The 55,711-nt window shown below is 57.6% G+C and carries 55 protein-coding genes and 10 pseudogenes (2 of these 65 running past the window's edge); 17 read left to right on the top strand and 48 right to left on the bottom strand.

Translation table 11 applies throughout. The features are described 5' to 3' along the window. The 8 genes and pseudogenes from MUN84_RS24095 to MUN84_RS24675 all read right to left on the bottom strand — a co-directional run. Positions 1-79, bottom strand: the start of a protein-coding gene (locus MUN84_RS24095; RefSeq protein ID WP_317238988.1) for an AAA family ATPase. The gene continues 347 nt to the left of window position 1, outside the view; 79 of the gene's 426 nt are visible here — the first part of the coding sequence; its start codon is at positions 77-79; the stop codon falls past the left edge of the window. Between the two features lie 151 nt (positions 80-230). Continuing rightward, a complete protein-coding gene (locus MUN84_RS16770) occupies positions 231-1,160 on the bottom strand; it encodes a DUF4835 family protein (RefSeq protein ID WP_244695165.1) in 930 nt (309 codons plus the stop codon). Further along, positions 1,153-2,483: pseudogene (locus tag MUN84_RS16765) on the bottom strand (bifunctional phosphopantothenoylcysteine decarboxylase/phosphopantothenate synthase). The gene MUN84_RS16770 and the pseudogene MUN84_RS16765 overlap by 8 nt, the downstream one beginning before the upstream one ends. A gap of 150 nt (positions 2,484-2,633) precedes the next feature. Next, on the bottom strand, positions 2,634-2,981 hold the full coding sequence (locus MUN84_RS16760) for a DNA-directed RNA polymerase subunit omega (RefSeq protein ID WP_188559518.1): 348 nt from the start codon (positions 2,979-2,981) through the stop codon (positions 2,634-2,636). Positions 2,982-3,089: 108 nt separating this feature from the next. Further along, positions 3,090-3,917 carry an outer membrane protein assembly factor BamD gene (locus MUN84_RS16755; RefSeq protein WP_244695164.1) on the bottom strand — a complete coding sequence of 276 codons (828 nt, stop codon included), beginning with the start codon at positions 3,915-3,917 and terminating at the stop codon, positions 3,090-3,092. An 87-nt stretch (positions 3,918-4,004) separates the two neighbouring features. Beyond that, positions 4,005-4,667 carry a hypothetical protein gene (locus MUN84_RS16750; RefSeq protein ID WP_244695163.1) on the bottom strand — a complete coding sequence of 221 codons (663 nt, stop codon included), beginning with the start codon at positions 4,665-4,667 and terminating at the stop codon, positions 4,005-4,007. Further along, positions 4,622-5,644 (bottom strand): OstA-like protein, encoded by a 1,023-nt coding sequence (locus tag MUN84_RS16745; RefSeq protein ID WP_244695162.1) that lies wholly within the window; start codon positions 5,642-5,644, stop codon positions 4,622-4,624. The genes MUN84_RS16750 and MUN84_RS16745 overlap by 46 nt, the downstream gene beginning before the upstream one ends. Positions 5,645-5,804: 160 nt before the next feature. Continuing rightward, the gene (locus MUN84_RS24675; RefSeq protein WP_410780113.1) at positions 5,805-6,011 is read right to left on the bottom strand and encodes a hypothetical protein; all 207 of its coding nucleotides are present in this window, start codon (positions 6,009-6,011) and stop codon (positions 5,805-5,807) included. Here MUN84_RS24675 and tilS (MUN84_RS16735) point away from each other — a divergent pair. From tilS (MUN84_RS16735) to mdh, 3 genes and pseudogenes are all read left to right on the top strand, one after another. Continuing rightward, positions 5,958-6,925 (top strand): annotated as a pseudogene (tilS, locus tag MUN84_RS16735) (tRNA lysidine(34) synthetase TilS). The gene MUN84_RS24675 and the pseudogene tilS (MUN84_RS16735) overlap by 54 nt on opposite strands. A gap of 38 nt (positions 6,926-6,963) precedes the next feature. Then, entirely contained in the window at positions 6,964-7,191 is a 228-nt protein-coding gene (gene tilS, locus MUN84_RS16730; RefSeq protein ID WP_244695160.1) for a tRNA lysidine(34) synthetase TilS, read from the top strand. Between the two features lie 147 nt (positions 7,192-7,338). Then, positions 7,339-8,279 (top strand): annotated as a pseudogene (mdh, locus tag MUN84_RS16725) (malate dehydrogenase). 75 nt (positions 8,280-8,354) lie between these two features. Here the strand turns inward: mdh and MUN84_RS24090 are convergent. The 8 genes and pseudogenes from MUN84_RS24090 to mutL all read right to left on the bottom strand — a co-directional run. Beyond that, positions 8,355-8,798 (bottom strand): annotated as a pseudogene (locus MUN84_RS24090) (DUF4468 domain-containing protein); the annotation flags it as partial. A gap of 241 nt (positions 8,799-9,039) precedes the next feature. Then, positions 9,040-9,120, bottom strand: a complete 81-nt coding sequence (locus MUN84_RS24085) for a DUF6576 domain-containing protein (RefSeq protein ID WP_317239227.1) — start codon at positions 9,118-9,120, stop codon at positions 9,040-9,042. Between the two features lie 251 nt (positions 9,121-9,371). Continuing rightward, positions 9,372-9,938 (bottom strand): annotated as a pseudogene (locus MUN84_RS24080) (rhomboid family intramembrane serine protease); the annotation flags it as partial. Positions 9,939-10,047: 109 nt separating this feature from the next. Beyond that, entirely contained in the window at positions 10,048-10,344 is a 297-nt protein-coding gene (locus MUN84_RS16715) for a rhomboid family intramembrane serine protease (protein WP_244695158.1), read from the bottom strand. 5 nt (positions 10,345-10,349) lie between these two features. Further along, entirely contained in the window at positions 10,350-10,547 is a 198-nt protein-coding gene (locus MUN84_RS16710; protein WP_244695157.1) for a hypothetical protein, read from the bottom strand. Positions 10,548-10,576: 29 nt separating this feature from the next. Further along, positions 10,577-10,831 (bottom strand): annotated as a pseudogene (locus tag MUN84_RS24670) (rhomboid family intramembrane serine protease); the annotation flags it as partial. 112 nt (positions 10,832-10,943) lie between these two features. Further along, positions 10,944-11,449: pseudogene (locus tag MUN84_RS16705) on the bottom strand (hypothetical protein). An 11-nt stretch (positions 11,450-11,460) separates the two neighbouring features. Continuing rightward, positions 11,461-12,996: a DNA mismatch repair endonuclease MutL gene (mutL, locus tag MUN84_RS16700; RefSeq protein WP_244695156.1), complete on the bottom strand. Its 1,536-nt coding sequence runs from the start codon at positions 12,994-12,996 to the stop codon at positions 11,461-11,463. A 318-nt stretch (positions 12,997-13,314) separates the two neighbouring features. Here mutL and MUN84_RS16695 point away from each other — a divergent pair, with 318 nt between their 5' ends. Beyond that, positions 13,315-16,266 (top strand): glycoside hydrolase family 3 N-terminal domain-containing protein, encoded by a 2,952-nt coding sequence (locus tag MUN84_RS16695; protein ID WP_244695155.1) that lies wholly within the window; start codon positions 13,315-13,317, stop codon positions 16,264-16,266. A gap of 248 nt (positions 16,267-16,514) precedes the next feature. Further along, complete coding sequence (gene bshA, locus MUN84_RS16690) at positions 16,515-17,657, top strand: N-acetyl-alpha-D-glucosaminyl L-malate synthase BshA (RefSeq protein WP_244695154.1); 1,143 nt, start codon at positions 16,515-16,517, stop codon at positions 17,655-17,657. A gap of 204 nt (positions 17,658-17,861) precedes the next feature. On the opposite strand, the gene MUN84_RS16685 is transcribed toward bshA, so the two are convergent. Continuing rightward, positions 17,862-18,398 carry a hypothetical protein gene (locus MUN84_RS16685; RefSeq protein ID WP_244695153.1) on the bottom strand — a complete coding sequence of 179 codons (537 nt, stop codon included), beginning with the start codon at positions 18,396-18,398 and terminating at the stop codon, positions 17,862-17,864. 267 nt (positions 18,399-18,665) lie between these two features. On the opposite strand from MUN84_RS16685, the gene MUN84_RS16680 reads away from it, so the two are divergent. Further along, entirely contained in the window at positions 18,666-19,019 is a 354-nt protein-coding gene (locus MUN84_RS16680) for a HesB/IscA family protein (protein WP_244695152.1), read from the top strand. A 109-nt stretch (positions 19,020-19,128) separates the two neighbouring features. Here the strand turns inward: MUN84_RS16680 and MUN84_RS16675 are convergent, their stop codons facing one another. Beyond that, a complete protein-coding gene (locus MUN84_RS16675) occupies positions 19,129-19,482 on the bottom strand; it encodes a hypothetical protein (protein WP_244695151.1) in 354 nt (117 codons plus the stop codon). Between the two features lie 137 nt (positions 19,483-19,619). On the opposite strand from MUN84_RS16675, the gene MUN84_RS16670 reads away from it, so the two are divergent. Further along, on the top strand, positions 19,620-21,815 hold the full coding sequence (locus MUN84_RS16670; protein ID WP_244695150.1) for a penicillin acylase family protein: 2,196 nt from the start codon (positions 19,620-19,622) through the stop codon (positions 21,813-21,815). A gap of 68 nt (positions 21,816-21,883) precedes the next feature. Here MUN84_RS16670 and MUN84_RS16665 read toward each other — a convergent pair whose 3' ends face one another. The 8 genes from MUN84_RS16665 to MUN84_RS16635 form a co-directional block, all read right to left on the bottom strand. Beyond that, positions 21,884-22,768 carry a DUF1080 domain-containing protein gene (locus MUN84_RS16665; RefSeq protein WP_244695149.1) on the bottom strand — a complete coding sequence of 295 codons (885 nt, stop codon included), beginning with the start codon at positions 22,766-22,768 and terminating at the stop codon, positions 21,884-21,886. Positions 22,769-22,968: 200 nt separating this feature from the next. Then, a complete protein-coding gene (locus MUN84_RS16660; protein ID WP_244695148.1) occupies positions 22,969-23,343 on the bottom strand; it encodes a hypothetical protein in 375 nt (124 codons plus the stop codon). Beyond that, complete coding sequence (locus MUN84_RS16655) at positions 23,340-24,365, bottom strand: alpha-amylase family glycosyl hydrolase (RefSeq protein ID WP_244695147.1); 1,026 nt, start codon at positions 24,363-24,365, stop codon at positions 23,340-23,342. Before MUN84_RS16655 ends, MUN84_RS16660 begins: the two co-directional genes overlap by 4 nt. Positions 24,366-24,497: 132 nt before the next feature. Beyond that, positions 24,498-24,965, bottom strand: coding sequence for a glycoside hydrolase family 97 C-terminal domain-containing protein (locus MUN84_RS24075; protein ID WP_410780107.1), 468 nt, complete (start codon positions 24,963-24,965; stop codon positions 24,498-24,500). Next, a complete protein-coding gene (locus MUN84_RS16650) occupies positions 24,887-26,578 on the bottom strand; it encodes a glycoside hydrolase family 97 catalytic domain-containing protein (protein WP_410780055.1) in 1,692 nt (563 codons plus the stop codon). The genes MUN84_RS24075 and MUN84_RS16650 overlap by 79 nt, the downstream gene beginning before the upstream one ends. Positions 26,579-26,678: 100 nt before the next feature. Further along, on the bottom strand, positions 26,679-27,536 hold the full coding sequence (locus tag MUN84_RS16645; protein WP_244695146.1) for an alpha/beta hydrolase: 858 nt from the start codon (positions 27,534-27,536) through the stop codon (positions 26,679-26,681). Between the two features lie 66 nt (positions 27,537-27,602). Then, positions 27,603-28,475 carry an MBL fold metallo-hydrolase gene (locus tag MUN84_RS16640; protein ID WP_244695145.1) on the bottom strand — a complete coding sequence of 291 codons (873 nt, stop codon included), beginning with the start codon at positions 28,473-28,475 and terminating at the stop codon, positions 27,603-27,605. 111 nt (positions 28,476-28,586) lie between these two features. Beyond that, a complete protein-coding gene (locus MUN84_RS16635; RefSeq protein ID WP_244695144.1) occupies positions 28,587-29,033 on the bottom strand; it encodes a GNAT family N-acetyltransferase in 447 nt (148 codons plus the stop codon). Between the two features lie 132 nt (positions 29,034-29,165). Here MUN84_RS16635 and MUN84_RS16630 point away from each other — a divergent pair, with 132 nt between their 5' ends. Then, positions 29,166-30,512, top strand: coding sequence for a glycerol-3-phosphate dehydrogenase/oxidase (locus tag MUN84_RS16630; RefSeq protein WP_317238987.1), 1,347 nt, complete (start codon positions 29,166-29,168; stop codon positions 30,510-30,512). After that, positions 30,467-30,787, top strand: coding sequence for a glycerol-3-phosphate dehydrogenase C-terminal domain-containing protein (locus MUN84_RS24070; protein WP_317239225.1), 321 nt, complete (start codon positions 30,467-30,469; stop codon positions 30,785-30,787). Before MUN84_RS16630 ends, MUN84_RS24070 begins: the two co-directional genes overlap by 46 nt. Positions 30,788-30,882: 95 nt before the next feature. Here the strand turns inward: MUN84_RS24070 and MUN84_RS16625 are convergent, their stop codons facing one another. Both MUN84_RS16625 and MUN84_RS16620 read right to left on the bottom strand, forming a co-directional pair. Further along, entirely contained in the window at positions 30,883-31,518 is a 636-nt protein-coding gene (locus MUN84_RS16625) for a hypothetical protein (protein WP_244695143.1), read from the bottom strand. A gap of 48 nt (positions 31,519-31,566) precedes the next feature. Continuing rightward, the gene (locus MUN84_RS16620; RefSeq protein ID WP_244695142.1) at positions 31,567-31,950 is read right to left on the bottom strand and encodes a winged helix-turn-helix transcriptional regulator; all 384 of its coding nucleotides are present in this window, start codon (positions 31,948-31,950) and stop codon (positions 31,567-31,569) included. 85 nt (positions 31,951-32,035) lie between these two features. Between MUN84_RS16620 and MUN84_RS16615 the strand changes: the two genes are divergently transcribed. Next, positions 32,036-32,668 carry an NAD(P)-dependent oxidoreductase gene (locus tag MUN84_RS16615; RefSeq protein WP_244695141.1) on the top strand — a complete coding sequence of 211 codons (633 nt, stop codon included), beginning with the start codon at positions 32,036-32,038 and terminating at the stop codon, positions 32,666-32,668. A gap of 53 nt (positions 32,669-32,721) precedes the next feature. On the opposite strand, the gene MUN84_RS23130 is transcribed toward MUN84_RS16615, so the two are convergent. The 13 genes and pseudogenes from MUN84_RS23130 to MUN84_RS24060 all read right to left on the bottom strand — a co-directional run bounded on the left by MUN84_RS23130 (position 32,722) and on the right by MUN84_RS24060 (position 45,292). Continuing rightward, positions 32,722-33,003 carry a ChaN family lipoprotein gene (locus tag MUN84_RS23130; protein WP_262920553.1) on the bottom strand — a complete coding sequence of 94 codons (282 nt, stop codon included), beginning with the start codon at positions 33,001-33,003 and terminating at the stop codon, positions 32,722-32,724. Then, a complete protein-coding gene (locus tag MUN84_RS23125) occupies positions 32,973-33,560 on the bottom strand; it encodes a ChaN family lipoprotein (protein ID WP_262920552.1) in 588 nt (195 codons plus the stop codon). Before MUN84_RS23125 ends, MUN84_RS23130 begins: the two co-directional genes overlap by 31 nt. A gap of 148 nt (positions 33,561-33,708) precedes the next feature. Beyond that, on the bottom strand, positions 33,709-35,079 hold the full coding sequence (locus tag MUN84_RS16605; RefSeq protein ID WP_244695140.1) for an ABC transporter permease: 1,371 nt from the start codon (positions 35,077-35,079) through the stop codon (positions 33,709-33,711). Between the two features lie 56 nt (positions 35,080-35,135). Continuing rightward, positions 35,136-36,077, bottom strand: coding sequence for an ABC transporter ATP-binding protein (locus MUN84_RS16600; protein ID WP_244698966.1), 942 nt, complete (start codon positions 36,075-36,077; stop codon positions 35,136-35,138). A gap of 710 nt (positions 36,078-36,787) precedes the next feature. Continuing rightward, positions 36,788-37,291, bottom strand: coding sequence for an RNA polymerase sigma factor (locus MUN84_RS16595; RefSeq protein WP_244695139.1), 504 nt, complete (start codon positions 37,289-37,291; stop codon positions 36,788-36,790). A 215-nt stretch (positions 37,292-37,506) separates the two neighbouring features. After that, positions 37,507-38,648, bottom strand: a pseudogene (gene dnaJ / locus MUN84_RS16590) (molecular chaperone DnaJ). Positions 38,649-38,796: 148 nt separating this feature from the next. Next, the gene (locus MUN84_RS16585) at positions 38,797-39,303 is read right to left on the bottom strand and encodes a nucleotide exchange factor GrpE (RefSeq protein WP_244695138.1); all 507 of its coding nucleotides are present in this window, start codon (positions 39,301-39,303) and stop codon (positions 38,797-38,799) included. 239 nt (positions 39,304-39,542) lie between these two features. Next, positions 39,543-40,540 (bottom strand): annotated as a pseudogene (gene obgE, locus MUN84_RS16580) (GTPase ObgE). Between the two features lie 225 nt (positions 40,541-40,765). Next, a complete protein-coding gene (locus MUN84_RS16575) occupies positions 40,766-41,389 on the bottom strand; it encodes an adenylate kinase (RefSeq protein ID WP_244695137.1) in 624 nt (207 codons plus the stop codon). 121 nt (positions 41,390-41,510) lie between these two features. Then, the gene (hpt, locus tag MUN84_RS16570) at positions 41,511-42,050 is read right to left on the bottom strand and encodes a hypoxanthine phosphoribosyltransferase (protein ID WP_244695136.1); all 540 of its coding nucleotides are present in this window, start codon (positions 42,048-42,050) and stop codon (positions 41,511-41,513) included. A 129-nt stretch (positions 42,051-42,179) separates the two neighbouring features. Beyond that, positions 42,180-44,394 (bottom strand): annotated as a pseudogene (locus MUN84_RS16565) (sodium-translocating pyrophosphatase). Positions 44,395-44,639: 245 nt separating this feature from the next. After that, positions 44,640-45,200, bottom strand: a complete 561-nt coding sequence (locus tag MUN84_RS24065) for a hypothetical protein (RefSeq protein WP_317238986.1) — start codon at positions 45,198-45,200, stop codon at positions 44,640-44,642. Continuing rightward, complete coding sequence (locus tag MUN84_RS24060; RefSeq protein WP_317238985.1) at positions 45,164-45,292, bottom strand: hypothetical protein; 129 nt, start codon at positions 45,290-45,292, stop codon at positions 45,164-45,166. The genes MUN84_RS24065 and MUN84_RS24060 overlap by 37 nt, the downstream gene beginning before the upstream one ends. 327 nt (positions 45,293-45,619) lie before the next feature. On the opposite strand from MUN84_RS24060, the gene MUN84_RS16555 reads away from it, so the two are divergent. From MUN84_RS16555 to MUN84_RS16540, 4 genes are all read left to right on the top strand, one after another. Then, positions 45,620-46,873 carry a tol-pal system protein YbgF gene (locus MUN84_RS16555; RefSeq protein ID WP_244695135.1) on the top strand — a complete coding sequence of 418 codons (1,254 nt, stop codon included), beginning with the start codon at positions 45,620-45,622 and terminating at the stop codon, positions 46,871-46,873. A 22-nt stretch (positions 46,874-46,895) separates the two neighbouring features. After that, positions 46,896-47,438, top strand: a complete 543-nt coding sequence (locus tag MUN84_RS16550) for a hypothetical protein (RefSeq protein WP_244695134.1) — start codon at positions 46,896-46,898, stop codon at positions 47,436-47,438. 155 nt (positions 47,439-47,593) lie between these two features. Further along, positions 47,594-47,794 (top strand): hypothetical protein, encoded by a 201-nt coding sequence (locus MUN84_RS16545; protein ID WP_244695133.1) that lies wholly within the window; start codon positions 47,594-47,596, stop codon positions 47,792-47,794. 137 nt (positions 47,795-47,931) lie between these two features. Continuing rightward, positions 47,932-48,258, top strand: coding sequence for a hypothetical protein (locus MUN84_RS16540; protein WP_244695132.1), 327 nt, complete (start codon positions 47,932-47,934; stop codon positions 48,256-48,258). On the opposite strand, the gene MUN84_RS16535 is transcribed toward MUN84_RS16540, so the two are convergent. After that, positions 48,210-48,650, bottom strand: coding sequence for a glycosyltransferase (locus tag MUN84_RS16535; protein WP_244695131.1), 441 nt, complete (start codon positions 48,648-48,650; stop codon positions 48,210-48,212). The genes MUN84_RS16540 and MUN84_RS16535 overlap by 49 nt on opposite strands. 23 nt (positions 48,651-48,673) lie before the next feature. Further along, on the bottom strand, positions 48,674-49,276 hold the full coding sequence (locus MUN84_RS16530) for a hypothetical protein (RefSeq protein ID WP_244695130.1): 603 nt from the start codon (positions 49,274-49,276) through the stop codon (positions 48,674-48,676). 158 nt (positions 49,277-49,434) lie between these two features. On the opposite strand from MUN84_RS16530, the gene MUN84_RS16525 reads away from it, so the two are divergent. The 3 genes from MUN84_RS16525 to rffA are packed head-to-tail and all read left to right on the top strand — an operon-like array spanning position 49,435 to position 51,533. Then, complete coding sequence (locus MUN84_RS16525; RefSeq protein ID WP_244695129.1) at positions 49,435-49,875, top strand: glycosyltransferase family 2 protein; 441 nt, start codon at positions 49,435-49,437, stop codon at positions 49,873-49,875. Beyond that, positions 49,770-50,291, top strand: a complete 522-nt coding sequence (locus tag MUN84_RS16520; protein WP_244695128.1) for a hypothetical protein — start codon at positions 49,770-49,772, stop codon at positions 50,289-50,291. Before MUN84_RS16525 ends, MUN84_RS16520 begins: the two co-directional genes overlap by 106 nt. 57 nt (positions 50,292-50,348) lie before the next feature. Beyond that, a complete protein-coding gene (gene rffA / locus MUN84_RS16515) occupies positions 50,349-51,533 on the top strand; it encodes a dTDP-4-amino-4,6-dideoxygalactose transaminase (protein WP_244695127.1) in 1,185 nt (394 codons plus the stop codon). Here the strand turns inward: rffA and MUN84_RS16510 are convergent, their stop codons facing one another. The 5 genes from MUN84_RS16510 to MUN84_RS16490 form a co-directional block, all read right to left on the bottom strand. Beyond that, positions 51,534-52,094: a glycosyltransferase family 4 protein gene (locus MUN84_RS16510; RefSeq protein WP_244695126.1), complete on the bottom strand. Its 561-nt coding sequence runs from the start codon at positions 52,092-52,094 to the stop codon at positions 51,534-51,536. Then, positions 52,076-52,672, bottom strand: coding sequence for a glycosyltransferase family 4 protein (locus MUN84_RS16505; RefSeq protein WP_244695125.1), 597 nt, complete (start codon positions 52,670-52,672; stop codon positions 52,076-52,078). Before MUN84_RS16505 ends, MUN84_RS16510 begins: the two co-directional genes overlap by 19 nt. Before the next feature lie 27 nt (positions 52,673-52,699). After that, a complete protein-coding gene (locus MUN84_RS16500) occupies positions 52,700-53,746 on the bottom strand; it encodes a glycosyltransferase (RefSeq protein ID WP_244695124.1) in 1,047 nt (348 codons plus the stop codon). A 237-nt stretch (positions 53,747-53,983) separates the two neighbouring features. Further along, complete coding sequence (locus MUN84_RS16495; protein ID WP_244695123.1) at positions 53,984-55,132, bottom strand: glycosyltransferase family 61 protein; 1,149 nt, start codon at positions 55,130-55,132, stop codon at positions 53,984-53,986. A 61-nt stretch (positions 55,133-55,193) separates the two neighbouring features. Then, on the bottom strand, positions 55,194-55,711 hold the 3' portion of the coding sequence (locus MUN84_RS16490) for a glycosyltransferase family 2 protein (RefSeq protein WP_244695122.1). Its footprint extends 388 nt past the window's final position; only the last 518 of its 906 coding nucleotides appear in the window; its start codon lies off the right edge, out of view — the gene reads right to left on this strand; the stop codon is at positions 55,194-55,196.

Genomic DNA, 55,711 nt, shown 5'->3' with positions numbered 1-55,711 from the left:
TAATATTGAGAAGGGCCGAAGGTTGCAGCTGTAGCTGCTCAATTAGGGCGTAGTTTCGGATGCGCAGGTCTACGAGCATAGCAATCCAAGGTGAAGGCCGAACAGCCGGCCGTAGCAAACAAAAGGGAAAAGCTACGGTCCAGGCGCAACCTAGTCTAGTAGCTTTAGCAAAGCTACTAGCTCACTTAGTTAATTGCTAACTATTTTCGCTGAATCTTTTTCAGGGCTATTTACGGCTGCCGTAAAATTGCCTGGTACTTAGCCGAGTTCGTCGGATCGGTTTCCGACAGGATGGTAACCACTTGCGTCTTCTGCTGCTGATCGGGGCTGGTGCGGAAGATGTTGGCTATTTCGTCGGCTTTGGTGGTGAAGAAGGCACGGGCTAATAGCGTACCCGGCCGGCGCTGCACAGCTTGTTGCACACCTTGCAAAGCGGTAGTAATAGTGGTGCGGGCTTCCTCGGGCTTGGTAATGAACACGTCCATGCCTTGCCGATAGTAGGCGTACATGCCACTGCGAAAGGCTTCCAGCTGTGGGTCCTGCAGGTTGTTAAGCAGCCAGTAGCGGTTGCCGTTGTTGCCGTCCTTCCAGCCTTCGTCGGCTTCGTTGGTCACGTTCTGGGACGAGGCGTTAGTCAGGATATTACGGGCCCGGTCGTAGTAGACAGAGCCACTCAGGGGCGAAAAGCTGTCCTGATCCATGCCAATGACGATGTAGGCGTAGAAGGCCAGCAACGACGATAAATTCCCAACGAAGGTATTCTCGGAGTAGTCAATCGGGTTCTGGGGCGAATAGTTGAAAATCCAGCCCCTATCGGCAAAGCTGAGCACGTTGGTTTCGTAGCCGGTGCCGTACACCGGCCGCGTGCTCAAAACGCGCACCGTAGCCCGGTAGGTGCCGTTCTGCGGAATTTCGGTGATACCCACGAAAAACTTACACCGAATCCGCTCCTCGGGCCGGTAGGTTTGGTTGGTGAAGGAGCGGGTGTTCAGGAAGGCCTGCATGTCGTTGCGCATCTGCTGCACCAGCTGCCGGTCGGCAATAGTCACGTTTTCCGTCGAAATGGCTACCTCCGCCTGCAGCTCCTGGGCTTGGGCAGAACGGGTCAGCAGCAACGCGGGTAACAGAAGCAGAAAAGGCAGCAGGACAAGGTTACGCATGGCGAGACAGGCGGGCTAAAACGGTTTGCACAATGTCGTGGGCTACCTCGGTTTTGGGCTTCAACTCAAAAGTAGTTACGCTTCCGTCGGCTTCCAGCAGGGTTATTTTATTGGTATCATGGCGGAAACCAGCCCCGGCGTCGCGCAGGGAATTGAGGACCACCAGATCGAAGTTCTTACGCTGCAGCTTTTCCAGGGCGTGCGCCCGCTCATTGTTTGTCTCCAACGCAAAACCGACGGAAAATTGTTCGGGCCGCTTGCTTTTGCCTAGGGTAGCGGCAATGTCCACGTTTTTCACCAGTTCCAGGGTAAGCGTGTCGCCAGCTTTCTTGATTTTGTTTTCTGCTACCTGCGCCGGCTTATAATCTGCCACCGCCGCGGCAAACACCCAGATGTCGGCGGTAGGTGCCAGGGCGGCGGCAGCGGCGTACATCTCGTCGGCCGTTTGCACGCGCTGCACCCCAATGCTTGGAGAGGCTGGGTCGGGTAGGCTGGTAGGGCCACTGATTAGGTCTACTACCGCACCGGCCGCAGCAAAGGTTTCGGCCAGCGCGTAGCCCATTTTACCGGTGCTGTGGTTCCCGATAAAGCGAACGGGGTCCAGGGGTTCGTAGGTGGGGCCGGCAGTAATCAGAACGCGCATACCAAATGGGTTGGAAGGGGCGAAGGAGTAAGGTACTACCCCTGTCAGACCTTAAAGGTAAGGGCTCCTTGATTTGCTACCCCTACCATAGCCGTGAACTGGCCCAAGCAGGCAGGTCTATCGAGGGCTCTAACTAAAAAACTGCGCCAGCTCGGCTACAATCTGCTCGGGTTCCAGCATACGGCCCGGACCGCTCAGCCCACTAGCCAGTTCCCCGGCCGGCGACTCCCATACCGTATTGCCGTACTCGCGTAGGCGGCGCAGATTGGCTTGGGTAGCGGGGTGCTGGTACATATCAAGGTCCATGGCAGGGGCCAGAAACACCGGGCAGCGGGCCGAGAGGTAGACGGCATCAAGCAGGGTGTCGCAGAGGCCGCCGGCAAGGTGGGCCAGGGTATTGGCCGAAGCGGGGCTACCACCAGGGCATCGGCCCACAAGCCCAGGTGCACGTGGTTGTGCCACTCCCCGCCCCGCTCATCCTTCAGAAAACCTTGTAGCACCGGGTTTTTCGATAAGGTAGCCAGTGTAAGCGGAGTCACGAAGGCCGTGGCCGCAGGTGTCAGAACTACCTGTACTTCGGCTCCAGCCTTTACCAGCAGCCGCACCAACGCGGCCGATTTATAGGCGGCAATGCTTCCACTTACGCCCAGCAGAATCTTACGTCCTTGCAGTTCAGCCATGAAAAAGGAAGGCTACATACCATGAAAGCGCCATGCTGAGCCCGGGAAGCCCGGCGCGCAATCGTCGGAGGGGGTTTCCAACGAGGCGGGCACAGGGCTTCCCGGGCTCAGCATGGCGCTACTTATCGTGTCGTGCGAAACAGAAGCGGACTACTCGGCCTTGCGGGCCTCGGGCAGCTGCTCTTCTTCGGCGGGCGTGCGGAAGTGCACTTTGCCTTCCAGGAACTCCTCAACGGCCAGGTTGGTAGGCTTGGGCAGACGCTCGTAGTGCTTCGAAATTTCGATTTGCTCGCGGTTTTCGAACACTTCTTCGAGGTTGTCGACGGTGGTAGCAAACTCGGCCAGCTTGCCGTTCAGCTCTTCTTTCAGCTTCACGGAAATCTGGTTGGCGCGCTTCGAGATGATGGCAATGCTCTCATACACGTTGCCAGTCTCGTGGGTGAAGTCCGACATGTTGCGGGTCACGATAGAAGCGGGTACGTTGTTCGGAGTCTTCATCTTATGGTAAGTAGTGAATGTGCAAAATGGAGAAAAATGCAGACAATGAAAGGATACCCCAGAAGGCTACTGGCCGTTCCGGCTATTCCTTCTTCTCTGCCGGGCAAGTTACTTAGCAGCCGTTGATTCCGCGGGCTTGAGCTTGGCTACCGCGTCGCGGGCCGTGTCGTACATACGCTCGGCATCCTTCAGGTTTTTGCTCTGCGGGAAGGCGTCAATGAAATTCTGGTAGAAGGCAATGGCTTCGAGGTACCGCTCACGCTGCTTCTCCTCTACGCTTTCCGTGGCCAGGTCAAACTGAGCGCTGAGCTTGAGGAAAGCCGCCTGCTCGCCAAAGGCCGAGGCCGGGTACTGCTGCTGAAAGCCCGTGAAGGCCGTTACCGCCGACTGGTAATAGCGCAGGTCGTAGTAGAGGCGGGCGCCACGGAAGGCCTTGTTTTCCAGTTTCTTCTGCAGCTCCTGCGACATGCCGTCGGTTTCGGCCCGGAAGCGGCTTTCGGGGAAGCGGTTCAGGAAATCCTGAATGACTTCCAGGGCCGAGTAGGTGTTGGTTTGGTCCAGCTGGAAATCCGGGGAATCCCGGAACAAGGACTTGGCCTGCATAAACGCAGCTTCCTCCGCGAACGAGGAGTTCGGGTACGTCTCGTAGAACGTTTTGAAGTAGTAAGCGCTCAGCGTGTAGTTGCGCTGGCGGAAGTTGGTGTTGGCAAAGTAGAACTGCGCCTTTTCCGCTTCCGGGCGGCCTTTCAGCAGCGGAATCAGCTCTTCGAGCAAGGTACCAGCCTTGAAAAAGTCGCCTTTCTCGTAGTACTGAATGGCAGCTTCGTACTTCTTGTTCACGTCGGTGCTCTTGAGCAGCTTCTGGTAGCCAGTGCACGAGCCGAGTAGCAACGTGCTTAGCAGCAGAACAAAGAAGGTAGGGCGAAAAGACAGCATAAGGGGCGCAAAGGTAAGGATAATCAGTGAGGCAACGAGTACCGCGGCTTGAGCAAGTAAAACTACTACCCTTCAGGCCACTGGCAGCTACTTTTTCACCACCGGCTTTTGGGCGGTAGGCGCCGCTTTTTTCTTTGGTGGGGCTGCTTTTCGGGGAGTAGCGGCGGGCTTCTTTTTGGGGGTTGCTTTCTTCTTGGGCTTGGCCGGCAACGCGAAGTGCTTGCCTAACGTCTGGCGGCGGGTAGGGCGTTCCTTGGGCCGCCACCGGAAGTCTTTCAGCTTGGCATCTTCAGGCTTGAGTTCATTAGGCGGAATAAAACTGGCTTCGGGGTTGGTCAGGAAACTGATGGTCTGCAGCTTGCTGTCGGCAAACCGCAGGGCCATGGTTGCGGAAACGGATTTGTTGACCCCAGACACGGCCGTGTCGCCCTCAAGAGCATAGTAGAGGCTCTCGGCGTTGCCAAGCACGTCAATTTTTTTTATCGACTTATCCCGGAAGTAGGCCACCATGTAGCGGCCCTTTACCTGGTTGAAGTTTAGCAGCGTGTCCTGCCCAATGCTGAAGGCGTGCCCGTACAAGCGCATCTGGTCAATCTGGCCCTTGCGCTGCTGAATCTGCATAGAGTCGGCGGTGAGCTGGTTTTTGTTGTTCCAGAGCACCGGGTCGTGGCTGAGGTAGATGACGGAGTCCTGCCGGTCGTAGGTCAGTGAATCGCAGCGGCCCTGCAAATCGGCGCGGAAGATGCCCACCTTGCGGTAGGCGTAGATAACGCCGGCCTTGTTCTGGGCGGGCGGCCCTCCAGGCTTACCAGCGTATCGGCGGTGAGGTAGAGCGTGTCCTTGTCGTTGATATTGCGCATCACGGGGCGGCTGCCGTACACCTTGGCCCGGCCCTGGGCGCGCCAGTAACGCCCCACGTCGCCCCGGATTTCAATGTTGTCTTTCTTCGAGGTCATCGAAACGTGGCCGGTAGCCACGCCGTACTGCCGGGCTTCGTCGTAGAAAATCTTGTCGCCGCCGAGCAGGTAGTTAGGGGTTTCAATTTTGGCGTTGCGGGCAAAGTTGGAAACCTTAGTAATGGTGTTGTAGGTGCCGTTTTCGGCGTAGAGGTTGCCCTGCTTGCCCCGGATGCGCGTCGGCCCGAAGAAGTAGGCAATTTTGCTGACGGTGTTGTACTGGAGCGTATCCGTGTCGATGTTGTTTTCCTTGGTTACCAGCTTCACGTTGCGCTTGAAGCTGAACACTTTGCTCTGGGTGTTGTAGTAGCCAAACTGACTGTCGAGCGTGTTTTCGGGGTCCTGGAGGTGGCCGCCGGTGCTGTAGTAGGCCAAGTTGCGGTTCAGGTCGTAGTCGAGCAGCTGGGTAGTCAGGGTCATGCGCGGGTCGCGCATGGTCACGTTGCCGGTCATGCGGGCCTTGCGGGTGTCGCCGTCATAGGTGCCCCGGTCGCCGGTAATCGTGATGGTGTCGTTCTGAATGATGCGCACGTTGCTGAACGCTTCCAACGCATTTCGCTCGGTGTACTGGTAGGCTGAGTCACAGTAAAGCAGCGTGGTGCCCTGCTTGAAGCTCACGTTGCCAATCAGCTTACGAATTTCGACTCCGTTAAACGTACCGCCTTGCAGCCGCCCAGCGCCGAGTAGCTCGATGCGCTGACCTTGTGTAGGAGTAGGCTGCGCGCCGGGGCGGTCGGCGGGGCGTTGCTGGGCCCAGGTGAGGGTAGGCAACAGCAGGAGCAGAAAGAGAAAAAGAGGCTTTGGGAACGACATTTACTAGCAAAGGTACAGAAGGGCCGTTGCTAACGGTTTTCTTTGTGGAATATTGAAGACAGCTGCTAGCCGATAGCAAATTGCTGTTAGCTATGACCCGTTAACAGCTCCCGTCTCCTTAATGCTCCCGTACCCAGGCGAATAGCCAGCAGCTACTTGCCAGTTGCTTTTCAACCTCATGCTCGACCGAATTCAAGCCTATATTCAGGAACACGCCCTCTTCTCCCCCACCGATAAGCTGCTGGTAGCCGTCAGCGGCGGCCTCGATTCGGTGGTCTTGGCCCACGTGCTGCACAAGCTGGGCGTGGAGTTTGCCGTGGCTCACTGCCACTTTGGGCTGCGCGCCGAGGAGGCAGATGCTGATGAGGAATTCGTGCGCAAGCTAGCGGGCAGTACAAGGTGCCCTACTTCGTGGAGTTCTTCCAGACCAAGCAATTTGCTGAGCAGGAAGGCATTTCGACCCAGATGGCCGCCCGTGCCCTGCGCTACGAGTGGTTTGAGCGCATCCGCCAGACTCAGGGCCTCGACTACATTGCTACCGCCCACCACCAGCGCGACACGGCCGAGACCATGCTGCTCAACCTCACCCACGGCACCGGCCTGGCCGGCCTGCACGGCATCCGGCCCAAAGCCGGCCACCTCGTACGCCCTCTGCTAGCCGTAAGCAAGCCCGACCTGTACGATTACGTAGTAGAAAACCGCTTGGTCTGGCGTGAAGACGCTAGTAACGACTCGCCCGTGTACCAGCGCAACCGCCTGCGCCTGGAGGTGCTACCCGTGCTGCGCGACATCAACCCCAACCTTGATCAGACCCTGAGCATCACGGCCGAGCGCGTGGGCGGGGCCGAGGAAATTGTGCGCCGCTACGTGGAGGAAACCGCCGTCCAAGCCCGCCGCGACGAGCCCGAGGCAACCTACCTCGACATCCGGATGCTGCAAAAAACGGCCGCCACCACCGTGGTGCTGCACGAACTGCTCCGGCCCTTTGGCTTTTCCTACCTCGTGGTAAAGGATATTGTGCTGAGCTTCGGGGCCGAATCGGGCCGCCGCTTTGAGTCGCCGACGCACCGGTTGGTCAAGGACCGGGAGCAGCTGGTCATTACCCCGCGTACGCTCACCAAATTTGGCACTCACCAACTGCAAGCCGGCCAGGAAGCCCTCAAGATAGATGGCCTGCACCTGCGCACCGAACTGGTGGAAATACCTGAAGGCTACGAGGTACCCCGGGCAAGGCCGTAGCCGCGCTGGACGCCGATGCCCTGAAGTTCCCGCTCACGGTGCGGGCTTGGCAGGAAGGCGACTGGTTTATGCCCATCGGCATGAAGGGCAAAAAAAAGCTCTCCGACTTCCTCATCGACCAGAAAGTGCCCCTCAACCTCAAGGACAACGTGCAGGTGCTAGTATCGGCTGATGGCAAAATTGCCTGGGTTATCGGCTTCCGGCCCGACGACCGGTTCAAGGTAACCGAGGAAACCGAGCGGGTATTGGTGGTGAAGCGCATGTAGTGCCCCCGCTTTGCAGCTGGGCAAACTTGCAGCCAAGGGAATCAGGTAGGCGGCCCGAGCGAAGTTTCGCCTTTTTGGGTTTGCCAGAAAGCGTTTTGGGTTAGCTTTACGACCTCATCCCATAGTTCACACCCAATTCCTCACCCAATGAAAGTTACCGTAGTTGGAGCCGGCAACGTAGGGGCAACCTGCGCCGATGTACTGGCCACCCGCGAAATTGCCAACGAAATTGTGCTGGTTGACATCAAGGAGGGCTTCGCCGAAGGCAAAGCCCTCGACATCTGGCAGAAAGCCCCCATTATCGGCTACGATTCCCGCACCGTAGGCGTCACCGGTGACTACGCCCGCACCGCCGATTCGGATGTGGTAGTAATTACCTCGGGCCTGCCCGCAAGCCCGGCATGAGCCGCGACGACCTGATTTCGACCAATGCCGGCATCGTGAAAACGGTAACCGAGCAGGTAGTAAAATACTCGCCCAACGCCATCATCATCGTCGTTTCGAACCCGCTGGACGTGATGACTTATCAGGCGCACCTCACCTCGGGTCTGCCCCGCGAGAAGGTGTTCGGCATGGCTGGCATCCTGGATACGGCCCGTTACCGCGCCTTCCTGGCCGAGGCCCTCAACGTAAGCCCCAAAGACATTCAGGCGGTACTCATGGGCGGCCACGGCGACACCATGGTTCCCCTGCCCCGCTACACCACGGTAGGTGGCATTCCGGTTACGGAACTGATTGGCAAAGCTGAACTGGACGCCATTGTGCAGCGCACGGCCGTAGGTGGCGGTGAGCTGGTGAAACTGATGGGAACATCAGCTTGGTATGCTCCCGGCGCCGCGGCTGCTCAAATGGTAGAAGCCATTGTGCGCGACCAGCGCCGCGTATTCCCCGTGTGCATTGAACTGCAGGGCGAGTATGGCATCAATGGTGTGTACCTGGGCGCTCCGGTTATCCTCGGCCGCAACGGCATCGAGAAAGTTATCGAGCTGCAACTGAACGACGAGGAAAAGGCTCTGCTGGAAACCTCCCGCGGCCACGTGAAGGAAGTAATGGAAGCCCTCGACAACATGAGCAAGGCTTCGGCTTAATTCTCCCTAGTAAAAGAAATACAAAATGGCCTTTCTACTGCGGTAGAAAGGCCATTTTGTATGGTATGGACAGGGTTACCAGGTAACCGTTTTGTTTACCCGTCCGTAGGTCATGGCCCCGTCCAGCGAGCTAATCAGCTGCTTAATCTGCTCGTCGAGGTATTTCGCCCGGTCCTCCACGTAGTAATTCTGCCGCAAAGTGTACAGGTGCTCAATGGGATGAGTAGTTGGACCGTGCACTACCTGTCCGCCGATATTCATCGTGCTGGACGTCCACTGAATCTGGTCAATTCGATATTTGTACTTACCATCTTTTACCTGCACAGTGCAGGTATAGGCGTAGCTGTTGGGGTCCTTAAATGCCCCAATCGGTGGTTGTTGCAATAGGCCGTGCACTACCAGCGTACCGGCCGCGGCATCACGCGTGCGGGTAGTGTCAGAACTGCCGGTCACTACGCTGTTGGTCCACTGCCGAGCCCGGGCGAACAGCTCTGCCTGACTGATGTCAGCTACCGGCATCACCTCAGTATACACCACCTTACCCTCAACGAGAGGCAGGCGGTTATAGGCGTATACTTTCTCACTTTTCTGCGCCAGGCAGGCGCCACTGCTAGTTAGTAACAGCACGAGGAATACGTAGAATGCTTTCATGGCCGCTAGATACGCAAAGGGTTTTGAGTGTGCAGCATTGTTGTTGAGCTTAGGCTCATAAAAAAAGCCCACCGACTTTTCGGTGGGCCACATTGCGGAGTTGCTTTCACTACCGTTGGCTGGCTCGAAACAGTTTCTGTTTCTCGTCTTTCGACAGGCTCTCATAGCCGGAGCGCGAAATTTTGTCCAAGATGAGGTCGATTTCGTCTTGCTCTGGTTTCGCCAGTCCGCCTTTTTTAGGTGCAGCCGCGGCAGGAGCGGCCGTTGCGGCCCCGCCCGCGTTACGCGCAGATTGGGCCGGCCGGTAGCTAACCGCGTCACCCAATCACCGACGGCTTGCACGGGGCGACCCAGGTCGCGGCCCGCTTGGAGCTGCTTAATGAATACAAAGCCTAGTAGAGCCCCGCCTAAGTGAGCAATTTCGCCGCCCGGGTTACCCCCATTAATACCGGCAATACTTAGCACCACCACCACGGCCGCTATGTACTTAATGCGGACCGGTCCAATCAGAATAATGCTGAATGTATAGTCGGGTAAGAGGGTAGCGGCGGCCAGAATAACGGCCGTCACACTGGCGGAGGCCCCGTACAGAATAGCCGGCGAATCGCGGAAGGCGGGAATTAAATTAAACGCCAGCACATACAAGATAGCCCCGGCACAAGCTCCCAGCACATATAAGCTCACCAAGCGCCGGTCGCCGAGGTATTCGCGCACCAGCGACCCGAACCAGTACAGGTTCAGGAGGTTAAAGAGGATATGCAGGAACTCAAAGTGGATGAAGCTGTAGGTGAGCAGCGTCCAGGGGCGGGTGAGCAAGGTGCCGGGCACTGAGGGTACGGCCAGCCATTCAAGCACCGGCAAGTGCCCGTTGCGGTCCTTAGTAAGGATGAACAGCACCGTCCGCAGTAGAATAAAGCCAATGAACACCAGCACGTTCAGCAGCAGCAGCTGGTTCAGGGCATTGTCCCGCTTACTAAAGGCCGTGCGGATGTCGTTGGCAATACTCATGGGTAGGGCAGATTTGGAACTAGACCGGTGCAGTAACAGCGCGCCGGCGCCGGGCGGTAATTTCTACAATTTTCAGGCAAGCTTCGTGCCCCCTGCTACCACCTGACACTTAGTACAGGCGGGTGCGGTTGCGCTGCCAAATCAGCAACACCACGAGCCCAACCAACATTCCGCCCAAGTGGGCAAAGTGCGCCACATTGTCGCCCGGTACGCGGTGCACCCCAAAGTAGAACTCGTACAGCCCGTACAGTAGTACAAAATACTTGGCTTTGATAGGAATGGGGATGGGAAAAACCATCAGCTCGGTATTGGGAAAGAAGAAAGCAAAGGCCAGCATAATGCCGAAAAGTGCCCCGGAGGCGCCCAGCATCGGGTAACGCAGGTTGTGCTGGTAGCCTTGCTCCATCGACGTCAGTATCCCTGGATCAACTGCTGATCTTCGGGCGTTTTGTGCAATTGGCTGATAATGGGGTCGTAGGCCTGGGGATTTTCCGTCACGTTGTGCTGCACGTAGTCCTGCAGGTGCAGGTCGGTGGGCTCCTGGCGAAACACTTCCGTATCGTGCTGCATCCGGCGCAGCTCGTAGGTGCGCAAGCCGTTATAGAGCATGCCCGCCCCAGCCCGCAAATCAGCCAGTACGTCAGGAAGCGCTTGGCTCCCCACCGTTGCTCCAGCATAGGCCCCAGGGCCATCAGCCCCAGCATGTTGGAGAAGATATGGCCAATGTCGGCGTGCATGAACATGTGGGTCAGAAACTGCCACGGCCCGAACAACCGGCTATCAATGGGATACAAGGCCAGAAAAAGCAGGCGGTTGCTCACCAGGGTACTCAGAAAAAACACCGCCACATTGGCGATAAGCAGGTTACGGACCGCAGGGGTAAGCTGGAACATGAAGGGCAGGTTGGAACGAAGTAATAAGCGCAGGGCAGAACCCAGGCTCCGACGGCAAAGAAACTACGTAAGTGGCGCCAACACGGCTATACCAGCTCACCGTGCTTTCCGGCTACCGCCGGAACAGCTCCTGCACCTGGCCCAGCTCTAGCAGCACAATGGTGCGGCGGCCATCGGGGGTGTAATTGGGCACCTGACAGGCGAAGAGCTTGTCAACCAGGGTAGTCATTTCCAGCTCCGAGAGGCGGGCGCCGGCCGCCGTGGCCGCCACGCGCCGGGCCAATACCCGGGCCATCTGCTCGCGGCGGTCCAGCTTCATGGGGCCGGCGTGGGTGCGGAACTGCTCAATAAGGCCCTCCAGCAGCTCCTTCTCGTCGCGGGCGGGCACATCGGCCGGAATACCCTCCACGGCAATGGTGTGCTTGCCGAAATCGGTGAAGCGGAAGCCCAAGGCCCGCAGGGGTTCTTCTACCTCCCGCAGAATGGCGAAGTCCTGGGCGTGAAGGTGATGGTGCGCGGAAACAGCAGGGTCTGGGAGGCGCTGGTGTCGCGCTCCAGGTTCTGGGCGTACTGCTCAAACAGAATTCGCTCCCGCGCCGCTACCTGGTCAATCAGCATCATGCCCGACTTCACAGGCACCAGCAAGTACTGCTGGTGCAGCTGCAGGACCTTGTTGCCCGGCCCCGTGGACGACTCACGCAGGGGCAGCTCGGGGTTGCCGTAACCGGGGCCGCTATAGGTTCTACCAGCGCGGGCGGCGTAGCAAAGGCAGCGGCAACCGGTAGTTCCGGAGCTGGCGCGGCCGTGGCTTCCGTCGGCAATTCGGGCGCCGCCGGGCGAGGCCCTACGGCCGCGGCGGAGGGTACGGGCACTCCGGCCGCCGTGGCCTCGTGCTCCACGTCGGGCACACTAATTTGGCTTAGGCTCTTGTAGAAATCTTCTAGCTCCCGCTTGGCCTGCTCAGTAGGCCGGGGCGGTAGCTGCCGCTCATAGGCATCGGAACGGGGCGTTTTTTCCTTGGAGGTAGCCGGGCTGCCCGCCGCCCGAGCCGCCGCCGAAGCCAGGGCATCGGGCTTGAAATCGTCGGCGAAGGAGTTGCGCTCCTGGCCCGAAAGGCGCAGGGGCTGAATAGGGGCAAAATTCACGTCGCCATCAAAATCCAGGGAAGGAGCCATGTTATGCAAGCCTAGGCTTTGCTTTACAGCGGCTCGCACAATGGCATACACGGTTTTCTCGTCCTCGAACTTGATTTCCGTTTTGGTGGGGTGCACGTTAATGTCAATGGCCTTGGGGTCGAGCTCCAAGAACAGCACGTAGAACGGATGCGTGTCCTTGGGCAGCAGGCCCTCATAGGCGGCCAGTACGGCGTGGTTCAGGTAGGCCGAGCGGATGAAGCGGTTATTGACGAAGAAAAACTGGTCGCCCCGGCTTTTCTTGGCTGACTCCGGTTTGCCGATAAAGCCTTTCACGCTGATAAACGGCGTTACCTCCTCTACCTGCGCCAGCTGCTCCTTGTAGCCATTGCCCAGCAAACTCACAATGCGCTGACTGAGCTTGCCGGCTGGCAGGTTAAACACCTCTAGGTCGTTCTGAAACAGTGAGAAGCTGATCTGCGGATTAGCTAGAGCTACGTGCTGAAACTCGTCGAGAATGTGGCGCATTTCTACTGCATTGCTCTTGAGGAAGTTGCGGCGGGCTGGCACGTTAAAAAACAGATTCTTAACGCTGATGCTGGTGCCGTCGGGGCAGGCCACGGGCTGCTGGCTGCTCACCTGCGAGCCTTCCACCAGCAGCAAGGAACCGGTATCCTGGTCGCGCTGCTTGGTCCGGATTTCTACCTGGGCCACGGCGGCAATAGAGGCCAGGGCCTCGCCCCGGAAACCCAGGGTGCGAATGCGGAACAGGTCGTCGGTGGTGCGGATTTTACTGGTGGCATGGCGCTCCAGGCTCATGCGCGCGTCCGTCGGGCTCATGCCCGAGCCGTTATCGACTACCTGCACCAGCTGCTTGCCCGCTTCCTTCACGATGAGCTGCACCTGGGTAGCGCCAGCATCTACGGCGTTTTCGAGCAGTTCTTTCACCGCCGAAGCGGGCCGCTGTACTACCTCGCCGGCGGCAATCTGGTTGGCTAAATACTCGGGTAGCAGCTGAATAATATCGGCCATATACTATCAAAATCAAGGCAAAATCAACGAAAAAACCGGTCCCGCTTCCAGGCCCTCCCGCGGTGCTATCGGCCTGATAACAACCAGCGTCGGGAAATTATCCGTAAGTTTGCGGCCAACTTTTGTGTGTGCAGCGTGAGACGTATTACCCGTCTTGTGCGTTGGAAGGTGAGGAAGGCAACAAGGCAAAGGCCAGCATGAGCGGCCCGTAGCGTGGCCTACCTCAGTAGCCGGCACCGTTTTTGGAACCGCAAAAGTAGGGCTTTTCACCTCGCCTTCCTCTTACCTATCACCCCTCAGCACGAACGACCGGAGCCGATGCTCAAAGACTTTCGGATTGGAATATTCCTGCTAGTACTGGCCATTACGGGTCTGCTCATTTCCTCAGCGACCCCGCGTGAGGAAGGCGCGCGGCCCATGTCCGTGGCCGAGCAAAATTGGGTCGACAGCGTATTCAATTCGCTTACTCCGGATCAGCGCCTCGGGCAGCTATTTATGGTGGCGGCCTACTCCAACAAGGACCGCAAGCACACGCAGTACACGGAGTTCCTGATCAAGAACTATAACATTGGCGGGCTGATGTTTCTGCAGGGTGGCCCGCGCCGGCAGGCCAACCTCACCAACCGGTACCAAGCCGCCGCCAAAGTGCCGCTGCTCGTGGCCATGGACGCCGAGTGGGGCCTGGATATGCGCCTGGATTCCTCCATGCACTTTGCCAAAGGCATGACCCTGGGCGCCATGGACGACGACCAGTACGTGTACCAGATGGGCCGCGAAATTGCCCTGAAGATGAAGACGTTAGGCGTGCACGTGAGCTTTTCGCCCGTTATCGACGTTAACTCCAACCCCGATAACCCAGTGATTGGCAACCGCTCCTTCGGCGAAAACAAGGAGCAGGTAGCCAAGCGCGGCGTGAGCTACATCCGGGGCCTGCAGGACCACGGGGTGCTGGCTGTGGTGAAGCATTTTCCCGGCCACGGCGACACCGACGTGGACTCCCACGTGGCCCTGCCCGTTATCAACTCCGACTTGGCCCGGCTGATGAACGTGGATCTGTACCCGTTCCAGAAGGCCATTGACCAGGGCGTGATGGGCGTGATGGTGGGGCACTTGTACATGCCGCTGTTCGACACAGTGCGTACCCTGTCGGCTACCATTTCCAAGAACCTGGTAACGGGCCTGCTCAAGGAGAAGATGAACTACCGGGGCCTCGTGTTCACGGATGCCTTGAACATGAAGAGCGTGTCGAGCCTGTATAAGCCCGGCGAGCTGGATGCCTTGGCGTTGGCCGCCGGCAACGACGTGCTGTTGTTTCCGGAGGACGTGCCCATGGCCGTGCAGAAAATCAAGGAAACGATTGAGGCCGGTAAAATTGACCAGGCCGATATTGACCTGCGGGTGCGCAAAATGCTCCGGGCCAAATACTGGGCGGGCCTGAACCGCTACCAGCCCATCGACGTGCCCAATCTGATGACCAACCTGAACCGGCCTTTGAGCCGCATGGTGCAGCAGCAGATTTACGAGCACGCCACCACGGTAGTGAAAAACGAGGACGACCTGCTCCCCTTCCACCGCTTGGACACCTTGCGCATTGCCTCGGTAACCATTGGCTCAGATGCGGCTACCTACAAGGAAATTATGGGCAAGTACCAGAACGGCCCGGTGTACGCCGTGCCTAACCGGTACGCCGTCGACTCGACCTTCGCCCGTATTGCCGGCAGCCTGACGCCCTACAACGTGGTAGTGGTCAGCCTACACAACATGAACAACACGCCCACCCACAACTACGGTATTGGGGAGGGCGCCCTGAAGTTCCTGAAGGAGCTACAGGCCAATAAGCGCATCAAGACGGTAGTGGTAGCCTTTGGCAACGCCTACGCCCTGAAGTTTTTGGAAGGCAGCCGCAACTTAGTGTGCGGCTACGAGGACAATTACGCTTCCCAGCTGGTGGTCCCGCAGGTGCTGTTTGGGGCGCTGCCAGCCAAAGGCCGCCTGCCCGTCACGGTGTCTGAGAACCTAAAAGCTGGTATGGGCCTGCCTACCCCCGACTTCCGTCGCCTGCGCTACGGCACGCCCGAGGAAGCCGGCCTCGACTCCCGCATCCTATCCCAGATTGACAATGTGGCCCTAGAAGCGGTAGCCTACGCCGCCGCGCCCGGCTGCCAAGTGCTGGTGGCCAAAGATGGCATGGTGGTGTTCGACAAAAGCTACGGCTACTGCACCTACGACAAGTCGCAGCCCGTCAATAGCAGCACGCTCTACGATTTGGCTTCTGTAACGAAGGTGGCAGGCACCCTGCAGGCCATTATGTACCTCAAGGATCAGGGTAAACTTAACCTCGACGAAAAGGTAGCCGGCTACCTGCCCGAGCTGAAAAGCACCAACAAGAAGGACATGACGATGCGGGACGTGCTCATGCACCAGGCTGGTCTCAAGCCGGGCATTCCTACCTGGGAACGGACCATCACCAAATCCGGGCCCAAGCCTACGTTCTACGCCAGCATTGAGTCGCCGCAGTTTTCGCAGGAAGTAACCCCGCAGCTCTACAGCATCTCTACTTCCGAGGATTCCGTGTGGGCGTGGGTACAGCGTTCCTCCCTCCTACCCAAGGTCAAGGGCAAGTACCCAGTGGAGTATTCTGACCTAAGCTTCATCATTCTGAAGCGGGTAGCGGAGAAAGTGCTCCAGCAGCCCATTGAGCAGTTCTTGCAGAAGAATTTCTACCAGCCCCTGGGCCTGGGCACCATGACCTACAATCCGCTGGCGAAATTTCCGAAGTCGTGCATCGCGCCCACGGAAAACGACACCTACTTCCGGCGCACCCTGCTGCAAGGCACCGTGCACGACCAGACGGCGGCCATGATTGGGGGTGTAGGCGGGCACGCTGGGCTGTTTTCCAACGCCAACGACCTGGCCATTCTCATGCAGATGAATCTGCAGAATGGCCGCTACGGCGGGCAGCGCTACTTCCAGACGCCTATTGTCACGGAGTTTGCCCGCAGCACGGAGGCCGGCAACCGCCGTGGTTTGGGGTGGGACAAGGGCGACCCAAGCAAGCCCGAAGGCCCCACCAGCAACCTCTCGCCGGCCAGCACGTTTGGGCACACTGGCTTCACGGGCACCTGCGTATGGATGGACCCCGAAAACAAAATCCTCTACATCTTTCTTTCTAACCGCGTGTACCCCGACGCTGGCAACAACAAGCTGCGGCAGTACAACATCCGAACCCGTATTCACGACGTGATTTACAAGTCGTTACAGAAAACATGATCTGTTGTCCGGCTTTTCTGCTCTCTTGATCCGCCCTGGCGGCAAGGCATCCGAACGGGGTGACTTGCCGCCGGTTTTTTTATAGCTGGTCCCAAAAACCGGTGGTTCGTAACCAAAATTTAACGCGGAGCTTCGCGGCGCCCGCAACGGTTCTGCTCAGGTAGTGTCCGTTGCATATCCCTTTGCTCCTCCATTGTTCTCCCCTCCTATCCGTACCGTAGTTGGTACGGCCTCAGCTGAAGCCACCCATGAACATCGGCATTGTTTGTTACCCTACTTTCGGCGGCTCGGGCGTCGTGGCAACTGAACTAGGCAAGGCGCTGGCTCTGAAGGGCCACCGGGTCCACTTTATCACGTACAGCCAGCCAGTTCGCCTCGACTTCTTCAACGAGAACCTGTTCTACCACGAGGTTTACATTCCGCCCTACCCCCTGTTTCAATTTCCACCGTATGAGCTGGCCCTGGCTAGCAAGATGGTGGACATTGTGCAGAACGAGAAGCTGGATGTGCTGCACGTGCACTACGCCATTCCGCACGCCTCGGCGGCCTACATGGCCAAGCAGATTCTCATCACGAAGGGCATTCGGGTGCCGGTTATTACTACCCTGCACGGCACCGATATAACCTTGGTGGGCAAGGATGCCAGCTACGAGCCAGTGGTAACGTTTAGCATCAACCAGTCGGATGGTGTGACAGCCGTTTCGGCCGATCTGCGGCGGGAAACCTACGAGTACTTCGCCATCGAGAAGGACATCGAGGTTATTCCGAACTTCATTAACCTGGACCGTTTTCAGAAGCAGAACAAAGGCCACTTCAAGGCTGCCATTGCTCCGGATGGCGAGAAGCTACTGGTGCATACCAGCAATTTTCGCTCCGTGAAGCGGGTGGAAGACGTGGTGCACATCTTCGATGGCGTGCGCAAGCAGATTCCGGCCAAGCTCCTGCTGGTAGGCGACGGGCCGGACCGTCCCCGCATCGAGAAAATCTGTCGCGACCTGGGCCTGCTCAGCAACGACGTGCGTTTCCTGGGCAAGCTGGAAGCCGTGGAGGAAGTCCTGAGCGTGGCCGATCTGTTCCTGATGCCTTCCGAGAAGGAAAGCTTCGGCCTGGCCGCCCTGGAAGCTATGTCGTGTGAGGTGCCGGTTATCAGCACCAACGCCGGCGGTATTCCTGAGCTGAACGAACACGGCGTCACGGGTATGGTCAGCAACATCGGCGACGTGGAGGACATGGTCAAAAATTCCCTCTACGTGCTCAGCGACGAAAACCTACCCCGCTTCAAAGCCGCCGCCCGCGCCCACGCCGAAACCTTCGCCGTAGAAAAGATTGTGCCCCTCTACGAAGCCTGCTACCAGCGCGCCATTGATGTTACCTTGGTAGCCACGGTGTAGCTATTAAACAAAATGTAAGGGATGATGTCATGCGAGGGTACCGGAGCCATCCTTCCTGACTAGCGCCCTACCCCTTCGAAACGTGACAAGCCCTTGACGCTCGCGCAGTCGTCAAGGGCTTGGCTGTTTATCAGGTCTGTCACATACGGAGGAAGGATGGCTTCGCGCTGCTCGCCATGACAATTCTCCCGCTCCTCAGTACTTCTAAAACATAGCCACCGCCTCGCGCTTTACGGCCAGCAAGGCCGCGGCGGTGGGGTCGAACTGATTGGTCATGAGGCCTTCCAGAATATGACGCGCTAGCTCTGGGCCGCGCGCTTCCTGGTGGTTGGGCAACGCCTGATAGTGGGTGCTGATCAAATTCACGACGGTTTCTTGAGCCTGCTTCACGGCGGCCCAGGTTTCGGGCTGCATGTAGAGCTGCTGGCTCAGGTTGTGCTCTACCTCGGCCCGCACTTCCTGCAGAAGCAGACGGTGATAGTCGGCGGCGGAGAGGCCGGCACTGCTCACGCGCACCAGCAGGTTGTTGGGTGTAATGCGCTCCAGCAGCATGGTAACGCGCTCCAACGCTTGCAGCCGCAGGGGTAAGGTAGTTTTGCTGGATTCCAGACGCATTTCAATTAGGCGGCGCTGCTGCTCTTTCTCCAGGAACTGCTGAAAGAGAAAATAAATGGCCCCAGCTACAATCAGAGCGGGCAGAATAATTTTGAGCAGGTCGAAAAAATATGCGGATGAATCCATGAAGAGCAGATTAAGCGGCAAAAAGGTTGGCGGAAAGAGCCAGCCGGATGGCAGGCATACCAGGGCACGAATGGATACGCAACTACGTGGCCTTGCGCTACTCTGGCTGGCAAATATAGGGCGTGAACCGCGGGGGCCCAGCCGTTGTTATACTGCCAAACGACGCTACGGCTCGGTGTAGTACGGCAGTTGCCTCGCGGGCAGCATGCTACTACTACCGCTGACTTCGTATCTTTGTCGCCTTACTTTCCTAACGACGAACACACTATGGCAACGGCCGTCTCCACGAAACTTGCTCCCATCAGCCTCACTCCGCGTGCACTGGAAGAGGTTCGGAATATTCTGATTGAGAAAAACGTGCCCGCCGAGTACGGCCTGCGCGTCGGGGTTCAGGGCGGAGGCTGCTCCGGCATGAGCTACCTGCTCGGCTTCGACAAAGCCAAGGATCAGGACGAAACCTTCGACTTGGACGGCGTTCTGCTCATCATGGATAAAAAGCACGCCATGTATGTGCTGGGCATGGAGGTCGATTTCCAGGATGGCCTCAACGCCCGGGGCTTCGTTTTCAACAACCCTCAGGCTAAGAGCACCTGCGGCTGCGGCTCTTCCTTCTCTTCCTAACCGTGTAGCGTATACGGACTTCTGTTTGCGAAGGCCGCAGTTACCGAAAAACAAAAGCCCTGACTTAATGGTCGGGGCTTTTTGTTTTTCGGGGGTTGCTGGTAGTGCCTTAGGCGCGGGCGGGGCTCAGTAGCTCCATCACGGCGGCCGGATTCTCCACCTCGATAATTAGCTCGTTGTACTCATCGTGTTCCAGCTCGATGATGAGGGCATTTTCAGCGTGGTGCACATCCCAGAAGATGCGTTTGCCATCCTGCAGGAAAGTACCTGCCGCAATAAGGCCGGGAACGTGGGTGCCGGGCATCCGAAACCCCTTCCACCATCCTTTCAGAATCTCGGGGTCTTGCCGGATATTCTTGATGTGGCTGAGCGGAATTTGCAGCTGACTTTTGAAAGCCCACAGCTTGTGCAAGCCCTTGACATTGAACAAAACGGTGTTGCCTTCCTTCGTTACTTCAACCATGATACTTTTTTGTATTACTAGGATGGAGGATATTGGCGGTAAGTTAGCATTTCGGCCGAACCAGACGCGGAGCCAATAGCCCGTAAGCGGCCACCACTCCCGCCCGACATGACGAGCTTCCACCCTACCCCTTTCCCATGCGTTACCTTGTTCTTCTAGGCTTACTGCTGCCGGCTGCCGGCGCCCAGGCGCAGGCGTTTACTCCCGCTGAAATTGCCCGTTGGCAGCAGCAGGCCAAGCAGGTGACCATCACCCGCGACACTTGGGGCGTGCCGCACGTACAGGGCAAAACCGACGCCGACGCCGTATTCGGGCTGCTGTATGCCCAGTGCGAGGACGACTTTCCGCGGGTAGAAACCAACTACCTCGATGCCATTGGGCGGCTGGCCGAAGTGGAGGGCGAATCGGCTATTTACCACGACTTGCGGGCCCGCCTGTTCATGGACAGCACCCAGGCCATCAGTCTCTACAAAAAGAGCCCGGCTTGGATGAAGCAGTTGCTCAACGCCTTTGCCGACGGCACCAACTACTACCTCTACTCGCATCCAGCTGTTAAGCCCCGGCTACTGCGCCGCTTCCAGCCCTGGATGCCACTGATGTTCAGTGAGGGCAGCATTGGGGGCAACATCAGCGTGGTACCCCTGGAGCGCCTCAAGAATTTTTACGCCAACCGCAAGTCTACCTCTTGGCAGCGGCCCGACTTTGAAAAGGCAGAGCGGGAGCCGGTGGGCTCTAATGGCTTTGCGGTGGCGCCAGCTAAAAGCGCCAGCGGCCACGCCCTGCTGCTGATTAATCCGCACACGTCGTTCTACTTCCGCCCCGAGGTGCAGGTAACCAGCCAAGCTGGCCTGAACGCCTATGGTGCCGTGACTTGGGGTCAGTTTTTTGTGTACCAGGGCTTTAACGAACACTGTGGCTGGATGCACACCTCCAGCCAGGCTGATTCCATGGATGAATACCTGGAAACCATTGAGCTGAAGGACGGCAAGCCCCACTACCGCTACGGCGCCAAGCTGCGGCCCGTGCAAGTGGCTACCATTTCCATTCCCTACCTGCATGAGGGCAAGATTCAGCGCAAGCAGTTTACTACCTACCGCACTCACCACGGCCCCGTAGTGGGCCAGCAGGCGGAAAATAAGTGGGTGACGGTGCGCATGATGGACACCCCGCTGCAGGCGCTGGAGCAGTCGTTCCTGCGCACAAAGGCCACCGACTACGCCAGCTTCCAGAAGACACTTAAGCTCAACGGCAACGCTTCCAACAATACCGTATTTGCGGACAGCAAGGGCACCATTGCCTATTGGCACGGCAACTTCATGCCCAAGCGCGACCCGCAGTTCGACTGGAGCCAGCCAGTGGACGGCAGCAACCCACGAACCGAGTGGCAAGGCCTGCACAAGGCCGCCGAGCTGGTGCAGGTGATAAACCCGGCCAGCGGCTGGATTCAGAATTGTAACTCCACGCCTTTCACCGTTTCGGGCCCGAGCAGTCCGGCCAAGGAAAAGTATCCGGCCTACATGGCTCCTGATGCGGAAAACTACCGTGGAATTAACGCCGTGCGCGTGCTCAGCCGCAAATCAGTTTTTACGTTGGACACGCTGATTGCCGCCGCCAAGGATCCGTATCTGGCCGGTTTTGAGGAGTTGATTCCGGCGCTAGCCAAGGACTTTCAATTCGTGGTGGACAGCCCAAACCCGCCGGAGGGCGAGGTAGTGGAAGCTATGAAGGTGCTGCAAGCCTGGGACAAGCGCTACGCGAAAGCCTCCGTTGGGCAGACGCTGGCCACGTACTGGGGCGAGAAAATACTGCGCTTGGCCCGCCCCCGGGTGCCCGCTAACCAGACGCTGGACTACATCAGCCTGACCAAATTCGCCATTGCCAACACCACTCCGCAGGAAAAGGTAGCGGCCCTACAAGAAACCATTGAGGAGCTAACCCGCGACTTTGGCACCTGGCAGAAGCCCTGGGGCGAGGTGAACCGTTTCCAGCGCCTCACCGGCAACATTCAGGAAACCTACGATGACCAGAAGCCCAGCCTGCCCGTCGCCTTTACCTCTTCGGCCTGGGGCTCCCTGGCCGCCTTCGGCTCCCGCGCCTACCCCGGCACCAAAAAGCGCTACGGCAGCGTCGGGAACAGCTTTATTGCGGTAGTCGAGTTTGGCCCCCGGGTTAAAGCCCGGTCCGTACTGGCCGGCGGTAATAGCAACCAGCCCGCCTCTGCTCACTTCACTGACCAAGCCGGCTTGTATGTCGAAGAAAACTTCAAAGACGTATTCTTTTACCCCGAGGACATCAAACAACACACCGAGCGCACGTACTCGCCAGGGCAGTAACCCTCTCTACTGCAGCAGAAAGCCCCAGCTACGTAGCTGGGGCTTTTTGCTGTAGTAGAGAGGGTTTTCTACTTGAAGTATCTGGCATACTGGGCGGGCATGGCATCCAGTGGCTTGATCATAATGTCCTTATAAAACACCTCGGCGGCCTCGCTTTGCAGCTGAATTTTGCCGTGGGTAAGGGGCTGGCGCTGCCCATTCACGACAGCGGCGGAGTTGTTTAGGGCCAGCACTACGTGGCCGTTCACGATGTGCACACTTTGGCCGTTCACGCTAATAAGCTCCAACTCATTCCACTGTCCGTTCGGCACTTCGTAGTTACCAGATGCCTGGCAAAACCCCGGCCCGCCTCGGCCCATGGTTACGGGAGCGGCGGCAGGGTTGTAGCGTAGGGTATCCTTGGTTGGGTTGTAAGCGGCGTTGATTTCGGCGGTGGAGTTGGCAATACACCAGAAGTCGCCCATGGCGTTGCCCCGCTGCCCCTCCGATACCTGAAACTCCTGGCTCAGCATCCAGCTGCGCCAATAGTCCACGCCGCACTCGCCCTGACTGTTGTAGAGGATGCCGCTGTCCAGGGGCTCATCTAGCCGGGGCACCCACTTTTTCGTGCCCCATTTCACCTTCAGCTTCAGGTCGTAATTGCGAAAATCCTGCTTGGTGAACACGCACCCGTAGATTTCGCCGCTGATGCGCAGTACTGGTTTGCCCTCCTGCATCAGCACCGAGAAAACGTTTGCCTCGTTCTTGTTGTAGCCAATGGGCGGCAGCGGTTGGCCCTGGGCATCGGTGGGCGGCTGCCCTTTGTAGCCGAGCTGATGACGGTAGCTCTGATAAATCTGCCACTTACTCAACTCCTTATCAAGGAGGGGCTCCCAACCCCTAGGAGCAACCGACGATGAGGTAGCCGTGAACAGCAGGGTTGCTCCGCACACAAGGGCAGGTAGTTTTCTCATTGCTTGAACTGGATAGTTGGTTGGGTAGCGGCTCCCAATCTAGTCATTTCAAGCAATGATTTTACGGCGGCCAGCGCCGGCCCTACTTCCCTACGGGCTTGATACTCACTGCTGCCCCGCCCCCGCAGCTAGCTACAGCTTCACGGTGTACGAGCGGGCTTGCTTGCTTGGGATGAAGCTCAGGCCGCCTTCTTGCTACCTTATTTCTTCAAGACCACATACCCGTAAGCGGGCAGCGAAATCTGGGTGCCCAGCGTGAGGGAACCTCCTTGCAGGGCATTGGTCCAGGTAGTGTTGGCTAGTGCGGCAGGCAGCACGTACTGCTTGGCGCTGTTGCGCACATTTACCAGCACTAGGGCCTGCTCAGTACCGGCCGTTTTGGTGAAGGCGCATACGTCCGCCGTGCTGTAGGCCGTGGGCATGCCCCGCCGCAGGGCCGCACTGCCGGCGCGGGCGGCCAGTAGCTGCTTGTAGGCTTTGGTCACATCAGGTTGGCTACCCCAGTTCACTTTCACGGAGGTGAATGGAAAAGGAATGGCCGTGGTCATGCCTACTTCCTGGCCGTTGTAGATCATAGGCACTCCTTTGTAGCAGGAGGCAATAACGAATGCCGACATGGCTCCGGCTTTGCCGCCAAACAACGCCACGGGGTGCCGTCGGAGCCGTTTACATCGTGGTTAGTGATGTAGCGCACTACCTGCTGGGTACCCGTAGCTCCCGCATATTCGCTGGTATTAAGCTCATCGAAGGTAGTGGCGGCAGCGTTCCGGCGATATACATCCCAGAAGCCGCCGTAGAAATTGAAGCCGAAGGTATAATCGAAGCCCGCCGAGAAGTTGGCGTTCCGGTTGCCTTCGGCCAGCAGCAGCAGCTTATGAGACTTCACGTTGCGCAGCGTATCCACGGCTTGCTTCCAAAAGTCAAGAGGCGGCGCATCGGCATAGTCGAAGCGGAAACCATCGACGTTGGCCGTGTACACCCACGATTTCATGGCCGCAATCATGGCTAGGCGCATGGGGGCGCTGGCAAAATTGAGCTGGGCTACGTCGGTATAATTGGTGTTGGGCGGGCTCTGGATGACGCCGGCGGCATTGCGCAGATACCACTCCGGGTGCTGCGTAACCCAGGCATTATCCCAGCTGGTATGATTTGCCACCCAATCCAACAGCACACTCAGGCCCCGACTGTGGGCGGCGTCAACCAGCGTCCGCAGGTCGGTGAGCGTACCAAACTCGGGGCTCACGGCGGTGTAGTCCTTTACGGCGTAGGGCGAGTTCACGCTTCGTACGTCCCCAATCGGATAAATGGGCATCAGATACACCACGTTTGCGCCCAATGCCTTGATGGAATCCAGGCGGGCTGTTACGCCCGCGAAGTTGCCGTTTTGACTAAACGCGCGCATGTTCACCTGGTATAGCATGGCATCCTCGCGGTTAGGCACGCCCGTAAAAGGAGTCCCGTATTGTGGGGGCGTAGTGGCTACGGGCGGGGTAACGGGCACTGGCGCATCCGGCGTATCGGATTTGCAGCTAGTCAGCAGGCCAGTAGTAAGGAATACAGCCAGGCTGCGTTTGAAAGCTGTTTTCAAAAAAGACATTACGTGATAATTACACTGGGTACAAAGGGGTAGCAGCAATATACCGAACTGGTTTCCGCCGCTGGACACTGCTGCTTTCTCAGCGTTCAAGGGGTTGCTTAAGTTTAAGCTATTTCCCTACCGGCTTGATACTTACGGCCGCCCCGCCCCGGCGGCTAGCTGCAGCTTGAGCGTGGTTTTGCTCGTGACTCTCTGCTTGCGGATTTGGTAGGCCATGGGATTCTTGTCCCAGGAGGCACCTGTAGCGTCGGCATAAATGGTGGCTTCGTACCGGGTGCCTGGGGTAAGAAAGTCCAGCTTCACGGTTTGGGTGCGAGCCTGCTCGTCGGTGATGGAGCCTAAATACCACTCCTCCTTGCCCTTGGCTTTGCGGGCCGTGGTGAGGTAGTCGCCGGGCTCGGCCAGCAGAATGCGGGTGTCATCCCAATCCACGGCTACGTCTTTGATGAACTGGAAGGCGTCGAGGTGTTGCTCGTAGGCTTCGGGCAGATCGGCGGCCATTTGCACGGGGCTGTAGAGCGTTACGTAGAGGGCCAGCTGCTTAGCCAGGGTGGTGTGCACTTGCTTGCCCTGGTTGCGCTGCGGGTTCCAGCCTTCCAGCTTGATTTGGAAGATACCGGGGTGTAGTCCATGGGGCCGCCCATGAGGCGGGTGAAGGGCAGAATGGTTTCGTGTTCGGGAGGGTTGCCCGTGCTCCAGGCGTTAAACTCGTTGCCCCGGGCTGCTTCGGAGGCCAGCCAGTTCGGGTAGGTGCGGTGCAGACCCGTCGGGCGTACCGACTCGTGCATGTCCACCATGATCTGGTTTTCGCCGGTTTTCTGGGCGGTGCGGTTGTAGTGGTTGACCATCCACTGGCCGTCGTGATGCTCTCCGCGCGGGATGATGCGGCCCACATAGCCGGTTTTTACGGCCTCGTAGCCGTACTGCTTCATGAAGCGGTAAGCGGCATCCTGCCGACGCTCATAATTAGTGACGGAGGAGCTGGTTTCGTGGTGCATCATCAGCTTCACGCCCTTGCTGGCGGCGTACTGCTGCAATTCCGGCACGCTGAAATCGGGGTAGGGCGTTACAAAGTCGAATACCTCCTCCTTCCAGTTGCCGGCCCAGTCCTCCCAGCCCACGTTCCAGCCCTCCACGAGCACGCTCTGCAGGCCATGCTTGGCGGCAAAGTCGATGTAGCGCTTTACGTTCTGGGTGTTAGCGCCGTGGTGGCCGTTGGGCTTGAGGCGGCTCCAGTCGGTGCCAGCCAACTTGATATTGCTGGTATCGGCGTAGTTCCAGCTGGCTTTGTTGACGTGCATCTCCCACCACACGCCCACGAATTTCTGGGGCTTAATCCAGGTGGTGGTGGCGAAGGCAGTGGGCTCGTTCAGGTTCAGAATCAGCTTGCTGGCCAGTACCTCGGTCGCCTTGTCACTTACTACAATGGTGCGCCAGGGCGTATGCTCCGGCGCTTGCAGGTAGGCGGCTGCGCCGGTAACCGAGGGCACTAGGTGGCTGCGCAGCCCAAAGGTTTGGGTGTCCACGTCCAGCATCATAGCCGGGTAGTTGACTAGGGCCGCCTCGTGCAGGTTCACGTACAGCCCATCATCAGACTTGAGCATGAGCGGGGTTTGCACGCGCTTCGGGTCCGACTTCAACTGAATGGCCTCGATGGGGGCGCTGTTGACCTGGCTGAGGCGGGACGTGGTATAGGTGTACTCGTTGGAGTCGTAGTCGCCAGGAATCCAGAAGGTCTTGTGGTCGGCGGGTAGGTTAAACTCGGTCAGCTCCTGTTGCACCACAAAGTAGCTCAGGCCCGGTTGCTGCGGAAACTCGTAGCGGAACCCTACCCCATCGTCGTAGAGGCGAAAGCGCACTACTACGCGGCGGCCATTGCTGGCGGGCTGTTGCAGGGTCACGGCCAGCTCTTTGTAGCGGTTCCGGATGTGCTTGACCTCGCCCCATACCGGCTGCCAGGTATCATCGTGCTGGCTGGAATCAACCCGCGCAATGGTCAGGCCTTTGTCCAGAGCTGGCTGCCCCTGCAAGAGCATTCCGAGGCGGCTGGGCTTGAGCACGGGTTTCGCCCCGAACCGTACCTGGTAAGTTGGCTCGCCGCTAGGGCTGAGTTGGAAGTTGAGCGTAAGCTTGTTTGTGGGCGAATGAACGGTTTGGGCCTGGGCAGCAGCACCCATGAAGCCCGCAAGCAGCAGGAAGGAAAGTCGTTTCATAAACCGGCAAGAATGAACGGGAAAGATACGCCGCCCTTCTCCACGTCTGCTAGGCCGGTGTTGCCCGCTACTGGTCTTGTATTGGCCAACGGCTACGCGCTTATTTCGGCTTCTTATACAAGGTTTCGAATGCTTTGTATACTGCCCGGTGCAGAATGGTCGCGTGGGTTTCTTCCGGAAAGGGCACGTACGCAACGCGGCCAGCTCTGGCCGGTGCGGCCCGCAGAAGGGCAATCATAGCCTCCGTGGCCTTCTTCATCTCAGGTCCTTCGTTGCCGAGGGCCACAAACACGTTGGCCGGGGTAGTAGGGGCGGCTTGCTTCAGCAAGGCAGGGGCCTGGGTTACCAGTGATTCATTGTCCCACCACAGGCTGGGGCTAGCAATGATGTAGGTGTTAAACAGTGCCGGCTTTTTTAGCAGCACTTCCGTGGCCAACAAGCCGCCCAACGACTGGCCGATAAGGGTTTTCTGGCCGTTGGTGCGGTAGGTTCGCTCCACATACGGTTGTAGGTCCTGCTCGATAAAGCGCATAAAAGCCGCCGATTTGCCCGTGGTCGGGAAGTCTTGCAAGTCTTTTTTGTTGCGGGTTGGGAAGGTGAAGTCTCGTCTTCTGTCGACCGTGCCAATGCCTACTACAATGGACTTGGGTAGCACATCAATCCAGGGAAACGTGAGGTACTGCACCAGGCCCACGATGTGGATGAAGTCTTCGTCGGCGGACCCATCTAGCAGGTAAATCACGGGGTACGTGACTTTCGGATCATTGGCGTAACCCTCTGGCAGATAAATATTCAGCACGCGCTCCTCCTGCAGCTGAGTCGACTTAATACGGTCAGTGTGACCGAGCACGAACGGCTCCTTTTGGGGCGGCTGACTTTGGGCGTAAGCTGCCGGGGCGAGCAGCAGGAGCAGCCAGCCATAGCGCAGGGCTACGTTGCATAGGTGGAGTAAAGCCATGGCGCTAAGCTAGTACGGTTGGAACGAGTGGAGTGGTGCGAGAAAGTCTACCTGCTGAACACATCTTCAGAACTCCAGCCGCTGCCCTTGCTCCGGAAATAGTAGCTGTAGGTGGAGCTTGTTGGCGTCGGTGAGTTGCTGTTTGATGGCGGCTTCATTGCCGGGCGAAGGCTTGAGATGGGTGATGACCACCGGCAGCCCCCGCAAAGCCGCTGGGCCGGTCAACTGACTTAGCACCTGCATTTCCTGCATGAGCAGCGCCGGGGTGAGGTGACCAAACAGTTGTTTTACTGGCTGAGAATTCGGGTAGGAAGCTTCGATGAAGATGGCCTTGAGCTGGCGGGCTTTAACCAAGGGCTGCACGGCCTGCCACACCGCGCGCAGATGCTGGCTTTGCTCCACTGCATCGGCACCGGTGTCGCCGAGGTAGAGCAGGTAGCTACGGCCGTTGCGCACCAGAAACGCCGCACTTTGGTAGGGTTGGCCGTGACTGAGCGCAAAGGCCTGCACCCGGAGCGGCGTGTTTTCAAGGGCCGTTTCCTGCTGAAGTGGCAATTCTCGCAGCTGGTATTTCTTCAGGGCCGGCGGGCTGCCCCCGTCGCCGAAGTTGGGCCAGGCCCGCCAGTTGAAGTAGTCATTCTGCAAGGTGGCCAGGCAGCTTGGCAAGCCATAAATACTTTTCGGTGTGTCGTCGGGGGCCCCTAGCAGCAGGCCGGCTACGTGGTCGAGGTGGGCATGGGAAATGAGGTAGGCTCGAATCTGAGTGCGCACTACCTCGCCGGCTGGAATGGAAAACACCCGGTTGCTGATGGCTTTTTCTACGCCGCTGTACACTGTTCCGGCATCCAGGCAGACGTAGGCACTCGAGCCGGCCGCTGCCACCAGGTAGGCCGAAAGGTTGTTCTCCTGCAAACCACCTTTTACGCCTAACGGTACCACAGTGAAGCTGGATTGGGCAAAGCTCGAGTAGCTTAGCAGTAGTGCCAATAGCGGTAACAAGTAGCGGCTCATAGCTTGGTTCATCTCATTGGTTTGTGGAACTCACAAAGGCTATAGAGGCTTTTGATTATTCCACTCACTTACCCCCATTTCAAACCGCACTTCTCCGCTTGTCGTCCGCCCAGTGTCCTGCCAGCCTTGACGGTGATAAAACTCTTCGGCGCGGGTGCCGGGAGCCGTGCTGAGCCAAACGGTTTCGGAGGTTTGGGCAAAGTACCAGTCTAGCATCAGCTCATGCAGCTTTTTACCAATGCCCAGCCCGGCAAACTCCGGCTGCACGAATAGGGCCCAGATACTGTGGCCCAGCAAGTCGGCAATTCCGAAGCCTACGATGGTCCCGTTGACCTCACATGCCCAGCCTTTGCCATGCCGGGTAAGGTAGTCCACGTAATCCGGGCCCGTAACTAGTTTAGGGTCGGATAAGCGGTTTTCCTGCATGGCCAGGCGCACCACCGTGAGTTGGGGAATATCTGCTACCTGGGCCTCGCGAAACAACATAGGGTGGGCATTCATAGGGCGTTAGCGCAGCGTGCCAATAGTCTGGCACGGCTGAAATTATCTATTTCGGCGGCAATCCGTTGATGCAAGGAAAGTAACCTGGACCGTTGAGCTAGGGTTACGGCCACAGCTATGCAGCACAACCACCCTGAACTCCTCTTCCAGCGTGAGCACTTAATCCGGCAGCTTACCGCGCAACCACTCTGGGACTTACTTATAATTGGCGGCGGGGCCACGGGCCTGGGCATCGCCCTGGATGGCGCCAGCCGGGGCTATAAAACCCTGCTGCTGGAGCAAGTTGATTATGCCAAGGGCACCAGCAGCCGCAGCACCAAGCTGGTGCATGGCGGGGTGCGCTACCTCGCGCAGGGCGACGTAGGCCTGGTGCGCGAGGCCCTGTATGAGCGCGGCCTGCTCCTGAAAAACGCGCCCCACCTCGTCAAGAACCAGAACTTTATCATCCCAAACTACAGCTGGTGGGGCGGTCCGTTTTATACCATTGGGCTGAAAATGTACGACTTGCTGGCCGGGGAGCTTAGCCTAGGCGCCTCAAGACACCTGAGCAAAAATGAAACCCTGCTGCGCCTGGGCAACCTGAAAGCTGTCGGCCTGCGCGGGGGCGTACTGTACCATGATGGGCAGTTCGACGATGCCCGCTTGGCTGTCAACCTGGCGCAAACGGCCATTGAGCAAGGTGCGGTTCTGCTTAACTACTGCGGGGTGCAGGGGTTGCTAAAGGATGCGCACGGCCAGATAATAGGCGTGCAGGCTACCGACCACGAAACCGGCACTACCTATGCGCTGCGGGCGAAAACCGTGGTGAATGCTACCGGCGTTTTTGTGGATGACATCCGGCAAATGGACCAGCCCGGTGGCCGCAAGCTGGTGCGGCCCAGCCAGGGCGTACACATTGTGGTCGACAACTCGTTTCTGCCCGGCAATGATGCCCTCATGATTCCGAAAACCGAGGACGGCCGCGTGCTATTTGCGGTGCCCTGGCACGGCCGCGTGGTACTGGGCACTACCGATACTCCCCTCCACGAACATAGCCTAGAGCCCCAGGCCCTGGAAGAGGAAATCGACTTCATTTTGCGTACTACGGCCCAGTACCTCACCCGCGCGCCCCAACGGAGCGACGCGCTGAGCATCTTCGCGGGGCTGCGGCCCCTGGCGGCTCCGCAGAGTGGGTCTGAAAAGACCAAGGAGATTTCGCGCAGCCACAAAATTCTGGTTTCCCCGGCTGGCCTCCTAACCATTACGGGCGGCAAATGGACTACCTACCGCCGCATGGCCCAAGACACCGTCGATAAAGTTATTGCACTTGGCAAGCTCGGTCCGGCCCCCAGCCAAACCGCCCACCTTGCCCTTCACGGCGCCCAGCCTACCCCGACTGGAGCAGCCACCTCTCCGTTTACGGCTCCGACCTACCGGCTCTGCAGCAACTCATTGCTCACCGGCCCGAACTTGGTCAGAAGCTAGATGAAAACCTGGAGTTTGTGTGGGCGGAGGTGGTGTGGGCCGCCCGCTACGAAATGGCTCGCACCGTAGAAGACGTACTGGCTCGGCGGGTTCGGGTGCTGTTTCTGGATGCCCGCGCCGCCCTGCGCATGGCCCCCACGGTAGCGGCACTGCTGGGCCAGGAGCTAGGAAAAGACCAGCAGTGGCAACAGCAGCAAGTAGCGGCTTTTACCGCAGTAGCGCAGCAGTACGTACTAAAAGACGCACCGGCAACAGCGCCAGCAACGGCTACCTGACTCAGTAACTCCTCAAGGCCGCTCTGCTGGTGCTGGCGTCCGCGGACCTCAAGCACTTCTACCTTACAGGGGCACCTAAGTAGAGCTCCTTAGCCTTAGCTGAAATTGTAGGGGTAGCCAATGGCCTGCAGGTCAGCTTCCAGCTGCGACCGGTCTTCCAGCGGGTCTATCAGCTCTTGTACCAGTTCCCGGGTCAGGGGCTCGTGCTGGTAGATGCGGGCTACGGTAGCTTCATCAATCGGGTCCCGGTCGGTTTCATCAATGAAATACTCGTTGGCCCATTCCGTGTAGGTAGCGGGCTGGCCATCGAAGATGAAGAGCAGCTCTTCCGAACCGTCGTCCTCACTTTCCACTACCCCCGTTTGCCAGCCGTGCGCGGGCGTGTACCACAGGCAAAAGGTAGTGCCAATGGAATTTACCGGCTCGCCGAAAATAAACTCATCGAAAGCCTCCGGGAGCCCGCGCGTTACCTGGGCCTTGTCGGGCTGGTCGTACCCCTCCAGGTAGCCGTTGATGCAGCAGCCTTCCGGCCGAAACAGCACCAGCATTTGGTCGCCCTCACCGTCGCTCATCTCGAAAAGCGCCTCGTTTTCATCCCAGTTAGGATTGTAGGTGTAGTAGCGGTACTCTAGATCCTGGGAATTGACGGCGTCCAGCACGGCTAATGATTGGCACAGGCGCTGCAACGCGGCAGCATCGGGTAGGGCAGTATAGTTGAGGGTGGAAATCATGGCGAGCTATACGTTAGAGGGAAGACAAGTCAGACGAGTCAATGGAAGTTATTCCTTCGCCGGGCCTGGGGGTAGCAACTGGTGGTCTGGGCTCTGGTTTTGGGGTAGGGTACGCAGATAATGCTGACCGAAGGTGGCAGCGGCGGCTACTAAGGGTAGCGCGGCCTCGCCCGTGGGCGTTAGGGCGTACTCCACGCGGGGCGGCACCTCGCCGTAGTTACGCCGGCTAAGCAAGTCAGCATCCGTGAGCAGACGCAGCTCCTGCACCAGCATTTTTTCGCTGATACCCGGCAGCAGGCGCTTCAACTCGCCAAAACGTAGGGGCCCGCCGCTCAGTTGGTGCAGCACCAGCAGGCGCCATTTGCCGCCTACCAGTTCCAAGGTAGTCCGGATGGGACAGCGCGGGGTGATGGATACGGGCAAAGGCGTCATTTCTTACCTGAAGGTTAGTACCAGCCATGGCAACCAGTACCCCGAAGCTACGGTTCTTTGCCTGAAACATGCTGTTTTTGCGCTTATGAAACGTATTGCCCTCTTTGGCGGCTCCGGCCTCACCGGCCAGCAATTCTTACCTCTGGCCCTGGCCCAGGGCTACTCGGTGCGCGCCCTGGCCCGCAACCCGGCTAGCATCCCGCAACAATCCGCGCAGCTGGAAGTAATTCCCGGCGACGTGCTCAACGCCGCCGACGTGGCGCGCACCCTGCAGGGCACTGATGTGGTCGTGAGTTTATTTGGACAGGTGAAAAACTCGCCCAAAGACGTGCAGACGCGCGGTACAGCTAATATCGTTGCCGCCATGCAAGAGCAGGGCATCCGGCGTATCATCAGCCTTTCGGGCGGGGGCCTCCCCTACCCCGCCGATCAGCCCAAGCTAGCCGACAAGCTCATTCGGGGCATCATGCGCCTGGCCGTACCTCACGTACTAACCGACGCCCAGGGCCACGCCGACGTGTTGCAAGCCAGCGGCTTAGACTGGGAAGTGATACGAGCCCCCCGCCTGACTACCGGACCCGCCCGCGGCCAGTACCGCGTAGGTTGGGTAGGCGTAAACGCCAGCACCAGCATCAGTCGCGCCGATTTGGCCGACTTCATCCTCAAGCAAGTAGAAAGCGAGGAATTCGTGGGCCAAATGCCCTTCGTGAGTTACTAGACTTGATCTGCACAGCCGTTCTAACGGTTTCCCGTCCGACATTTAGCGGCAGCCTAGTAGGTCTTAATCATGTCGGTGGGCACGACAAGCACGAAATCTGCTTTCTGCGCATTATCCGGGTCCAGCCGGCTTAACTGCTCCTGCGAAACAGTGCTGATGGTCAGCACTTTCAGCTTAGGGTTTTGCTGGCGCAGGTAGGCCAGAATGCCGTCGTGGTTGTCGGAGTGGTAGGCGCCGTTAAGGTGGAGCAGCAAGTGGCCTTCGGGGCGGGCCTGGTTGAGGAAGTAAGCCATGGTGGCATCCTTTAGCGCCTGGGCCTGAATAATATGCTGCACCCCTGCCGCGTGGGCAGCGTCGCCCCGAACATCTTCGCCATGTTTTTATAGCCGGGCAGTTCGTAGTCTACCGTTAGGGGTAGCGGCGCGAGCCAGGCTTTTTCCGCGGCAGGTAACTCGCTTAGGCTTGCCAGGCTGCCTTTTGCTACCTGAGAGGCGTAGCGGCGCGGTACATTGGTACCTACCACCCGAAATTTCTGCTGCTTAGCCAGTTGCAGCAAGGGCTTGTAGTCGGTACTGTAGTTGGGCCAGGGGCGGCTTTGCTCCTCAAAGGCCTGGTCCGATAACTCACCCGTTGTGTACTGATCGACCAGGGGCTGCACGTCGCGCTCAAACATCTCCAGGCCCAGCACCAATTGGCCCTGCCGCAGGCGCAAAAGGTCTTTGGTAACTTGTAGCTCCAGCCAGTGGGCCAGGGGGTCGTTGTGCTGCTCTCCGAAAAACACCACATCGGCAGCGGCCAGCTCTTTAAGCATTTTGTCGTAGGTGGCAGCCTTGCCAGCGGCCGTGAACAGCCGATACGCGGGTTTGTCGTCGGCGCGCAAGGGTAGACTCAACAGCAGGGCAAGGAGTAGTAAGAGCAAGTAGTTTCGCTTCATATAAAGGGTAGGCCGCCGGAAAACTACCAGGCAAGATAACCGAAAGCCCCGGCGGCTGTCTGTAAACAGCTACCGGGGCCCTGGTTGTTCACGTTACACGGGGCGTTTATCCCTTATAGAACATCCACTTCGACAGTTCTCCGTAGGTTACTTTCTTGCCGTACATCAGAATGCCGACGCGGTAAATGCGGGCCGCCACCCACGTGGTAAGCACGAAGCCGGCTACTAGCAGCGCCCCGGAAAGCAGCAGCTGCCACATCGGAACGCCAAAGGGCAGGCGCATGACCATGGCAATGGGCGAGGTCAGCGGAATCATGGACAGCCAGAAGGCAAGCGGGCCGTTCGGGTCCCCGTTGATGATGACATTGATGCTTACGATGTAGCTCAGAATCAACGGAATTGTAATCGGGAACATGAACTGCTGGGAATCGGTCTGGTCATCGACGGCGGCCCCGATGGAGGCAAACAGCGCCGAATACAGCAAGTAGCCGCCCAGAAAGAAGAAGAGGAAGCCGCCAATAATAGTGCCCACGGGCAGGCCGCTCAGAAAGCCCCAGGGGCTGGCGGTAGCCGCGGGGGCTACAGTGGCGGCATCATCTGAGGTGGCCGTAGCGGCGGCCGGAGCCTTGTCGTAGGTAGTAGCCTGCTGCATGCCTGTTACGGCCGCTGCGGGCGGCGACTTCACATTGGACTTCATCAGCAAGGGAGCCGCCAGGGTAGTTAGGCCCCAGGACAGCACCATCCAGAGGGCAAACTGCGTGAGCACCACGGCAGCAATACCCAGAATCTTGCCCATCATCAGCTGGAAGGGCTTCACCGAGGAAATCATTACCTCCATAATGCGGCTCGACTTCTCCTCCCCTACCCCGCGCATCACCTGCACGCCATAGATGAAAATGAACATGTACACCAGAATGGAAAGGAAGTAGGCGGCGGCGGTGGTAGTGCCCACGTTGTTTTTGCGCCCGCCCTGCTGGGTCAGGTCCACGGCGTCCAGTTCCACCTTGGCCTTAAGGTTGTCGATGGTGGTCTGGTTGAGGCCGGAGCGGCTCAGTTTCAGCTCACCCACGGCCTTTTCCACGGCTTTCCGGATTTTGCTCTGCCGATTCAGGCTCACGTTGCCATTGGCCAGCAGCTGAATGCCCGTGCTATTGTCCAGCGTAAAGCTCGGCGGGAAGTACAGCAGGGCGTCTTGCTTGGGCTTAGCTTTTTTGAAAGCTGCCGTGGCCGCCGCCAGGTTAGTACCAGTGGCCGGCACAAAGCGCACTTCCTCCGTGGCCGTCAGGTGCTGGAGCATCTGCTGGGCACTGTCGTCGCGTACGGCTACCACCTGCGTTTCTGAGGAGCCCGAGAATTTGGCGATGCCCACCAGGCTGGCCGCCAGCAGCAACGGCGCCAGCAACGACATGATGAGGAAGCTTTTCTTGCGCACCCGGGTTAGGTATTCGCGCTGAATGATAAGCCAGATTTTATCCATGAGAAGGAAGCCGTAATCGTGCGTTCAAGTTGATGGGAGGTTGCAGGGGTAGGACGCTAAGCAGAAACTGGTTCCACTAGGCTTTCGGGCATGGTTTCGCGCACCCGCCGGATGAAGATGTCGTTGATGCTCGGAATCAGCTCCCGGAAGGCATGTACCTCCACGTTGCTGATCAGGTAGCGCAGCAAATCGTTGGGCGTGGTACCCGCGTGCAGCCGAATTCGGTCGTAGAAGTGGCCGTTTTCGCGCTCCTTGTGCTCTAGCACTTCAAAATCGGGGTGCATTACCATCAGGCGGCCCTTGCCTTCTACCTCGTAGGTCTGGGTTTTGAATTGGTCTTTGATGGCACCCACGGGTCCGTCGAGCACTTTGTGGCTGCGGTTAATTAGGGCAATACTGTCGCACATCTCCTCCACCGACTCCATGCGGTGCGTTGAGAAGATGATGGTAGCGCCCCGCTCCCGCAAATCCAGAATTTCGTCTTTGATGAGGTTGGCATTGATGGGGTCGAAGCCCGAAAATGGCTCATCCAGAATAATCAGGCTGGGTTCGTGCAGCACGGTAGCAATAAACTGCACTTTCTGCTGCATGCCCTTGGAGAGGTCCTCCACGTTTTTCTCGGCCCAGGGCTTGATGTCGAAGCGCGTCAGCCAAGCCTTGATGCGTTCCGTGGCGTCGGCTCGGCTCATGCCACGTAGGCGGGCCAGGTAGAGCAGTTGCTCGCCTACCTTCATTTTCTTGTAGAGGCCGCGCTCCTCGGGCAGGTAGCCAATTTCGGCAATGTGGGCGGGCTTGAGCCGCTCACCTCGGAACCGAATTTCGCCTTCGTCAGCGGCCGTTATCTGGGTAATAATGCGGATAAGCGACGTTTTGCCGGCTCCGTTAGGGCCAAGCAGGCCGAAGATGCTGCGCTCCGGAATATCGAGGCTGACACCGTCGAGGGCAACGTGCTGGGCGTAGGCTTTGCGCACGTTCAGGGCTTGAAGAATAGGTTGCACGGCAGGTGAATTGGTTAGGTGGCAGCAATGTAGAATTTTTACTATGCTCGGAATCTGGTATTTCAACCAACCGGCTGCTTTACTCCCCAACTCCCGCAGGGCCGCTTCCAGCCGGTCGAGATGCTGGCCGTAGAGTCCGTATAGGTAGCGTTTAGCCAACCAGCGCATAAGCAGGAAGGCTCCGTACCCAAGTATAGCATAGAATACCACCGATGCACCAAAAATCACCACCATTTTTCGGTTGGTGGCCATTTCCCGTGCTAACCCTACCAGGGAGAAACTCATAGGGGTACCCAATGAAATTACCAGTGACCACAAGGATGAACGCAAAGAGAGACGCAGTACCTCGCGCACACGTTGAAGCTGGTGCGTTAATTGGTCACGCACCGATGCTTCCGCCGTTCTCATGTCCCCTAGTCCTTTCAGCAAATAGCGGTGGTAAGACACAATACTGACCACGCATAGAAGAATCATCCACCCCATCACTAAGCGGTCAACCAGCCTTTCGGCGTACAGGAAACCGGTGATGCCTGCGACCAAGATTAGAATGCTAAAGCCAATTTCCAGCCTCGCGTTGCGCAGCATAGTGGCCACGGAGCTTCGGGAAGCCTGCTTGAGCAGCTGAGTCAGGGCAGCCGCCTCCAGGGCGCCTGGTTGCTCCGTAGCCACGGGCTGCTGCTGCCACTTCCGGCGAAAATCATCGAGTTCCATTAGGCAAGCTGGGTTAGCAGGTGGCGAAGCTTCTCCTGGATGCGGTGCATCTTAACCCGCACATTGTTCTGGGTGATGCCGAGGATGTCGGCCATTTCCTCATAGGTGCGCTCTTCCAGATACAGCAGTACAAAGGCCTTTTCCACGTCTGAAAGCCGGGCAATGGCCCGGTGCAGCAACCCCAGGTCGTCGGCATCGGGGCCCGAGTCCGGCGCCGCAGTTACCTCGGCCAGCATCGAGCCAAGGCGCTGGGACGTGGGCTGACGGGTGCGCTGGCGCAGGTCCGAAATGGCTATGTTCAGGGCAATGCGGTAGAGCCAGGTGCTGAACGAGGCTCGGGCCTCGTAGCGAGGGTAGGCCCGCCACAACTGCAGCACCATTTCCTGGTACAGATCCTGCCGGTCGTCGGCATCGGGGCAGTACATCCGGCAGATGCGCAGCAGCAGGGGCTGATGGGCATTGATGTGAGCCAGGAAGGATGCGGAAACAGCGGAAACAACCACGAGACCAGGCCAAGATTTAACTACACTGCATTAGTCGCCCATTGTGGCTTTGCATTACAGCCTAACCTAAAATTATTTTCCACGCCGGGGCTCACGCTGGTTCCGTTTGCCCTTTTTTTTCTACCCCTTATCCTCCTGCTCTAACTTCCCGCTACGCAAAAAGCCCGCTTTCCTCCGAGGAAAGCGGGCTTTTAGAAATAATAACTCGTACCGGCTTACTGGAAGTACTCCTTTACTTTCTCAAAGAAGCCTTTGTCGTTTTTGCCGGGGTTGGGGGTGAAGTTGCGCGAATCACGCAATTTTTCCAGCAGCTCGCGCTCCTCGCCCGTCACGTTTTTCGGCGTCCAAACGTTGAGGTGGATGAGCTGGTCGCCGCGGCCGTAACCGTTGATGTCCTTGATGCCTTTGCCGCGTAGGCGCAGGATTTTGCCGGGCTGGGTGCCGGGGTCTACCTTAATCTTGACCTTGCCTTCAATGGTCGGCACCTCAATGCTGGCGCCCAGCGAGGCATCCACGAACGAGATATACTGCTCGAACATGATGTTGTTGCCGTCGCGCTTGAGTAGCTCGTGCGGCTCCTCCTCAATCTGAATGAGCAGGTCGCCGGGTACGCCGCCGCGCTCGGGGTAGTTGCCTTTGCCGTTCATGCTCAGCTGCATGCCCTCGGCTACGCCCGCCGGAATGTTGATCGGGATAACCTCCTCGTGCAACTGCCGGCCTTCGCCGTGGCACACATCACACTTGCTGGTTACTACCTTGCCCTCACCCTCGCAGGTAGGACAGGTAGAGGCGCTAACCATCTGGCCGAGCATGGTTTGCACCACGCGCTTTACCTGACCCTGGCCGTTGCAAGTGCCGCAGGTTTTTAGGTCGGTGCCGTTTTTGGCGCCGGTGCCCGAGCAGGTGTTGCAGGCCACGTAGCGCTTCACCTTGATTTTCTTCTCGACGCCGTTGGCTACCTCTTCCAGGTCCAGCTTCAGCTTGATGCGCAGGTTGGAGCCCTTGCGCACGCGCCGGCCGCCTTGCTGGCCGCGGCCACCGCCCCCAAAGAAGCCCTCGAAGCCGCCGCCCCCGAAAATGTCGCCGAACTGGGAGAAAATGTCCTCCATATTCGGGCCACCCCGTTACCGCCGCCGGCCTGGTGGCCAAATCGGTCGTAGCGGGCGCGCTTCTGCTCATCGCTCAGAATCTCGTACGCCTCAGCAGCTTCCTTGAACTTGTCTTCGGCGGTGGGGTCGTCGGGGTTTTTATCGGGATGATACTTGATGGCCACCTTGCGGTAGGCCTTCTTAATCTCGTCGCCCGAAGCGTTTTTGGCTACGCCCAGCACCTCGTAATAATCTCGCTTCGTTGCCATGATCTTACTATACTTGGCTGTCAGGCAGAGGCGCAGCCGAAGCATCTCGCGTGCTGACGTATGGAGTTACTGTGTTAACGATGCCACGCGAGATGCTTCGGTCACTCGCTTGATGCGCGACATGCCTCTGCATGACGTTCTGGTTTTTCTACTGGCCCAGTACCACTTTGGCGTGACGAATTACCTTGTCGCCGAGGTAGTAACCTTTCTCCACTTCATCTACAATCTTGCCCTTCAGGTCTTCCGAGGGAGCCGGAATCTGGGTAATGGCCTCGTGCAAATCAGGGTCAAAGGCGCCACCTTTGGCTTCCATCGGGGCCAAGCCCTTCTGGTTCAGAGTCTTCTGGAGCTTGTTATGAATGATGTCGATGCTTTCCCGCACCGTGCCGGCATCCTCAGTATCCTTGGTGTGGTGGCGGGCCCGGTCAAAGTCATCCAGCACGGGCAGCAACGCCACCATCAGCTCCTGGTTCGCCGTTTTGAACAGGTCGGCGCGCTCCTTAGTGGTGCGGCGCTTGTAGTTCTCGAACTCTGCCGCTAGGCGCAAGTACTTATCTTTCAAATCAGCCAACTCAGCATCCGTCTTCGAGCCAGTCGTGGCGGTAGTGGCACCTTCTACTTCCCCAACCTCGGGGGCAGTGGGCTCTTCCGTCAACTCGCCGGCTACGTGGTCGGCGGCAGCGTCCGTCTGGCCGAATTGGGATTCGTTGGATTGGGGGTTTTATCGTCAGCCATTTTCGCTTGGAATCGTCGGAATGGGTTGAATCGGGAAGACATACAGCCGGGTTCGGGCACAAGGAACCTGCCAAACCCTACTTGGCTGTCATTGTGGCACTGAAACTTCAGTTGCCGGGTAGTTAGTTCAGCCGTCTTGGCGGACCAGGATGTGCCGGCCTACTTTTCGGCGTGCAGGGCCTGCCAGATCATATCCTTCAGGGGCTGGATATTCTTGTTGGTCAGGCTGGAAATGAAGATGGTGGGCAAGTCGGTGGGTAGCGTTTCCCGGATTTCCGTTTCTAACTCCTCATCCAGCATGTCGGATTTGGTAATGGCCAGCAGGCGCTTCTTGTCCAGCAGCTCCGGATTAAACTGCTCTAACTCACTAAGCAGCACTTGATATTCGGCATTTATATCCGGCGAGTCGCAGCTGATCATAAACAGCAGAATGGAGTTCCGCTCTACGTGGCGCAGGAAGCGGTGCCCCAGGCCCCTACCCTCCGCAGCCCCCTCAATGATGCCCGGAATATCCGCCATCACAAACGACTTATAGTCGCGGTAGGCTACTACCCCAAGTTGGGCGTGAGGGTGGTGAAGGCGTAGTCGGCAATCTTAGGCTTGGCCGCCGATACTACCGAGAGCAAGGTGCTTTTGCCGGCATTCGGAAAGCCCACCAGGCCCACGTCGGCCAGCAGTTTCAGCTCCAGCACTACCCATTCGTCAATGCCGGGCTCACCGGGCTGGGCATACTGGGGTGCTTGGTTGGTAGCAGATTTGAAGTGGTCGTTGCCGAGGCCGCCGCGGCCGCCGGGCGTCAGAATCAGGCGCTGGCCGTGCTCCGTAATTTCCAGCTTTTTCTCGCCGGTTTCAGCATCGCGGGCAATAGTGCCCAGTGGCACCTGAATAATGATGTCGTCGCCCTGAGCGCCGGTGCGCAGGTTTTCGCCGCCGTTTTCGCCGGCCTGGGCAATCAGGTGCTTTTGATACTGCAGGTGCAGCAAGGTCCAGAGCTGAGAGTTACCCTCCAGGATGATGTGGCCCCCGCGGCCCCCGTCGCCGCCGTCGGGCCCGCCGTTGGGCAAGCCTTTGGCGCGAAAGAAATGGTGCGAACCTGCCCCACCCCGCCCCGAACGGCAATTTATTTTTACGTAGTCGATGAAGTTATTAGAAGCCACTTGTTGAATAAAGAATGAAGAAGTAGGAATGAAGAACGAACATTCTTCCTCGTTCCTGCCTCTGCGGTGGGGTAGTAAAACAACTGTCATCCTAAGCGTAGCAAAGGACCTTATTCCGGAGGCACGAGTCGTAAAACGAACATCGCCCTAAGGGGATAAGGTCCTTTGCTTGAGCTCAGGATGACAGATGATTCTGCCGCTACCGATGGGGTAGCAGCCGCAAAGTTACGCTTTTACTTCGTCGGTAGCCTGTCGGCTGCTTTCCGTAGTGGCGGGCTGGTGCTTGTCGAGAATAGCACAGATCTGGCCGAAGATGTCATCAATGGCGCCGATGCCGTTTAGGGAGTGGAATTTCTGCTGCTCGGCGTAGTAGCCGGCTACCTGGGCGGTTTCGGTGTTGTACACCGTCACGCGCTTGCGAATTTTCTCCTCGTTCTGGTCGTCGGGGCGGCCCGAGGTTTTGCCCCGCTCCAGCAGGCGCTTCACTAACTCCTCCTCCGCTACCTCTAGTGCCACCATGCACGACACGCCGGTATCGTGCTGGGCCAGCAGTTGGTCGAGGCTGGCGGCTTGAGGCACGGTGCGCGGAAAACCATCGAAAATAAAGCCCGCGGCCTGTTTATTGTCGCTGAGGGCACTGTTGATCATGCCAATTACCACCTCATCGGGTACCAACAGGCCTTCGTCCATGAGCTTTTTGGCGCGCAGGCCAAGCTCCGTGCCCTGCGTAATCTGGGCGCGGAGCAGGTCGCCGGTGGAGAGGTGAACCAGATTATAGCGGGCAATAAGCTTCTGGCTTTGCGTTCCTTTGCCGGCACCGGGCGGGCCGAAGAGCACGAGATTCAGCATGAGTAGCGGGGAGTTACGCGGGGGAAGGAGAAAACGGGTGGTTTTGGAAATATAAGCAACGAATGGGAAAGCCTCTACGCAGGTCAGCGAATTTTAGCTGGCCCCAGGCGCAGGACTCTTCCTACACGGCTTTGTACACATCAGGGTAATTACGGCCCAGTCCGTCGTAATCGAGGCCGTAGCCCACAATAAAATCGTTGGGAATGCTCAGGCCTACGTAGCGAATTGGCAGCTCGTGCTGCAGGCATTCGGGCTTCAGAAACAGGGTAGCTACCTCCAAGGAAGCCGGCTGCTTTTCGGCCAGCGTGTCGAGCAGCATGCGCATGGTGTGACCGGTATCCACAATATCCTCCAGGATAACCACGTGGCGGCCAGCTAGCTCTTCGGTGAGGCCCAGCACTTCCTTCACCTCGCCAGTGCTGCTAGTGCCCTGGTAGGAGGCCACCCGGATGAAGCTCACCTCACAGGGCAGCGTTATTTCCTTGAGCAAATCGGCGGCAAACATAAAGGAGCCGTTGAGCACGGCCACGAACAGGGGCGTTTGGCCGTGGTAGTCGTGGTTGAGACGAGCGGCTACCTGCTGGATGGCACTGGCTAGCTGAGCGGCCGACAGGTAGGGCTCAAACTGCTTGTTATGCAGCGAAATATGGTCCGGGGTCATCCGTTTGGGGTTGGGCCGTAGGTGAGCGGGCGAGCAAAGGTAGCAGAAAAAAGCCGCCCTCCCGGGGAAGGAAGGCGGCTTTCGTGCCTATCTGGTTTCGGCAAGTTGCTGCCGGTAGCTCCTCGCAGCTCACCGCATACGGTTGAGCAGCAGCTGGGCGGTAGCAAGCGCAGCTTCGAGGCTGCTCTTCCTGAACTGGTGCTCGGCCGTGCGTGCTGGCGCCGTAGTTAGGGCGCGCTCGGGGGCAGCAATGTGGGGCGCAATAACCAGGGAAACGATGCTCATGAGCTTGATGAGGATGTTCATGCTGGGGCCAGAAGTGTCTTTGAACGGGTCGCCCACGGTGTCGCCCGTCACGGACGCTTTGTGCGCGTCGGAGCCTTTGTACTCCATCTTGCCGTCAATCATTACGCCTTTTTCAAACGACTTCTTGGCGTTGTCCCAGGCGCCGCCGGCGTTGCTTTGGAACATGGCCATCAGCACGCCCGATACCGTAACGCCGGCCAGCGTGCCACCCAGCACCTCGGGACCAAACGTGAAACCTACTAGCACCGGTACTACCAGCGCAATAGCTCCCGGCAGCATCATCTCCCGAATAGCGGCTTGAGTGGAAATAGCCACGCATTTCTCGTATTCCGGGCGGCCGGTGCCTTCCATGATGCCCGGAATTTCCCGAAACTGCCGCCGCACTTCCTGCACCATGGCCATGGCCGCGCGCCCCACCGCCGAAATAGCCAAGGCCGAAAAGATGAAGGGAATCATGGCCCCCACGAACAGGCCGCCCAGCACTCGGGCGTTACTGATGTCGATGGAGTTGATGTTGGCCGTGCCCATAAACGCGGCAAACAAGGCCAGAGAAGTCAGGGCCGCCGAAGCAATAGCAAAGCCTTTGCCCGTAGCGGCCGTGGTGTTGCCCACGGCATCCAGAATATCGGTCCGCTCGCGCACTTCCTTGGGTAGCTCGCTCATTTCGGCAATGCCGCCGGCGTTATCGGCAATGGGCCCGAAGGCATCAATGGCCAGCTGCATGGCGGTGGTGGCCATCATGCCAGCGGCGGCAATGGCTACCCCGTAGAGACCCGCGCACTCGAAACTCAGGATGATGCCGGCCGCCAGCACAATAATGGGCAGCACGGTGCTTTCCATGCCCACAGCCAGGCCGCCAATTACGGTAGTAGCGTGTCCCGTGCTGCTCTGACGCACAATGCTTAGTACGGGCCGCTTGCCCATGGCCGTGTAGTACTCCGTGATAATGCTCATTAGGGTACCAACTACCAGCCCCACCAGCACGGCATAAAACACGTCCATCGAGTCGAAAGTGGTACCCGAATGGTCAGATCCTCGGTGGGTAGCATCCAGCGGATGATAAAGTAAGAAGCTACTGCCGACGCAATGACCGATACGTAGTTACCCAGGTTCAGAGCGCTCTGCACGTTGCCGCCTTCTTTCACCCGCACCATCAGAATGCCGATGAGGGAGGCGATAATGCCCATGCCGGCAATTACCATGGGAAGCAGAATGGGCGAAAGACCCTCAAACTGGTCGCCGCGGGCCACTACCTCCCGGCCCAGCACCATGGTAGCCAGAATGGTAGCTACATAGGAGCCGAATAAGTCGGCGCCCATGCCGGCCACGTCGCCCACATTGTCGCCCACGTTGTCGGCAATGGTGGCGGGGTTGCGGGGGTCGTCTTCCGGGATGCCGGCCTCTACTTTGCCTACCAAGTCAGCGCCTACGTCGGCTGCTTTGGTGTAGATGCCACCGCCTACCCGGGCAAAGAGGGCAATACTTTCGGCCCCGAGCGAGAAGCCCGTCAGCACCTCCAGGGCCCGTTCCATGTGCACGTCGTTGGCCGTGCCGCCAGCATTCACCACGAAGATTTTGTAAAACACCAAAAACAACGAACCCAACCCCAGCACGGCCAGCCCGGCCACGCCCATACCCATTACCGAGCCGCCGGAAAACGACACGTTTAGGGCCCGGCTCAGGGAGGTACGGGCGGCCTGGGCCGTGCGCACGTTGGCCTTGGTGGCAATCTTCATCCCAATAAAGCCCGCCAGCGCCGAAAACACGGCCCCGATAATGAAGGCTATTACAATGATGGGACTCGACTTTTCGCCGGTGCTGCCCAGGTAAAACAAACAAGCTGAAGCAATAAGCCCAAAAATGGCTAGCACGCGGTACTCGGCCCGGAGGAAGGCAATGGCGCCGTCGGCAATGTAGCCGGCAATGGTGCGCATCCGCTCGTCGCCGGCATCCTGCCGACTCACCCAACCCGAACGCAACCACGTGTATACTAAAGCCAGCACCCCAGAGCCGGCACTACGTACAGAATGTTCATCATAAGCGGTGGGAATAGGTTAAGGTGGTTGGGAAAGAGAAAGGTGAGAAAGAACGATTGGTGGGGTAAAATAGAATTTATTAGCTAATAGTCAAGCAGTAAGCTGTAGCAGTGCCGACGCCATAGTACAAAAGCCGGGCGGCCAACGCGCAAGATTCACGCATTGACCGCCCGGCTTTCTCCGGTTCTTGAGCTTGAGTTCTGACTAGAGCTTGCGCATCAGTTCCTGGTACAGAGCTAGCATGCTTTCAATGTCCGTTTTGGCCACGATTTCGTTGGGGAGTGCACGTTATCTTCGGGCGCCCCACAAAGCACCAATCCCAGGGTTGGGCGCTGAGCTGCAGTTCCTTGGCATCGGAGCCTCCGCTGGCTTCTACCTCTAGTTGATGCGCAATACCAGCTTCTCGGGCGATGCGCCGGATGCGCTCCACGTAGCTGCGGCGCGGAATCAGGGAGTCGCGCAGGGAAATAGCCACGCCTTGGCCCGGCCGAACCCCTTCCGTCACCCACGTAATGTCAGAAATTAGGGCCTGTCGCACGCCGTAGGTTTCGTAGATGTGGCGGGCCAGGTACGCCACAGAGCCCCCGCCGTGCTCTTCCCAACACGAGAAAGCCACGATGCCATCCTGCAAGGTTTCGCACAGACGCAGGGCGTTCCAGACTCCCAACCGATTGTCGAGGTAGCAGCTTTGCACGGTGGTTTCGGTTTCCCGAAAATCACACCGGAAGGTCAGCTCTGTGCCGCGCTCAATCTCGCGGTGAAAATCGTAGCTCAGGCCCCCGTTTCCTCGTTCACCTGCAACGTGCACTCAATCTCACCCTGCGCGTCGCGGCCCACTAGGCGGTACCCGGTTTCAGCGTCGGGGCCACCGATGCGCACTAACTGCTGGCCGTAGCGCACAGTAAAGCCTATACTATCAAGATGGGCAAAAACCGCCGTGCGGGGCTTTCCAAATATAAGAATAATGCAATCTTGGAACTCACCGCCTGCTACTACGGTTGACAGGGTGCGCCAATTGGCTTGGTGCTGCTGTATGTACCGGAGCAAGAATTCTGTTAGAGGAGCTTCATTACCAGAAGGGGCCGCTATCTGGCACAGGGCTTGTAAAAGCTGCATATGGTGTATCTTATTTGTCCAAAACTAGGCCAAATGTTCTACTTTAGCTGTTGCAATGCATAGTATGGGACATTTGTTCAGTCGTGTTTGAAGCCGCAATTCGTTATTCTTATGTTTAAACGACTCCAATTTGTCCTGTTGCTGCTCCTGCCCCTAGTGGGGCTGGCTCAGCAACCCGACACGGCCCGCCCGCCCCTTCTTCAGGACTCATTGCGGCAGGTTCAATTGGAAAACGTAGATGTTGCTCCCGGTGCCATTGACACCAAAGGATGGCTCCTGCTTGATAAAGACATTCAGACGGAGCTAGAAGGAGCCGTTTTCAACCTCTACAACTTCAAGTACGACAAGGCCGAGCGGCAATTTCGCAGCTTACGCCGCCGCTACCCCAACCACCCCATGCCCTACTTTTTGCTGGGGCTGAGTACGTGGTGGAAGATTATGCCGGCGGGTATCCAAACTACGCAGTACGACAAGCTTTTCTTTGCCTACATGGATACGGCCATCACCAAGGGTGAGGCCCTGTACAAGGCGGATAACAGAAATTACGAGGCGTGCTTTTTTCTGGCGGCGGGCTATGGTTTTGATGCCCGCCTGCACGCTGAGCGTCATGACTGGCGCAAAGCCACGGTAGGCGCCAAGCGTGCCCTGGACTACCTCGATAAAAGCAAGGAAGCCAATGGCCTAAGCCCAGAGTTTCTGTTCGGACAGGCCCTCTTCAACTACTACGCCGTCTGGATTCCTGATAATTATCCGCTACTCAAGCCCGTGCTGCTGTTTTTTCCCAAGGGCAACAAGCAGTTGGGGTTGCAGCAGCTGCGCAACGTAGCCGACAACGGGTTTTACGTGGGCCCGGAAGCCCGGGTGTTTCTGATGCGCATTCTTATCAACGAGGAGGACAAGCCGGAACAGGCCATGCCCATTGCTCGCTACCTAGCCACCACCTACCCCGATAACGGCTACCTCCAGCGCATTTATGCCAACGCCTGCTTTCGGCAGGGCGAGTTCCGGGAGTGCGAGCGGGTAAGTCGGGACATGCTGGACAAACTGAACCGGGGCCTGCCGGGCTACGAAGCCAACAGCGGCCGCTACGCCACGTACTTTCTGGGCTACTTGATGCAGAATCGCTACAAGGACTTAGCTAAGGCTAAAGAGTATTACCAGCGCTGCATCGTATTCGCCGAAACCAATGGCGAAACCAAATATGGATTCTACGTTTTTGCTAACCTGGCTCTGGCCCGCCTCGCTGATCGAGGCAAAGATGTAACGGCCGCCCGGCGCTATTACAGCGTAGTTCTTGATAAATCCGACCATAGTTCGGAACAATACAAGGAGGCCAAAACGTACCTTAAGACGAAACGGAAGTAGGGAAGGCTACCGCGCACTGTGTATGGAACTCAAGGACCTGTTTTTAACTCCACTATACCTCGGGATTTTCTACGGGATAGCCTTCGCCGTGCGCAAGCGGTTCACCAACCCTCTAACCAGGAAGTATTTCATCCCGGCTTTATCGGTAAAGTTTCTAGGCGCCATTGGCCTGGGCTTGATTTACCAGTTTTACTACGGCGGAGGAGACACGTTTAATTACTTTTCGCACGTAAAAGTAATATACCAGGCTTTCGGCGACTCATTCAGCACAGGGGTAAAGCTGTTGTTAGGAAAACACCCTGCTGACGCGGACATGCTGCGCTATACTGGCCAGATGTATTGGTATGATGCTCCAACGGAGTACTTCGTGGCCCAGGTAGCTAGCGTATTTGCCCTCATCGGCTTTGGCAGTTATACTGTCATTGCTCTCGGCTTTGCCTTTTTGAGTTTTTGCGGCATGTGGGCTATGTATGTTACGTTCCTACGCATATATCCTCTGGCTTATAAGAAACTGGCTATTGCCGTTTTCTTTCTACCATCTGTTTTCTTCTGGGGTCGGGGCTGATGAAGGACTCCTTATGCATAGGAGCCTTAGGGTGGACTTTTTACGGGTTTTATCACGCCCTCATCCTAAAAAAGAATATACCGACCGCTGTAGTGCTTGGTACCCTAGGTGCCTACATCCTCCTTTCTGTAAAGGTCTACATTTTGCTTTCCTTCTTGCCCGCAGCTCTGTTGTGGGTGTTTAATGAAAACAACCAACGGATTAAGTCAGCGGCTTTGCGCATGCTGCTCAAGCCCTTGTTCCTCCTGCTAGGAGCTGGAGCTGGCTACCTAGGAGCCACAGGCTTGACTGCCGGCGACGAGAAGTATGATGTTGAAAAGCTGGGGAACGGGCCCGAATCAATCAGCAGTACCTAACTACCTACGCAGCTAACGGCTCAACCTATAACATTGGGGAGTTTGACGGCTCGTTGAGCTCTACTTTGAAAGTAGCGCCACAAGCCATCATAGTCTCTATTTTCCGTCCTTTCCTATTCGAGGTAAGAAACCCAGTAATGCTGCTCTCTGCCCTGGAAGCCTCCCTGTTTATTTGGCTGACAGTTAGCCTTTTTTACAAAACTGGAATCGGAAAGGGTTTTGCCTTGATTCTTGGCACTCCCATTCTGCTCTTCTGCTTTTTGTTTGCCATTGTTTTTGCTATCGGGGTAGGTATCAATAGTGGAAATTTCGGCACGCTGGTGCGCTACAAAATTCCCCTGATGCCTTTTTACTTAGCAGCACTTTACATTATGCAGGCCAAGGCGCAGCCAAAACGGCGCGTAGTCGCCAAGCCTCAACTAAATAGCGCCAGGAAGTTCTCGCGGTTAGCTACCACGGAGTAACGAGCTTCCACTGTCTGGCGGGCTGCTTGACCCATGCGGGACCGTACCGCTGGGTTACTGAGCAGGTTGCGCAGGGCCGCCTCCCATTGCTCGGACGTGGCACACACGTTCCCATTCACATCTTCCTGTACTACTTCCGTGTTCATACCCACGGGCGACACTAGCGCGGGCTCACCTAAAGCCATGTATTGCAAGGCTTTAAAGGCGCATTTACCTTTCGCCCAAGGGTCATCTTCGAGCGGCATTAGCCCCACGTGAAACCTGAGTAAATCTGCTATTTCGGTTTCCTTTCGCCAGGGCTGATACACTAAGCTGCGTAGCTGCAATTCGGGCGGCTGGTTGGAAATCACCCGGAACTCAAAGTCGAACTCCTGTTCTAGCTTAGCCAACACGGGTACTACCTGCTCAATATATTTCAGGGTTGAGTGCGTCCCAGTCCAGCCAATAACCAGCTTCCCGGGGCTTGCTGGTCGCGCACCTGGTTATGTAGGTGTTCGGTATCGATGGTGGTAGGGTTAACAACTGCGTTCGGGTTGAACTGCCGGGCGTAGTCACGCAGGTAGGCGTTGCCGCAGCTCACCTTATAGGCCCAGCGGCAGATGCTACCCACCTTATGGTGCCACTTTACGCCGGCTACTATTTTATTGGCCTCCGAGGTGTTCGGAATCCAGATGGCATCGTCGAAATCGTAAATAATCTTCTTGCCCAGCAACTTGGCAATCACCCACTCGAACACGGGCGGTCCAATGGGAGACGCTTCGCGGTGAATGAACACGTAGTCGTACTTCGGCACCACGAAGAGCAGCCCAAACCGGCGCAGAAATCCACCTAAAATGCCAGCTACTTTTTGTAACTGATGCCCTGGTTTGTACAGAATAGCCCACGTAGCTTCCGAAATAAACGGGGCGACCCGGTAACGGTAGCCGGCCGCCGTCAAGAAATCGAAGTACTGTTCGAAACGGAAGCGTTGGGAAGGGGCCTTACCCGTAGGATAGGGCACCAGAAAAAGAATCTGCATACGAAAAAGCTGGAGAATACTGGGCAAAGGGGCCGGCGCCACCTTCTGCCAGCCGCAAAGGTACACTGACCAGTTGCTTCCCGTACCTACTACGCCCGATTCAGCTATTATCTTTGGTGGCTTTTGTTTCTCGGCCGGCTTGCTCCGTTGCTTACCTTATGCCTCTTACTACCGCCCTGCCCCTACTTTCGGTTGTTAGCCCGGTCTACCAAGCTAGCGCTGTGCTGGACGAGCTGGTCAGGCGCCTGGAGCACACGCTAACTGCTTTACCGGTTCGCTACGAAATCATTCTCGTCGATGATGGTAGCGCCGATAGCAGTTGGGAGCTGATTTGCCGACAGGCGGCCCGCACCCCGTGCGTGCGCGGCCTCCGCCTATCCCGCAACTTCGGGCAGCACCATGCTATTACGGCCGGCCTGGAGCAGTGCCAGGGCGAGTGGGTGGTGGTGATGGATTGCGACCTGCAGGACCAGCCCGAGGAAATTACGCGGCTGTGGCTAAGGTTCAGGAGGGCTACGAAGCCGTGCTGGCCCGCCGGGGCCGTCGGACCGATTCGGCGTTTACCGTGTGGCGGGCTCGGGCCTTTTACGCCGTGCTAGCCTACCTGACGGGCCAAGCCCAGGATCCGGAAGTTGGCAACTTTGGCGTGTACCACCGTCGCCTGATTGATATTGTACTACAACTGCGCGAAAGCACCCGTTACTTCCCTACCATGGTCCGCTGGGCCGGCTTTCGCCAAACCTCCCTGCCCGTAGCGCACGGCCACAGCGGCCGCGCTACCTCGTACTCCTTATCGCGCCGGCTGCAACTCGCCCTCGACATCATCCTGACCTATTCCGACAAGCCCCTGCGGCTGACCGTGTATTTTGGTCTGGTGCTGGCTTTCATAGCATTCGGGCTTGGTTTGGTGATGCTGATTCGGGCGCTACGGGGGCAGATTGTGGTACTGGGCTACGCCAGCCTCATCGTTTCGCTCTGCTTTTTCTGCGGCGTTATCATTACCGTTCTGGGGTAGTGGGCCTGTACGTCGGGAAGACCTTTGAGGGAGTGCGGGCCCGCCCCCTGTACGTGGTTGCCGACCGCACCGTATGATTCCTTCTCCCCTTCCCCCGACTTTATTCCTTTCAACCGGCCCCACTTGGCCGGGCCCGAGCTGGAGTATATCCGCCAGGCAGTCACGGCCGGTAAGCTGTCGGGCAATGGCGAGTTCACCCAACGTTGCCAACAGTTTCTGGAGCAGCGCTACGGCTTACTCAAGGCCCTACTAACTACCAGCGGCACCGATGCGCTGGAAATGGCCGCGCTGCTGCTGAACCTGCAGCCCGGCGACGAGGTCATTGTTCCTAGTTACACCTTTACTTCTACTGCCAACGCTTTCGTGCTGCGCGGAGCCCGCATTGTTTTCGCCGATAGCCATCCGGACCATCCCAACCTGGATGTGCGCCAAGTGGCGCAGTTGCTGACGCCACGGACGCGGGTTATTGTGTTGGTACACTATGGTGGGCAGCCAGCTGAGCATATGCTAGAGCTGCTGGCGTTGGCAGAGGAGCACGGCATTTGGGTGGTAGAAGATGCGGCCCAAGCCATTGAGGCGCGCTATCAAGACCGTCCGCTCGGCACCTTCGGGCACCTGGCCGCCTTCTCTTTTCACGAAACTAAAAACATCAGTGCCGGTGAAGGCGGTATGCTGGCTATCAACGACCCGCGCTTCCTAGCTCGAGCGGAAATCATTTGGGAGAAAGGCACCAACCGGGCGGCGTTTTACCGGGGCGAAGCGGCCCGCTACGAATGGGTTGACCTGGGTTCTTCTTTTCTAGCCTCAGAGCTGAACGCCGCCTACCTCTGGGCACAGCTCGAAGCCATTGATAGGATTCAGGCCCAGCGCCGCTACCTCTGGGAGCGGTACGCGGCAGCTCTTGCCCCATTAGCGGCTAGTGGTGCCTTTGATTTGCTGCCTCAGCTGCCCGCCGCCCAGCCGAACTGGCACCTGTTTGTCTTGCTCTGCACCGATGAAGCGAGCCGGGATGCGCTGTTGGCGTACTTGCGTCAGCAGCATATTCTGGCCGTGTTCCACTACCTACCGCTGCACCTGAGCCCCTACTACGCCGCTCAGCACGACGGGCGGCAGCTACCCCACGCGGAGCGCTATGCCCAAACACTGGTACGCTTACCCCTGTTTCATGACCTCACCGATGAGCAGCAGGACCGCATCATCAGCGCAGTGCAGACTTTCTTCCGCCTCCGCCTTGGCAGCTAGCTAGACCTTAGCTAGAACTTCGTGGTAGAGCTGGCCCAGCCGGTTGTAGGTAGCAGCCGGCTGAAACTTGTTGCGCACGAACGCACGACCGGCAGCCGCAAACCGTTCCCGCATTTTTGCATCGGCGGCCAGGGAATTAATAGCCAAGGTCATGGCCGCTACGTCACGATTAGGCACCAGCAACCCGGAACGGCCGTTTTCAAACAGCTCCGCCGGACCACCGCAGTCCGAAGCAATGAGAGGAGTGCCGAAGTACAGGGCATCAAGGCAGGTAAGGGAAAATGACTCTGATTCGGAGAAATTCAGCAGGATATCGGCGTCCTTGATGGCCCGCTCCACATCGGACACAAACCCTTGAAAGTTAATTACTTTCTCCAGCCCAGCTTCTTGCACCCTGGCCTCCAGTTGCTGCCGAAACTCCCGGTTTTTGGCCATGCCCATGTCGCCACCCACAAAGGTTAGGCGCAGTCGGTTATCCTGGGCATACGCTTTTTGGAACGCCTCGACAGCGAAATCCTGCCCCTTCCCTTGAATGTAGTTGCTCAGGTAGAGGAGCTGCACCGTATCGTCGGGCGGGACGCTGGCACTACCGGAGCCGGGTAGCGCTCCGCCCCCGGAATGGGGTCAAATACCACCTGCACGTTGGCCGCCCCGCCGAAGTAGCGACGCACCGCCTCGGAAACGCATATTACTCGGTCGGCATACCGCTCGCCCAGCCATCGCCACGTACGGGCCAGGGGCTGCATCAGGCTTTGGGGCAAAAAGCGCACGTGCGTTATTACCCGCAAGCGCCCCAAGCTCAGCGCCTTAGCTACGTAGCCCGTCAGGTTATAAAAGTCGTTCAGATGGATAACCTGAGCACTCCGCTGCCGGGCCAGGCGGTATAGGCGCCAACCATTCAGCAGTAGCATGGGCCCGTAGCGCAGCAAGTCGCCCTTGCGCCGGCTGATTTCCACGAAAGGCAACTCGTGCACCACGTAACCGTCCTGCTCTAGCACGGCGCGGGCCGTACTACCTGTTGGCACCACATATTCGAAGGCAAACTGCTCGCGCAAGGGCCCCGTAGCGTGCCGCATGGCATTCAGTGCCCCCGTCACGGCCCGGGAATTGTCTACTACAAGAATTAGAGGCTTTTTCACCAGAACCTTTCCTTAAACGTACGCTGCCTACTCAGCTAGTACCTCGTCGATTAGCTTCTGCCAGCGGCGAAAGGTATTGGCGTGGGTAAAATCGTTGGAGCGCAGGCGGGCTGCCTCACCTAGTTGCGTGCGCTTAGCAGCATCTGCCAATAAGGTATGCAGGGTTGAGACCCACATTGTTTCATCCGCTGCCAGTGTGGCGGCATTAGTCAGCATGGGCATCAAAATGCCGTAGTCAGCCCATTCCGCTGCCCGGATGGGGTGCGTCGGCGTGGCGGAGCCAGGGGCTAGCATTTCGCGAGGGCCGGTAGGGCAATCGGTGCTTACTACCGGCACCCCACAGGTCATGGCCTCGCCGAGAGCCAGCGGAAAGCCTTCCCAGGCGGAGGGAAACACGAAGGCAGTAGCTGGACGAATGTACTGAAATGGGTTGTGCTGCAGCCCCACGAAATACACATCAAAGTCCGGGGTCAACGGCACGTCAGCCCAGGCTTCGTACACGCGCAACCCCAGACCGCGGGCATGTTCCACTAACTCAGTCCGCAGTTCGCCGTCGCCGATGAACACTAGCTTGGCCGGCTGAGTTTTGCGAAGCTCAGCGAAAATAGACAGCAGGGGCTTCTGGTTTTTCTGAATGGCTAAGCGGCCGGAAGTAACCAGAATAGGCGCCGACGCATACACGGTCTGCATAGCAGCCGGCAAGGGCTCCTGCGCTTTTTCCCATACACTTTCCACTTCGAAGGAATTATTAATGGCGCTTAGCTTGCGGCGGTCTACGCCGTAATCTTCTACCATTTCGGGAATAATATCCCGGCTGACGCACACAATTCGGTCGGCCCGCTTGTAGAGCAGAGGCATTAACACGCCTTTGCGCAACCAACCAGTTAGGCCACTGATGTTGCGGTCGTGCGACTTGGAACCCTGAATTAGCAGGATTACCTTTTCCCGGCCCTTGCTGAGCAAATTCACATAGTCCGCCCCTTCCAGATGGCTAATGCAGATATCAGTGCCTAAGCGCTGCTTGAGCTGCTTAAGCTGGCTGACCCGCTTAAAGAAGTTTGACACTTTCTGCATAGGTCCGCCGCCCCCGTTACCTGTAAGCTCTCCAGACGGTTGCCAGAGGGATACAGATTTTCAAGGTCGAGGTCGAACACAGCTTCCGTGACGTCGTAGTATTTGCTTAATTCCACACTGTGGTCGTGAAACGCTCGTTGAGCGCCTCCCAGCCCTAGGTTAGGAATTACCATTAACAGCTTCTTACGCATAGATTTTCAAGAAAAACTGAGTTTGCCTGTTGGAAGCAAAGCGAATCTACACCTGGGTTAGGAGCGCGTGCATGCGCTGGCGGAACTCTTCCGGCTTCACGTAGAACCCACCTGAGTATTTGTTCTGGCTAGGCTCCCCAATCAGGCTATCATACTGATAGCCATGCTGGGCCGCCATCAGCATGTAGTGGAACGGGTAATATTCGCCGGGCGGGAATATCTCAAGCAAACCCATGGGTTGGCTCCCCCGAAACATCATGTTCACCAGACCAGCACCGTGAATGCCCAATACGTAGCGTGATTCGCTCAGCATGTGAGCTTGTTGAGCTAACGTCATGGTATCAAAGTCCACTACCTCAAAGCCTTCGGCCTGACAAATAGCTTCTATTTCGGCGCTATTCTCAATGAAGCGTAGCCGCTTTGGGCTGCGGGTGATAAAGATCCGGCGCTGCCCGCTGCCAGCAGGCGCTAGGTCCTGCGGCTGTACCATCTGGCGAATCCGCTCATAGTAGGACGCCGTATGGGTAAGCGGTTTGCAGAAGTAAGTCTTCTTACTCCGGATGTACTCGTTTTCTTTTTGAATAACCCAGGTACGGTTTTTCAGATATGGATGCTGCAGGAAGTACTGGAAAAAGGATTTTTTGTACAGTGCCTCTGCAATAAGTAGGGGCGTTTCGTACGGCAGTTGCAGCTTTTCTTCCAGGAAAAAAAGCTTGGCCAGCACGTCATTGTAGAAGTGGTAGTAATTCTCCTCCCCCGTATCACGCAACGACACCAGCACCTCATGGGCAGGTAGCTTGTCAAGCTGCATCTTCCGAATCTGAGTAGAGGGCTTGGGCAGATAAGAAACGCGGCTGAAACCTAAAGAGGGATAAATCAACTGCTTATCCGCCGACATAGCCCAGCCGTACTTAGGCTCAATAATGCACTCTTGATCGTATACTAACAGGTACTCATCTTGGGTCCAGTTTTCATAGAGTGAAATTTGGTGTTGGAGCCGGGCATCCAAGTGGTCCTTCCGCACGGGAGTTATCCGGAAAGGATAATCATCCTGCTTTATAACGAAATCCTGATCAGCAAACTGCTTTTCCGGAAACAAAACTCTGTCAATTGTATTGATGCGCAGTGTGTTATACTGCAAATGCGCTTTTTTAAGCAATACAACAGGAAACACTTTTTTTAATATCTTTTTCAAGGCCTGCAATACGAAAAGTTAAGCGGGTACTCTTTTACTAGCAAACTAGGATGATGGCTATCTAAAGCAGATGCTTGACCGATGCCAGAAAACGCCGCCGCCATAGAACTGTAGGGTCTTGTTGCACCGCTTTCCACAGATAGCGCATAGTTTCAGCACGGTGCTGCTTGCTCAGAGCTAGCGTTAAAGAAATAAAGGTGTACCGGTCGGCGACAAACTGCCCGGTCCGATTGGGGAAACGGCGGGCGAAATCTGGGTTACGCTTAATCAACTCAGCAAACAGCTCGTCCCGTCTCCGAACGGCTTCGGGCGCAATGGTATTCAGGCTTCGCCCGTCATGCTCGCGCAAGCAGAACGTCTTTCTTCGGATGGGATGAAAAGTGTATTTGCTAGCTAAGCGCACCCACAGTTCCCAGTCTTCGGCGGAAGCCAGGCGGCGGTCTTCCTCAAACGGATTGGCTAGGGCAATATCGCGCCGCACGAACACCGTATTACACGCCAGCGGATTGTCGTGTAGCAGTACCTCGTTAGTACTTTCCTTGAACTCATACACCTCACTAATGACGTGGTCTTGCCCGT

Source organism: Hymenobacter sp. 5516J-16, from assembly GCF_022919335.1.
Classification (GTDB): Bacteria; Bacteroidota; Bacteroidia; order Cytophagales; family Hymenobacteraceae; genus Hymenobacter; species Hymenobacter sublimis.
Note: the sequence above shows the minus strand (reverse complement) of the source record. Positions and strands in the feature narration are given on the sequence as shown.

Bases quoted from the DNA above. Each gene is read 5' to 3' on its own strand.
- MUN84_RS16630 (WP_317238987.1), top strand. From the start codon at position 29,166: ATGCAGCACAACCACCCTGAACTCCTCTTCCAGCGTGAGCACTTAATC.
- MUN84_RS16625 (WP_244695143.1), bottom strand. From the start codon at position 31,518: ATGATTTCCACCCTCAACTATACTGCCCTACCCGATGCTGCCGCGTTG.
- MUN84_RS16655 (WP_244695147.1), bottom strand. From the start codon at position 24,365: ATGTCTTTTTTGAAAACAGCTTTCAAACGCAGCCTGGCTGTATTCCTT.
- MUN84_RS16675 (WP_244695151.1), bottom strand. From the start codon at position 19,482: ATGGTTGAAGTAACGAAGGAAGGCAACACCGTTTTGTTCAATGTCAAG.
- MUN84_RS16755 (WP_244695164.1), bottom strand. From the start codon at position 3,917: ATGCTGTCTTTTCGCCCTACCTTCTTTGTTCTGCTGCTAAGCACGTTG.
- MUN84_RS16620 (WP_244695142.1), bottom strand. From the start codon at position 31,950: ATGACGCCTTTGCCCGTATCCATCACCCCGCGCTGTCCCATCCGGACT.
- MUN84_RS16680 (WP_244695152.1), top strand. From the start codon at position 18,666: ATGGCAACGGCCGTCTCCACGAAACTTGCTCCCATCAGCCTCACTCCG.
- MUN84_RS16670 (WP_244695150.1), top strand. From the start codon at position 19,620: ATGCGTTACCTTGTTCTTCTAGGCTTACTGCTGCCGGCTGCCGGCGCC.
- MUN84_RS16650 (WP_410780055.1), bottom strand. From the start codon at position 26,578: ATGAAACGACTTTCCTTCCTGCTGCTTGCGGGCTTCATGGGTGCTGCT.
- MUN84_RS16500 (WP_244695124.1), bottom strand. From the start codon at position 53,746: ATGCAGAAAGTGTCAAACTTCTTTAAGCGGGTCAGCCAGCTTAAGCAG.
- mutL (WP_244695156.1), bottom strand. From the start codon at position 12,996: ATGGCCGATATTATTCAGCTGCTACCCGAGTATTTAGCCAACCAGATT.
- MUN84_RS16525 (WP_244695129.1), top strand. From the start codon at position 49,435: ATGCCTCTTACTACCGCCCTGCCCCTACTTTCGGTTGTTAGCCCGGTC.
- MUN84_RS16695 (WP_244695155.1), top strand. From the start codon at position 13,315: ATGCTCAAAGACTTTCGGATTGGAATATTCCTGCTAGTACTGGCCATT.
- MUN84_RS16605 (WP_244695140.1), bottom strand. From the start codon at position 35,079: ATGGATAAAATCTGGCTTATCATTCAGCGCGAATACCTAACCCGGGTG.
- MUN84_RS16635 (WP_244695144.1), bottom strand. From the start codon at position 29,033: ATGTTGTTTCGCGAGGCCCAGGTAGCAGATATTCCCCAACTCACGGTG.
- bshA (WP_244695154.1), top strand. From the start codon at position 16,515: ATGAACATCGGCATTGTTTGTTACCCTACTTTCGGCGGCTCGGGCGTC.
- MUN84_RS16710 (WP_244695157.1), bottom strand. From the start codon at position 10,547: ATGCTCTATAACGGCTTGCGCACCTACGAGCTGCGCCGGATGCAGCAC.
- MUN84_RS16645 (WP_244695146.1), bottom strand. From the start codon at position 27,536: ATGGCTTTACTCCACCTATGCAACGTAGCCCTGCGCTATGGCTGGCTG.
- MUN84_RS16530 (WP_244695130.1), bottom strand. From the start codon at position 49,276: ATGCAGATTCTTTTTCTGGTGCCCTATCCTACGGGTAAGGCCCCTTCC.
- MUN84_RS16665 (WP_244695149.1), bottom strand. From the start codon at position 22,768: ATGAGAAAACTACCTGCCCTTGTGTGCGGAGCAACCCTGCTGTTCACG.
- MUN84_RS16540 (WP_244695132.1), top strand. From the start codon at position 47,932: ATGCTGCTCTCTGCCCTGGAAGCCTCCCTGTTTATTTGGCTGACAGTT.
- MUN84_RS16770 (WP_244695165.1), bottom strand. From the start codon at position 1,160: ATGCGTAACCTTGTCCTGCTGCCTTTTCTGCTTCTGTTACCCGCGTTG.
- MUN84_RS16760 (WP_188559518.1), bottom strand. From the start codon at position 2,981: ATGAAGACTCCGAACAACGTACCCGCTTCTATCGTGACCCGCAACATG.
- MUN84_RS16555 (WP_244695135.1), top strand. From the start codon at position 45,620: ATGTTTAAACGACTCCAATTTGTCCTGTTGCTGCTCCTGCCCCTAGTG.
- MUN84_RS16575 (WP_244695137.1), bottom strand. From the start codon at position 41,389: ATGCTGAATCTCGTGCTCTTCGGCCCGCCCGGTGCCGGCAAAGGAACG.
- MUN84_RS16660 (WP_244695148.1), bottom strand. From the start codon at position 23,343: ATGATCTACAACGGCCAGGAAGTAGGCATGACCACGGCCATTCCTTTT.
- MUN84_RS16715 (WP_244695158.1), bottom strand. From the start codon at position 10,344: ATGGAGCAAGGCTACCAGCACAACCTGCGTTACCCGATGCTGGGCGCC.
- MUN84_RS16550 (WP_244695134.1), top strand. From the start codon at position 46,896: ATGGAACTCAAGGACCTGTTTTTAACTCCACTATACCTCGGGATTTTC.
- MUN84_RS16685 (WP_244695153.1), bottom strand. From the start codon at position 18,398: ATGGATTCATCCGCATATTTTTTCGACCTGCTCAAAATTATTCTGCCC.
- hpt (WP_244695136.1), bottom strand. From the start codon at position 42,050: ATGACCCCGGACCATATTTCGCTGCATAACAAGCAGTTTGAGCCCTAC.
- MUN84_RS16615 (WP_244695141.1), top strand. From the start codon at position 32,036: ATGAAACGTATTGCCCTCTTTGGCGGCTCCGGCCTCACCGGCCAGCAA.